Origin of the sequence: Collinsella intestinalis (genome assembly GCF_902364775.2) — a bacterium.
Classification (GTDB): Bacteria; Actinomycetota; Coriobacteriia; order Coriobacteriales; family Coriobacteriaceae; genus Collinsella.
The window spans coordinates 188,734-246,404 of the sequence record NZ_CABJEU020000001.1 but is presented as its reverse complement, the minus strand read 5'-3'; the positions used below and the strand labels follow the sequence as shown (position 1 = coordinate 246,404).

General features: G+C 63.8%; 48 protein-coding genes, 3 tRNA genes and 1 riboswitch (1 of these 52 running past the window's edge). Of the genes, 14 read left to right on the top strand and 37 right to left on the bottom strand.

Features of this window, described 5'->3' with window-relative positions:
* A protein-coding gene (locus FY258_RS00970; RefSeq protein ID WP_118102456.1) for an MFS transporter crosses the window boundary here: on the top strand, nt 1-532 show its 3' end. Its footprint begins 650 nt before the window's first position; only the last 532 of its 1,182 coding nucleotides appear in the window; its start codon lies off the left edge, out of view; the stop codon is at nt 530-532.
* A 364-nt stretch (nt 533-896) separates the two neighbouring features.
* Here the strand turns inward: FY258_RS00970 and FY258_RS00965 are convergent, their stop codons facing one another.
* From FY258_RS00965 to FY258_RS00925, 9 genes are all read right to left on the bottom strand, one after another.
* On the bottom strand, nt 897-1,859 hold the full coding sequence (locus FY258_RS00965; RefSeq protein WP_118102455.1) for an ROK family protein: 963 nt from the start codon (nt 1,857-1,859) through the stop codon (nt 897-899).
* Between the two features lie 115 nt (nt 1,860-1,974).
* Complete coding sequence (gene brnQ, locus FY258_RS00960; protein ID WP_118102454.1) at nt 1,975-3,288, bottom strand: branched-chain amino acid transport system II carrier protein; 1,314 nt, start codon at nt 3,286-3,288, stop codon at nt 1,975-1,977.
* Between the two features lie 67 nt (nt 3,289-3,355).
* Complete coding sequence (locus FY258_RS00955) at nt 3,356-6,211, bottom strand: ATP-dependent helicase (protein ID WP_118102453.1); 2,856 nt, start codon at nt 6,209-6,211, stop codon at nt 3,356-3,358.
* 464 nt (nt 6,212-6,675) lie between these two features.
* Nucleotides 6,676-7,596: a homoserine O-acetyltransferase MetA gene (gene metA, locus FY258_RS00950; RefSeq protein WP_118102452.1), complete on the bottom strand. Its 921-nt coding sequence runs from the start codon at nt 7,594-7,596 to the stop codon at nt 6,676-6,678.
* A 45-nt stretch (nt 7,597-7,641) separates the two neighbouring features.
* The gene (locus tag FY258_RS00945) at nt 7,642-8,562 is read right to left on the bottom strand and encodes a DMT family transporter (RefSeq protein ID WP_259324390.1); all 921 of its coding nucleotides are present in this window, start codon (nt 8,560-8,562) and stop codon (nt 7,642-7,644) included.
* Between the two features lie 239 nt (nt 8,563-8,801).
* Nucleotides 8,802-9,626, bottom strand: coding sequence for a PTS system mannose/fructose/sorbose family transporter subunit IID (locus tag FY258_RS00940; RefSeq protein ID WP_118102450.1), 825 nt, complete (start codon nt 9,624-9,626; stop codon nt 8,802-8,804).
* Nucleotides 9,619-10,392, bottom strand: coding sequence for a PTS mannose/fructose/sorbose/N-acetylgalactosamine transporter subunit IIC (locus FY258_RS00935; RefSeq protein WP_118102449.1), 774 nt, complete (start codon nt 10,390-10,392; stop codon nt 9,619-9,621). Before FY258_RS00935 ends, FY258_RS00940 begins: the two co-directional genes overlap by 8 nt.
* Before the next feature lie 61 nt (nt 10,393-10,453).
* A complete protein-coding gene (locus FY258_RS00930) occupies nt 10,454-10,933 on the bottom strand; it encodes a PTS sugar transporter subunit IIB (RefSeq protein ID WP_118102448.1) in 480 nt (159 codons plus the stop codon).
* A 33-nt stretch (nt 10,934-10,966) separates the two neighbouring features.
* Nucleotides 10,967-12,019 (bottom strand): SIS domain-containing protein, encoded by a 1,053-nt coding sequence (locus FY258_RS00925; RefSeq protein ID WP_118102447.1) that lies wholly within the window; start codon nt 12,017-12,019, stop codon nt 10,967-10,969.
* 353 nt (nt 12,020-12,372) lie between these two features.
* On the opposite strand from FY258_RS00925, the gene FY258_RS00920 reads away from it, so the two are divergent.
* Entirely contained in the window at nt 12,373-13,116 is a 744-nt protein-coding gene (locus tag FY258_RS00920) for a GntR family transcriptional regulator (protein ID WP_118102446.1), read from the top strand.
* 48 nt (nt 13,117-13,164) lie between these two features.
* Here FY258_RS00920 and FY258_RS00915 read toward each other — a convergent pair whose 3' ends face one another.
* Nucleotides 13,165-15,114 (bottom strand): RecQ family ATP-dependent DNA helicase, encoded by a 1,950-nt coding sequence (locus FY258_RS00915; protein WP_118102445.1) that lies wholly within the window; start codon nt 15,112-15,114, stop codon nt 13,165-13,167.
* 102 nt (nt 15,115-15,216) lie between these two features.
* Here FY258_RS00915 and FY258_RS00910 point away from each other — a divergent pair, with 102 nt between their 5' ends.
* On the top strand, nt 15,217-16,224 hold the full coding sequence (locus FY258_RS00910) for a YitT family protein (RefSeq protein ID WP_118102444.1): 1,008 nt from the start codon (nt 15,217-15,219) through the stop codon (nt 16,222-16,224).
* Between the two features lie 97 nt (nt 16,225-16,321).
* On the opposite strand, the gene mfd is transcribed toward FY258_RS00910, so the two are convergent.
* The 18 genes from mfd to FY258_RS00820 all read right to left on the bottom strand — a co-directional run bounded on the left by mfd (nt 16,322) and on the right by FY258_RS00820 (nt 39,693).
* Nucleotides 16,322-19,900 (bottom strand): transcription-repair coupling factor, encoded by a 3,579-nt coding sequence (gene mfd / locus FY258_RS00905; RefSeq protein WP_118102443.1) that lies wholly within the window; start codon nt 19,898-19,900, stop codon nt 16,322-16,324.
* A 30-nt stretch (nt 19,901-19,930) separates the two neighbouring features.
* Nucleotides 19,931-20,593, bottom strand: coding sequence for an endonuclease III (gene nth, locus FY258_RS00900; protein ID WP_118102442.1), 663 nt, complete (start codon nt 20,591-20,593; stop codon nt 19,931-19,933).
* 20 nt (nt 20,594-20,613) lie between these two features.
* Complete coding sequence (locus tag FY258_RS00895; protein ID WP_118102441.1) at nt 20,614-21,963, bottom strand: DNA recombination protein RmuC; 1,350 nt, start codon at nt 21,961-21,963, stop codon at nt 20,614-20,616.
* A 10-nt stretch (nt 21,964-21,973) separates the two neighbouring features.
* Nucleotides 21,974-22,321, bottom strand: coding sequence for a hypothetical protein (locus FY258_RS00890; protein ID WP_118102440.1), 348 nt, complete (start codon nt 22,319-22,321; stop codon nt 21,974-21,976).
* A 185-nt stretch (nt 22,322-22,506) separates the two neighbouring features.
* Nucleotides 22,507-26,328, bottom strand: a complete 3,822-nt coding sequence (locus FY258_RS00885; RefSeq protein ID WP_118102439.1) for a discoidin domain-containing protein — start codon at nt 26,326-26,328, stop codon at nt 22,507-22,509.
* Between the two features lie 165 nt (nt 26,329-26,493).
* The gene (rbr, locus tag FY258_RS00880) at nt 26,494-27,033 is read right to left on the bottom strand and encodes a rubrerythrin (RefSeq protein WP_118102438.1); all 540 of its coding nucleotides are present in this window, start codon (nt 27,031-27,033) and stop codon (nt 26,494-26,496) included.
* 133 nt (nt 27,034-27,166) lie between these two features.
* Nucleotides 27,167-28,090 carry an HhH-GPD family protein gene (locus FY258_RS00875; protein ID WP_118102437.1) on the bottom strand — a complete coding sequence of 308 codons (924 nt, stop codon included), beginning with the start codon at nt 28,088-28,090 and terminating at the stop codon, nt 27,167-27,169.
* A 24-nt stretch (nt 28,091-28,114) separates the two neighbouring features.
* Nucleotides 28,115-28,597 carry an RrF2 family transcriptional regulator gene (locus FY258_RS00870; protein WP_118102436.1) on the bottom strand — a complete coding sequence of 161 codons (483 nt, stop codon included), beginning with the start codon at nt 28,595-28,597 and terminating at the stop codon, nt 28,115-28,117.
* 219 nt (nt 28,598-28,816) lie between these two features.
* Nucleotides 28,817-28,894: transfer RNA gene (locus FY258_RS00865), tRNA-Asp, on the bottom strand.
* A 236-nt stretch (nt 28,895-29,130) separates the two neighbouring features.
* Entirely contained in the window at nt 29,131-29,586 is a 456-nt protein-coding gene (locus FY258_RS00860) for a metallophosphoesterase (protein ID WP_118102435.1), read from the bottom strand.
* The gene (locus tag FY258_RS00855) at nt 29,586-30,314 is read right to left on the bottom strand and encodes a LytR/AlgR family response regulator transcription factor (RefSeq protein WP_118102434.1); all 729 of its coding nucleotides are present in this window, start codon (nt 30,312-30,314) and stop codon (nt 29,586-29,588) included. The genes FY258_RS00860 and FY258_RS00855 overlap by 1 nt, the downstream gene beginning before the upstream one ends.
* A gap of 72 nt (nt 30,315-30,386) precedes the next feature.
* On the bottom strand, nt 30,387-31,766 hold the full coding sequence (locus FY258_RS00850; RefSeq protein WP_118102433.1) for a histidine kinase: 1,380 nt from the start codon (nt 31,764-31,766) through the stop codon (nt 30,387-30,389).
* Nucleotides 31,766-32,950, bottom strand: a complete 1,185-nt coding sequence (locus tag FY258_RS00845; protein WP_118102432.1) for a glycosyltransferase family 2 protein — start codon at nt 32,948-32,950, stop codon at nt 31,766-31,768. The genes FY258_RS00850 and FY258_RS00845 overlap by 1 nt, the downstream gene beginning before the upstream one ends.
* A gap of 90 nt (nt 32,951-33,040) precedes the next feature.
* Nucleotides 33,041-33,646, bottom strand: coding sequence for a QueT transporter family protein (locus FY258_RS00840; protein WP_118103930.1), 606 nt, complete (start codon nt 33,644-33,646; stop codon nt 33,041-33,043).
* A 145-nt stretch (nt 33,647-33,791) separates the two neighbouring features.
* Nucleotides 33,792-35,054, bottom strand: coding sequence for an MFS transporter (locus tag FY258_RS00835; protein ID WP_118102431.1), 1,263 nt, complete (start codon nt 35,052-35,054; stop codon nt 33,792-33,794).
* A 161-nt stretch (nt 35,055-35,215) separates the two neighbouring features.
* Nucleotides 35,216-37,108: an ABC transporter ATP-binding protein gene (locus tag FY258_RS00830; protein WP_118102430.1), complete on the bottom strand. Its 1,893-nt coding sequence runs from the start codon at nt 37,106-37,108 to the stop codon at nt 35,216-35,218.
* On the bottom strand, nt 37,101-38,870 hold the full coding sequence (locus tag FY258_RS00825; protein WP_118103928.1) for an ABC transporter ATP-binding protein: 1,770 nt from the start codon (nt 38,868-38,870) through the stop codon (nt 37,101-37,103). The genes FY258_RS00830 and FY258_RS00825 overlap by 8 nt, the downstream gene beginning before the upstream one ends.
* Nucleotides 38,871-39,606: 736 nt before the next feature.
* Nucleotides 39,607-39,693: transfer RNA gene (locus tag FY258_RS00820), tRNA-Leu, on the bottom strand.
* Nucleotides 39,694-39,905: 212 nt separating this feature from the next.
* On the opposite strand from FY258_RS00820, the gene FY258_RS00815 reads away from it, so the two are divergent.
* Nucleotides 39,906-39,990: transfer RNA gene (locus tag FY258_RS00815), tRNA-Leu, on the top strand.
* 78 nt (nt 39,991-40,068) lie between these two features.
* On the opposite strand, the gene FY258_RS00810 is transcribed toward FY258_RS00815, so the two are convergent.
* The 3 genes from FY258_RS00810 to FY258_RS00800 form a co-directional block, all read right to left on the bottom strand.
* On the bottom strand, nt 40,069-41,046 hold the full coding sequence (locus tag FY258_RS00810; protein ID WP_118102429.1) for a Ppx/GppA phosphatase family protein: 978 nt from the start codon (nt 41,044-41,046) through the stop codon (nt 40,069-40,071).
* Entirely contained in the window at nt 41,043-41,984 is a 942-nt protein-coding gene (locus FY258_RS00805) for an FtsB family cell division protein (protein WP_259324389.1), read from the bottom strand. Before FY258_RS00805 ends, FY258_RS00810 begins: the two co-directional genes overlap by 4 nt.
* A gap of 251 nt (nt 41,985-42,235) precedes the next feature.
* Entirely contained in the window at nt 42,236-42,802 is a 567-nt protein-coding gene (locus FY258_RS00800) for a TetR/AcrR family transcriptional regulator (protein ID WP_118102428.1), read from the bottom strand.
* 226 nt (nt 42,803-43,028) lie between these two features.
* On the opposite strand from FY258_RS00800, the gene FY258_RS00795 reads away from it, so the two are divergent.
* Together FY258_RS00795 and FY258_RS00790 are read left to right on the top strand one after the other, a co-directional pair.
* Entirely contained in the window at nt 43,029-43,520 is a 492-nt protein-coding gene (locus FY258_RS00795) for an HsmA family protein (protein ID WP_118102427.1), read from the top strand.
* Nucleotides 43,521-43,571: 51 nt separating this feature from the next.
* A complete protein-coding gene (locus FY258_RS00790) occupies nt 43,572-44,006 on the top strand; it encodes a hypothetical protein (protein WP_182279353.1) in 435 nt (144 codons plus the stop codon).
* Here FY258_RS00790 and mazG read toward each other — a convergent pair.
* Genes mazG through FY258_RS00765 form a run of 5 tightly spaced genes read right to left on the bottom strand, consistent with a single transcriptional unit; the run spans nt 43,993 to nt 48,095 of the window.
* Nucleotides 43,993-44,859, bottom strand: a complete 867-nt coding sequence (gene mazG, locus FY258_RS00785; RefSeq protein ID WP_118102426.1) for a nucleoside triphosphate pyrophosphohydrolase — start codon at nt 44,857-44,859, stop codon at nt 43,993-43,995. The two genes, FY258_RS00790 and mazG, sit on opposite strands and share 14 nt — an antisense overlap.
* A 53-nt stretch (nt 44,860-44,912) precedes the next feature.
* Nucleotides 44,913-45,476: a phosphodiesterase gene (yfcE, locus tag FY258_RS00780; RefSeq protein WP_118102425.1), complete on the bottom strand. Its 564-nt coding sequence runs from the start codon at nt 45,474-45,476 to the stop codon at nt 44,913-44,915.
* 44 nt (nt 45,477-45,520) lie between these two features.
* Nucleotides 45,521-47,062: a nickel pincer cofactor biosynthesis protein LarC gene (gene larC / locus FY258_RS00775; protein ID WP_182279352.1), complete on the bottom strand. Its 1,542-nt coding sequence runs from the start codon at nt 47,060-47,062 to the stop codon at nt 45,521-45,523.
* Between the two features lie 5 nt (nt 47,063-47,067).
* Nucleotides 47,068-47,739, bottom strand: a complete 672-nt coding sequence (gene larB / locus FY258_RS00770) for a nickel pincer cofactor biosynthesis protein LarB (protein WP_259324388.1) — start codon at nt 47,737-47,739, stop codon at nt 47,068-47,070.
* The gene (locus FY258_RS00765) at nt 47,736-48,095 is read right to left on the bottom strand and encodes an arsenate reductase family protein (protein WP_118102422.1); all 360 of its coding nucleotides are present in this window, start codon (nt 48,093-48,095) and stop codon (nt 47,736-47,738) included. Before FY258_RS00765 ends, larB begins: the two co-directional genes overlap by 4 nt.
* Before the next feature lie 66 nt (nt 48,096-48,161).
* On the opposite strand from FY258_RS00765, the gene FY258_RS00760 reads away from it, so the two are divergent.
* The gene (locus tag FY258_RS00760; protein WP_259324387.1) at nt 48,162-48,722 is read left to right on the top strand and encodes a Gx transporter family protein; all 561 of its coding nucleotides are present in this window, start codon (nt 48,162-48,164) and stop codon (nt 48,720-48,722) included.
* A complete protein-coding gene (locus FY258_RS00755; protein WP_118102420.1) occupies nt 48,715-49,767 on the top strand; it encodes an FAD:protein FMN transferase in 1,053 nt (350 codons plus the stop codon). The genes FY258_RS00760 and FY258_RS00755 overlap by 8 nt, the downstream gene beginning before the upstream one ends.
* On the opposite strand, the gene murB is transcribed toward FY258_RS00755, so the two are convergent.
* Nucleotides 49,764-50,714 carry a UDP-N-acetylmuramate dehydrogenase gene (murB, locus tag FY258_RS00750; RefSeq protein WP_118102419.1) on the bottom strand — a complete coding sequence of 317 codons (951 nt, stop codon included), beginning with the start codon at nt 50,712-50,714 and terminating at the stop codon, nt 49,764-49,766. The genes FY258_RS00755 and murB overlap by 4 nt on opposite strands.
* 87 nt (nt 50,715-50,801) lie before the next feature.
* Nucleotides 50,802-50,951, top strand: a riboswitch (FMN riboswitch).
* 8 nt (nt 50,952-50,959) lie between these two features.
* On the opposite strand from murB, the gene FY258_RS00745 reads away from it, so the two are divergent.
* From FY258_RS00745 to FY258_RS00720, 6 genes are all read left to right on the top strand, one after another.
* A complete protein-coding gene (locus FY258_RS00745; RefSeq protein WP_118102418.1) occupies nt 50,960-51,499 on the top strand; it encodes an ECF transporter S component in 540 nt (179 codons plus the stop codon).
* 2 nt (nt 51,500-51,501) lie between these two features.
* Entirely contained in the window at nt 51,502-53,187 is a 1,686-nt protein-coding gene (locus FY258_RS00740) for an ABC transporter ATP-binding protein (RefSeq protein ID WP_118102417.1), read from the top strand.
* On the top strand, nt 53,171-53,971 hold the full coding sequence (locus FY258_RS00735) for an energy-coupling factor transporter transmembrane component T family protein (RefSeq protein WP_118102416.1): 801 nt from the start codon (nt 53,171-53,173) through the stop codon (nt 53,969-53,971). Before FY258_RS00740 ends, FY258_RS00735 begins: the two co-directional genes overlap by 17 nt.
* A gap of 140 nt (nt 53,972-54,111) precedes the next feature.
* On the top strand, nt 54,112-55,305 hold the full coding sequence (locus FY258_RS00730; protein ID WP_259324386.1) for a coiled-coil domain-containing protein: 1,194 nt from the start codon (nt 54,112-54,114) through the stop codon (nt 55,303-55,305).
* A 59-nt stretch (nt 55,306-55,364) separates the two neighbouring features.
* Nucleotides 55,365-56,420 (top strand): UDP-glucose 4-epimerase GalE, encoded by a 1,056-nt coding sequence (gene galE, locus FY258_RS00725; RefSeq protein ID WP_118102414.1) that lies wholly within the window; start codon nt 55,365-55,367, stop codon nt 56,418-56,420.
* A 153-nt stretch (nt 56,421-56,573) separates the two neighbouring features.
* The gene (locus FY258_RS00720) at nt 56,574-57,641 is read left to right on the top strand and encodes a polyprenyl synthetase family protein (protein WP_118102413.1); all 1,068 of its coding nucleotides are present in this window, start codon (nt 56,574-56,576) and stop codon (nt 57,639-57,641) included.
* Nucleotides 57,642-57,671: the final 30 nt, after the last annotated feature.

Here is a 57,671-nt window from a genome sequence, read left to right as displayed (position 1 = left end):
TCGGGCGGCAATCGGCTCCTTCGGCACGTATTGCGCACTCGAGGGGTCCATCGGGCTTTGGATCGCCAGCTACCTCACCATGGCGCGCGGAATCGACGCTTCCACCGCGGCATCGATCGTGGCCCAGTTCTATCTCGGCATCACACTCGGGCGCCTCATCTCGGGCTTTATCGCCCAGTGGCTGACAAGCGAGAACCAGATCCGCCTTGGCCAGGCACTCGTTGCCGCCGGGTTGACCGGTCTCATCATGCTCGATGGTCCCCTCGCGGCCGGTGCCTGCGTCCTTGTTGCCGGACTCGGATGCGCGCCCATTTACCCCAGCATCGTGGCTCTCACGCCCAGACGCTTCGGCCAGCGCGCCTCCCAGGGACTGGTCAGCCTGCAGATGGCCTGCGCATACGCCGGTTCCATGCTCGTCCCGCCGATCTTTGGCCTGGTCGCAGGCGCGGGCGGATCGCCGCTCATTCCGTTCATGGCGCTCGCGCTCCTGGCGACAAACGTTTTTCTCGCCGAACGCGCCGCGAGATGCTGAGAGCTGCGCGCGGTCGGAGGCTGTGCGCAGTCGGAGGTCGCGCGCGAGCGAACGCCATGCTCGGCCGGAGGCCGCACGCGCCTGGACACCACGCGGCTGAAGGCTGTGCGCATCCGAACGCTGTGCACGATTGGAAGCCTTGCGTGCCCGAGCGCCACGCGCGCCTGGAGGCTGTGCACGATTGGAGCTTATGAACGATTCGCCGCACGTCGATTTTTGAGAGCAATTAAAACTGCAGCTCAGGGCATGTGCAAAAATGGAGCTTATGAATGAATCGTTCATAAGCTCCAAAACGTGACAAGAAAACCGTTCATAACCTCCAGCTGCTCGCAACCGCAATGGCAACGCGACTGCAGCCGAAGGCCTACACCTCGCGAGCAGCAGCTCGCAGGGCCACGTATGCCGCACCAAAGATGCCCGCATCATTGCCGAGCTCCGCGACCTCGATGGAGGTTCCACGGCTCACCCTGAACGCGCGGGCGGCGTACTTCTCGCGCAGGGAATCCAGGAACATATCGGCCGAAGCGGACGCGCCGCCGCCAAGCACGTAAACCTCGGGGTCCACAACGGCGGAGATAATCTGCAAACCGAGCGAGAGATAGTCCATGGTGACATCGATCGCGGCGAGCGCCGCCTCGTCACCCGCACGAGCCGCGTCGAAGACGGAACGCGAATCGCTCGGACCCACCAGCTCGACAGGCTCGACGCCGCCCTGCTCGCATACATGCAGGTAGTTGTTGACCACGCCGGAAGCCGAGGCGTACTGCTCCAGACATCCGCGCAGACCGCATCCGCACGCGCGCTCCTCGCCCGGGTTTACGCAGATGTGCCCGATCTCGCCACCGGCACCGAACGCGCCGTCGATGACATCTCCGTTCACCACCACGCCGCCGCCGAGGCCCGTTCCGATGGTCACCATGACCATGCTACGGTGCCCCTGCGCGCTGCCGCGCCAGACCTCACCCATCGCCGCCGCGTTCGCATCGTTCACATAGCGAACCAGCGCATGAGGGCAGCGCGCCTCGAGCGCCTCCTTGAGTGCCGGGGCGTCGATCTCGATGTTGGCCGCCATGGTGATCACACCGCTTGCGGGCACCGGACAAGGCACCGCCAAACCGATGCCTCGCACGAACAGCATGGGCTGCTGCACCGCGCCCATAAGCTGCTCGATGCCGCCAACCACGGCAGCGTAGCCCTCGTCGCATGCCAACGAGGGCGTGGGGACGCTCGTCTTGCCGAGCAGGTCGCCCTCCTCGTCGAACAAGCCGAGCTTGACGGAGGTGCCTCCGACGTCGACGCCGATGTAGTACTGCTTGTTCTCCGCCATGAGATCTCCTTTCACGCCCCCCAAACCGAACTGAGGCGACTGTATTGCTTCCGCTCTCGACTATACCTAGCATCGCGCGGCGTGCGCGCCACAACCCAGCAGACGGTCCTGAAACCTATTCGACGGCAGAGGAGCGGATGCCCGACACAGCAACGCCGACGACCATGCCCACCAGCGCCGGCACGACCCAATTCATGCCAAGGTCGGCGAAGGGCATCGCATCGAAGGGCAACCACGCGCCCGCGAAGAACGCATCGCGCAGAGCAGTGGCAACGCTCACCACGCCCGTGAAGCCCACAACCCACGGCCACACGCGGGGAACGAGGTCGCACCCTTTGTGCATCATCCCCATGAGCACGATCACGATCGCCACGGGATACAGCGCGTTCAACAACGGGACCGAGAACGCCAGAATCGCATCGAGGCCCACATTGGAAACGGCGCAGGAGAACACGGCGAAACCCAAGGCCCACATGCGATAGGGAACGCGCGGAAACGCCTCGGCGAAATACGTGCCGCAGCAGCTGATGAGGCCAATGCACACGTTCAGACAAGCGAGCAGGAAAATCGCAGCGACAACCACCGTTCCCATGGAGCCGAAGTGCAAGGTGGCCGAAGCCGTCAGGATCGCGGCGCCGTTAGTCGCATCCGGCATGGCTGGGGCCATATTCAGGCCCACCACGGCCAGGCCGCAGTAGATGAGACCCATGAGCAAACCGGCAAACACGCCTGCGCGCGAGACCTCGCGCGTGAGACCCGCATCATCGGTCACGCCGAGCTCGCGGATATTCGTCGCGATGATGATGCCGAAGGTGAGCGACGCAAGCAGGTCCATGGTCTGATAGCCCGTCTGAAAACCCGCCATGACCGCATGGCCCTCATACGCGTCGTGCGTCGCGCGGGCGGCGTCCACGGGATTGAGCAGCGCGGCGCACACCACGGCCACGATCAGCACGATAAGCGCGGGACCGGTGATGCGCCCCAGCAGCTTGGTGAGCGCACTGGGGTGCATGGCCAGCAGGTAGGCTACGGCAAAGAACGCCACCGAGAACACGAGGCGCGCCACTTCAAGCGAGATACCGGCGGGAAGCAGCGGCTGCAACATCTCAAAAGAGGTCGACGAGGTGCGCGGGATGGCCAAGCACGGTCCGATCGCGAGGTAGATGGCGGCGACGAACACGCTCGAGAACACCGGGTGCACACGCGAGGCGAGGTCGCGAATCGTACCGGCAAGGCCGACGGCGATGATGCCGAGCATGGGCAGGCCGATTCCGGTGACGAGAAAACCGATCATAGCGGGTACGACGGCGTCGCCCGCCTGCAGGCCGAGTAGGGGCGGGATAATGAGGTTGCCCGCCCCGAAGAACATAGAGAACAAGGTGACGCCCACGAACAGGGACTGCCGGGACGTGAGTTTTGCGCTCGTCATGTGCGCCTCCCTCCGGATCGTCGTTTCCGTAATGGGAGACACTGTATCAGAGTGGAGTGCCTATCCGCTAGACGAGTTTGACGATGGGGGCGAATCCCTTCATGAGCTTCTTCGTCTGGCCGGAACGCTCGAACTGGACCTCGATCATATCTCCGGCGGCGGAGATGACCGTACCGGGGCCGAACGTCTTGTGGCTCACGCGGTCGCCGGCGACGAACGTCGTGGCAGCGGCCTCAACATCCACCTTGCGCTCGACCGTTGCCGAGACGGCGCTCTTCTTGGGGCGCGGGGCGCCGGAGCCAAACGTTGCCGGCTTGCGCGATGCCGCCCCCCTATCGGAACCCGCCGTTCCCACACGGCCGGCATCCGGGCTGATAGCCGTACGGCGCTGCGTACCCGGCGTGGAGCGCGTGTAAGAACCGAACACGCGGCCACCGTACATGTCCGAGCCCTGACCCGAGCCAAAGGTTCCACGGCGGTCGCCGCGCTTCTCCCAGCCGGTGCCCTCGAACCCGGAAGAACCGATTCCGGAGAACTCGATGTTCTCGGCGGGAATCTCGTTCACAAAGCGCGAACGCGGGTTTGCCTGCGTGGAACCGTAGGTGCGGCGCGTGGCGGCGTAGGTGAGGAACAGACGCTTGCGTGCGCGCGTGATGGCAACGTAGGCCAGGCGGCGCTCCTCCTCCAGCTTTGCCGGGTCGTCGTCTGACCAGCCGGCGACGTGCGGGAAGATGCCCTCCTCCATGCCTGCCACGAACACCGCGGGGAACTCCAGGCCCTTGGCGGAGTGGACCGTCATCATGGTGATGGCGTGGCTCTCCCCCGCCAGGGCGTCCAGATCGCTACGCAGGGCCAGCCACTCGAGCAGGGCCGGCAGGGCCTTGCAGGCGAGCGGGCCGTACATGCGCTCGACCTCGACTGCGGCGAGAGCGGCGGCATTTGGAGCGGGGGCGGGCGCCATAGCGGGGCTCGCCAATGCATCGGACAGCGCGCTCGTGGCAGCGGTCATCGCGGCGCCCATCGGCATCGCGGTACCGGCAGGCGCGGGGACAGCCTCAGGCACGTCCGCCACGCCGGCGGCGCGCAGCTCCTCGAGGCTCTCGAGCGTGCCCTCGATGTCCTCGTGCGTCTCCTCGAATTCAGCGGCGACGCCCAGGAACTCCTGAATGTTCTCGGCTCGGGACTCGGCTTCCATGGTGCCCTCGGCGCGGAACGCCTGCACCAGGCCGCTCTTGTCCACGATCATCTCGACGACGTCCTTGAGCTCGCCGTCCATGCGGCGCCCCTCGCGCACGATGTTCACAAAGTCGCCGAGGGCATGACGCACCTTGGCGGAGAACATGCCCGTCTCGGCGATGGCGAGCTCGCATGCCTGGAAGAACGAGCAGGCATTCATGCGGGCCAGGTCCTCGATCTTGCCGATGGAGGTTGAGCCGATGCCGCGACGCGGGGTGTTGATGACGCGCTTGACGCTCATCTCGTCCGCAGGGTTCACGATCATCTTGAGATACGCCATGACATCGCGGATCTCGGCGCGGTCGAAGAATCGCGTGCCGCCCACGATCTTGTAGGGCACGCCGGCGCGCAGGAACATATCTTCCAAGATACGGGACTGCGCGTTCGTACGGTAGAAGACGGCCATGTCGTCATAGCTGGTACCGGAGGCACGCAGCTTCTCGATCTCGGAGGCGATCCAGCGCCCCTCGTCACGCTCGTCGCTCGCCTGATAGGCCTGGATCTTCTCGCCGTCGCCCAAATCGGTGAACAGGCGCTTCTCCTTGCGCTGCGAGTTGTTGCGCACCACGGCGTTGGCGGCGGCCAGAATATGGCCGGTCGAACGGTAATTCTGCTCGAGTTTGACCACCTTTGCCTGCTTGAAGTCCTTCTCGAAGTCGAGGATGTTCGAGATATCGGCGCCGCGCCACGAGTAAATCGACTGATCGTCGTCGCCCACGACCATGAGGTTCTGGTACTTGGCGGCGAGCAGGTTGGCGATCTCGTACTGGACATGGTTGGTGTCCTGGTACTCGTCGACGCTGATGTAGCGAAAGCGCTCCTGGTACTTCTCGAGCACCTCGGGGCGGGTGCGCAGCAGCTCGAGCGTGCGCACAAGCAGGTCGTCGAAGTCCATGGCGTTCGCAGCACGCAGACGGCGCTCCAGCTCCAGGTACACCTGGGCGGCCTTCTGCTCCTGCGGTGAGCTCGCTTTCTCGATGAACTCCTCCGGGCCGACCATGGCGTTTTTGGCCGTGGAGATCTTGGAGCGGATCATGTTGATGGGGTACTGCTTTTGCTCGATGCCCAGGTGGGTCATGATCTCGCGCACCATGCGGCGGGAATCGTCATCGTCGTAGATGGTGAACTGGCCGGTGTAGCCGAGCAGGTCGGCATCCTCGCGCAGCATACGCACGCACATGGCATGGAAGGTGCACACCCACATACCGCGCATGCCGCCGTCGGGCAGCATGGCGGAGAGGCGCTCGCGCATCTCGGCCGCGGCCTTGTTGGTGAACGTGATGGCGAGAATCTGCCAGGGGCGAATGCCCAGGTCGCCGATCATGCGGGCGATACGGAACGTGAGCACGCGCGTCTTGCCCGATCCAGCGCCGGCGAGCACGAGCAGCGGGCCCTCGGTGGTAAGGACCGCCTCGCGCTGGGCGGGATTGAGCGTGTCGATGTCGACGAGGGGACGCGCCGGGGCGGCGACGTTCGGGGTCGCCGCGTGCGCCGGGACGGCGGGAACGTGCGACGGGGCTGAGGCCGGGGCGGCGACGGGGGCCGCGGGCTCATAGTCCACGGGGATGTAATCGGCGGGGACCTCGACATGGTCGGGCGTCGCGCCATATGCGTCGAGCGGCACGAGGTCGGGCTCGGGGATCGGAACGGGAGCGGGGGCGTCCCAGAGGCCAGGCTGATTCGACATACACTCTCTCCAAAACACACGAGGGCCGGCACAAGGCCGGCCTTCAATTTGATCTCATTCAGTATACCGAGGCGTGCGGATAGAAACGCCCAAGGCGAGCGGATGAACCCCTTCTCCGCAAGAGGGACCACGCGCAGGCAATTTGCGGCCCGTGCAAAAATGCAGCTTATGAACGATTGGAGCTTATGAACGATTTTGATTTTGCCTCACGGTGCGGCCCATCAAAAGCCCAGGTAGAAAGCGTGCAAAATCGCAGCTTATGAACGAATCGTTCATAAGCTGCAAAAATTGCCAGCGAAATCGTGCATAAGTTCCAAGGGCCCTGCGCGTCCGTCGCAGGCCGCAGGCCGCAAGCCGCACGCCCGCCGCAGGCCGCGCGTCCGCCGCAGGTCGCAGGCCGCACGCCCGCCCCGTCGCGATCGCGCTCCCGTCACAGGCCGCAGCCCCCTGCCACCGCAGCGTGCTTACGCGCCGACGCGGGTCACGTCGTAGGGCGTGGTCTGATACACGTAGTAGTTGAGCCAGTTGGTGTAGAGCAACTGGGCCTGAGCGCGCCACGAGCACAGCGGCTCGCGTGTGGGATCGTCGTCGGGGAAATAGTTCACCGGCACATCCGGGTCGATTCCGGCACGCACGTCGCGCTCGTACTCAAGGCGCAGCGTGTCGGCGTCGTACTCGGGATGACCGAACACGAAGAAGCGGCGACTGTCCACGCTCTTCACCAGATAGAGACCGGCCTCATCGGATGTGGCAATGACCTCGAGCTCGGAGTGCGCGCGCACGGCGTCCTCATCCACGCCGGTATAGCGCGAGTGAACGGCAAAGAAGCGGTCGTCCAGACCGCGGACGAGCGGGGAACTCGGCTTTTCCAAACGATGCTCGTACACGCCGGAAAGCTTGGCGGGCAGCACATGCTTGTCGATGCCGTAATGATGGAAGAGCCCCGCCTGCGCGCCCCAGCAGATATGCAGCGTGGAGTGCACGTTGGTGGTGGACCAGTCCATGATGTCCACCAGCTCGTCCCAATAATCGACATCGGAGAAGTCGAGCTGCTCGACGGGCGCGCCCGTGATGATCAGCCCGTCGAAGCGCTCGTCGCGCACCTCATCGAACGTGCGGTAAAAGGTCTCCAGATGCTCATGGGAGACGTTCTTGGCCTCGTGGCTGCGCGTGCGCAGCAGCTCGACTTCGATCTGCAACGGCGTGTTCGAGAGTTTCCGCATGATCTGCGTCTCGGTTGCGATCTTGGTCGGCATAAGGTTCAAGATCAACACGCGCAGTGGACGGATGTCCTGATGCAGCGCGCGATACTCGGTCATGACAAAGATGTTCTCGCTCTCGAGCGCCGCGGTCGCGGGCAGGGCGTCGGGGATGCGGATGGGCATGGGGCCTCCTTTATCGCGGTCACCCCATGGTACGACAAACGGCGCCTACGCGACGAGCGGCATCATGGCGATGATCAACGCGAAGCCCGCAAGGTCGGTCGGCGAGAACACCACGCCGATCCACAGGGCGCTCAGCACCGTGGCGGAGATGGGCTCGACCGTGGAGAGCATCGCCGTCTTGAGCGAGCCGATCTCGCGCACGCCCTGCATGTAGAACAGATACGAGCACCAGGTGCCCAGGACCACGAGCGCGGCGAACACCACCCAGCACGACATGTCGAAAGTGGCGGCCGCCCGCCCCCAATCGGGCACGAAGGGCGCGGTGGCGAGACCCACCGTCAACATGGCCCAACCGTTGACCGCCGCGACGCCGTACCGGGCCAGGATGCGGCGGGGAAACACCGCCAGGCCCGCACCGCCGAGGGCGGCGAGCAGGCCGAATGCGAGACCCGCCGGGGGAAGCGCCATCCGAGAGGGGTCTCCGCCGGTGGTTATGAGGAACGTGCCGCCCAATGCCAGGACCATGCCGATGACCTCGCGCCGCTTGGGCGCACGGCGGCCGACCACGCACGCGACCGCCGCGACAGGCAGGAGCTGCAGGCTCTGCAGGACCGTTGCCGTGGCGGAATTGGTCGCCTGGATGGCCATGAGATAGGAGAACTGGTTGAGGAACAACCCACCGCCCGTAAAGAGCAGCAAGTCGCGCACGGCCGATTTGTCGCGCAGGAGCTCGATGGGCCGGCGATCGCCACGCGCGGCGGAGAGCATCAGGAACAAAATGCCCGCGAGGACCATGCGGACGCTCATCACCCACATGGGGTCGATACCGCTGGAGCGGAACAGATAGCTCACGGCCGTGCCGGAAAAACCCCACAGGGCCCCGCCCGTCAGGGCATACGCCATGCCGCGCAGGTTCATGTGATACGACCCGGCGCGCGATGCAGCGCCGGTGTGCGCCTCCGCCATCATCCATCCCTCCGTCTTCGGCAACAAAATCGTCAATCGCCACCCATCATGTCATATCGCCCATCTCATGCGAGCGCCGATATGCGCACTCCCCCTGCACTACACGCGATTCCCACTTTCCCGTGTCGCCCGGGACCCGTGCAGGGCAATGCGCCCGGCCCGAACGCATCGTTCAAGCCGGGCGACTCCATACCCCGGAAGTGCCTGGGGGAAGCACTCGGGGCGTCATATGGCCTCTCTTAGGCGAGGAATCCGAAGAACGCGCCGACCAGGGCGATCGCGATCGTCATGAGAAGGATGCCCGTCGCCTTCATGCCCTTCTTGAGGCAGCCGTACATGAGGAACACGTACAGCAGGGAGAGCAGGGAGGGGAAGATCTGATCGAGATACGACTGCATCTCGAAGGTGGTCTCGCCGATAGTCATCGCCAGCGGCGTGGAGAGGGCGACCATACTCGCGCTCATGCCGCCGATGACCATGAGGCCGACGATCGTGGCGCCCTTGCTGAGCTTCTGCAGGATCGCCCCGCCGCGAGCACCCTCGACAAGGCTGGTGCCCGACTTGTAACCGACCATGGTCAGGAAGTAACGGATGATGATATGGGGGATGTTGAAGATCAGGAGGAACAGGATCGGACCCAGGGGGCTGCCCTGCTGGCACAAGGAGATGCCTATGCCACTCGCGATGATGCGCAGCGTGCCCTGGAAGAACGAGTCGCCGATGCCCGCGAAGGGACCCATGAGACCGACCTTGACGTTGTTGATGATCGAGGTGTCGAACTCTGGGTTCTCGCTCGCCTCGCGCTCGAGCGCCGCCGCCACGCCGGAGATGGCGCCCACCACGTGGGGCGTGGTGTTGAAGATCGCCATGTGGCGCGTGAGCGCCGCGGCGCGCTCCTCTTTGGTATGCCAGAACCGCTTGATGGCGGGCCACATGGCGAGGGCGAAGCCCAGACCCTGCTGGCGCTCGTAGTTGTAGCAGTTCTCCAGGAAGAAGGAGTTGAGGAACAGCTCCTTCACGAGCTTCTTGTCGTCAGTGGAAAGCGTGGTCTTCTCGCTACTCATCGAACAGGTCATCTCCCTCGTCAACAGCGGCAGTCTGAGTGCCCGCGGAACCGTTTTCATACGCCACGATGAACGCGACGCCGACGCCGATGATGGTGATGGCCATGATCGGCAGCTTGAGATATGCGAAGAGCACGAATCCGAGCAGGAAATAGATGAAGTTACGACCGTTCATCATGGGCTGGAGCAGCAGCGCGAAGCCCACGGCGGGGATCATGCCGCCCGCAAGGGTCAGTCCGCTCATGATGACCGGCGGGATCGCCTCGACGAACGAGGTGACCGCGGGGGCGCCGAGCAGCACCGCGACGAAACCGACCAGGAAGTACATGCCGCTCTGAAGCATGAGGCCGCCGAAGTTGAGGGCGTGCATGCCGCGGACGTTCGCATCGGCGGCGAGCTTCATCGCGAAGTCCATGAACCAGCTTCGAACGATGAAGAGGGCGACCTTGATGGACTGAGCAAGGATGGAGATGGGCAGGGCCAGGGCCAGGGCGGTCTCGGTGCCCTTGCCGGAAATGATGGCAAATGCGGTGCCCAGGCCGGCACCCACGATGACGTCCGGCGGAACCGCGGCGCCGATCTGCATGGCGCCCATGAACACCAGCTCGAGGCTGGCGCCGACGACGAGACCCGTCGCCAGGTCGCCCAAGACAAGGCCGACCAGCGGCGCCACGACGAGCGGGCGCATGACCATGCACGTTCCGCCCATCTTCTCGAGGGTCCAAGCGATGGCCATGACCAAACCGACCATGATCGCTTCGTACATAGGAACTCCTTCCCCTTTACTTCCGGCGAACCGGATTGATACTTGATGTCTGATGCTTGGATTAGAACTTCTCGCGCAGATGCTTGTAGGACTGCGCCGTCGTCGAGGGGACCTCTTGGACCTCGATTTCGATGCCCATGGCGTCGATGTCGTCGAGAGCCGCCACGTCCTCATCGCTCACATACACCATGCGGGAGAACAGGCGCTTGCCGTCTCCGGATGCCATACCGCCCAAATTGACGAGCGGACGGTCGGGAATGAGGTCGAGGAGCCGCTTGACCGTCTCCGGGTCGGGGCAGACCACGAATACGCGCATGCTCTCCAGACGGGGGTTCTTGAGCAACTCCGCGGCATCCTCGACAGTGCGCACGGCGAGCTTGACGCCCTCGGGGCAGCACATCTTCATGATCTGCTTGCGCATCGGGTCGTTCGCCGCCGCATCGCTCGCGATGACGATCGCGTTGAAATCGAGCTTCGACTTCCAGCTGAATGCAACCTGACCGTGCAAAAGCCTGTCGTCGATTCGGATTCTCTGAATCATGGATATATCCTTTCCCATTCAGGCGCGAAACGCCTACAGTTCCTTCGAGATGTACGCGCTGATGCCCGCATTGAGCCTGCGCGTGAGGTCCCGCCCGTGGTCATCTGCGAGGCGATATGCGAGCACCTGCGCGAACGTGAGGTGCTCCAAGGCACCGAACAGCTCACTCGCCTCCTCGAACACGAAGTCCCGCGACCCCGTGCCGACACCGCCCACCAAGGCGCAGAAGCCGATCTTCTCGTTCAGGAACGTCGCGATCGCACGGGCCTTGTCGGCGTCGACCCCCTTTCGCGCGAAGATGAGGTACGCGCCCGAAGCGTCGAAGGCGTTTTGCGGACCGTGGATGATCTCCTCGAGCTCGAAGCTGCGCGTGACCATCGGCACCATCTCCATCGCCTTGATATCCGCCTCGCGGGCGACCGCCCACAAGTCGTCGGCACCGGCGCACATCAGGTAGTCGGCGCGCATGAGGGAGAAGCGATGAAGGTCGTACCAGGCGAGCGCGCGATCCATTCGCTCGGGCATGACGCCGATGACGGACAGAATCTCATCGTCCATCTGAGACGCACCGGCCTCCGAAACGGCCCCCGATTCGATCCCCATCGAGATGGCGAGCTGCCAGCAGCTCAGAATCGTCGTGCAAACGCCGACCGTCCGATAGAGGAACCGCTCCTCGCCGCACCCCATCTCGATTGCGACATCGGAAGCCGCGGCGATGGGTGATTCGACGTCCGCGGTAATCGAGCACACCGTGCAGCCCGCCTCATGCAGCTTCTCAACCGCCTCGTACACAAGGCGCGTCGCACCACCCTGGCTGATGACGACATACAGCGCATCGCGGTCGAAAGAAGTCGTGTACGAGGTGAACTGGTTCGGGAACACGGGCTGCGCCTCGATGCCCAAGCGATCGAACAGCGGGCAGGCGGCAAGCGCCCCGTTGTAAGAGGATCCGCTGCCGATGAAGACCACGCGCTTATACCCGCGTCCGGCGATCACATCCATGAGCGAGTCCATGCGCTCGCTTCGAGACCGCACCATCGACTCAAGGATCGGCGGAATCGAGGCGATTGAATCCAAAAACGTCAATGCTCCTCCTTGCCACTATCAGATATCAGGACAACGCGAGACGTTTCTCGCGTTGCTGGTGATATTGATAGAACAATTTAATTCTATTTGCAATGACATATTCTTGGATTGTCGGTTTATTGTCATGTTTTATCGGTAAGCGGTAGCACGGCGCGGGCTATTCGGACGACCAAGCACCCCCAATCTGCCGATACATTTCACTTTTCCTGGGCTTTTTGACGACCTGCATCTCAAGACCTTCGCGCTTGATACCGCTATCCACCGGTTTTAAGCCATTTATCGGCAGCTCAGATAATGTGAACCCCCTACATCGCATTCTCGTCTACCATATAAGACGTTTAGGAGGATTTGTCATGTCAAAGATTTCAAAATACCAAGTCGTCGAGCGCGCCATACGAGATGCCATCATCGACGGAACCCTCAAGGTCGGCGATCAGCTCATGACCGAAGAGGAGCTCTGCGCGCGCTTCGGTTTTTCCCGCACGACCATCGGCAAGGCACTCGACAACCTCCGCGCACACGGCTATATCGAACGCGTCGCCGGACGAGGGACGTTCGTCAAAGCGGCGCATGTGGAAAAACAGGCCGGAAGCTCAAGCAGCTTCACCGAGGACATGGCGTCCATCGGTCTCAAGGCCGGCGCGAAACTCATATCGTATGAAGTGCTTCGCGCGCGCGACATGCCCGAGATCGCAAAGCATCTGCACGCCGACGAGAACGAGCTCATACACCACTTTGTTCGCCTGCGCACGGGCGACGAGCGTCCCGTCGCGATCGGCTACACCTACATCCGCGGAAGCGTCATCCCCGCGGTCGACATCGAAAGCCTCGACGGCTCCTTCTACGCATATGTTCGCTCCCTGGGAATAGAGATACACCCCGCCGAGCAGGTGCGCATTTGCGCGGTCCTGCCGAGCGAGGAGCAGCTCGAGCTCCTCGAAGCGAGGGAGATCGCCCTTCTTAGATCCTCGCATGTCAACTGCGCCGTAAAAGACGGGTCGACGGCGCCCTTCGAATACACGGAGACCTATTACAACAGCGACATGTTCTCGTTCACCGCGCAAAACCCCCAGGCGACCGCCACCCCCCAGTGGTGACGGCGGCGGGGCCGCCCCGAACGGCCCCGCCTCAGCTCGGGGCGGCCCCTACCGCACGCTCGCCTCGTAATCGGCGATCGCGGCCAGGAAGGCCTCCCCGTATGCGTCGGCCTTTTTCTCGCCGATGCCGCTGACCTCGAGCAGCTCCTCTCGCGTGGCCGGTCTCTTGCGACACATGCCGCGCAATGTGGCATCCGAGCAGATGATGTACGCGGGAACCTGATGCTCGTCGGCGAGCTCCCGGCGCAGATCGCGCAGCTCCTCGAACAGCTCGGCATCATCGCCCACGCGCGAGCGGGCATCCAGCGCCGCCTCCTCACGCACCAAATCGACGGCGCGCCGTGCACGGCTGGCCGACTTGGTCTTCGAGGCGCGCTTTTTCACGGTGAAGGTAAACTCGCCCGCATGCTGCGGAGCCAGGGCCTCATCGGCGCGAGGGCCGAGGCCCACCACCGGGAAGCGCCCCTGCGACTGCACCAGGTACCCGCAGCCCACCAACTGATCCACGACCTCCTTGATGCGCTTGAGAGGGACCTCACCCACGGCGCCGTACCCGGGAGCGTCGAACAAGTTGAACTGCCGGATCTTCTCGGTATTCGCACCATGCAGCACATCGGCAACGAGCGCCTTGCCAAAACGCCCACCCGTCGCGGCGACCATCCGCAGGGCGGCGAGCGCGACGTCCGTCACATCCTCGACCTCGTAGCGCGTCAGGCAGTTAGAGCAGTTTCCGCACCCCTCAGATGACGAGGCCCCGCCGGTCTCGATGCCGAGAGCCCCCTCGTCGCCAAAATACCGCAGGATATAGGCGCGCAGGCAACCGGTCGTTTGGCAATAGCCCTCCATCTGGGCGAGCAGGCGATAACGGTTCTGACGCGCGAACTCGCGCTCCTCCGGGCTCAACGTGTCGTCCGGCACATCCTTCTCGATGAAAAAGCGACGCAGGCTGAAATCATGCCCGTTCCAAAGCAGATAGCACGCCGCCGGGTCACCGTCGCGCCCCGCGCGGCCCGCCTCCTGGTAATACGCCTCGATGCTCTCCGGCACGTTGTGGTGGATCACGTAGCGAACGTTCGGCTTGTCGATGCCCATGCCAAAGGCGTTCGTAGCGACCATGAGCGGCGCGGCGTCGGCGATGAAAGCCGCCTGCTCGGAAGCGCGGTCCTGTTGCCCCATGCCCGCGTGGTACCGCGCAACCCGGATGCCGTGCGGCCCCAAAACACGGCCGAGCTCGTCGGAGAGCTCGTCCACCGCCTTGCGCGTCGCGCAGTACACGATGCCGCTCTCGTCCTTGTGGGCGAGCGCATAATCGCGGATCCAGGTCGCCTTGGCCTTGTCGCCCATCTCCTCCACGTTGAAGGAGAGGTTCGCACGGTCGAAGCCGGTCACCACCGACTGTGGCGAATGAAGCCCGAGCATCTCGGAGATGTCGTCGCGCACACGGTTCGTCGCCGTGGCCGTAAAAGCCGCCACCACGGGGCGCTGGGGCAGCGCGTTGATGAAGTCGGCGATCGCAAGATAGGAGGGTCTGAAATCCTGGCCCCATTGGGATATGCAGTGTGCCTCATCGACCGCGATCGGGGGCAGACCCAACCCACCGGGCCGGACCAGGCGCTGGGCGAATTCGACGAATCGAGGATCGGACAGGCGCTCGGGCGCCACGTACATGATCTGATACCAGCCCTCTGAAGCGCGCTTGAGCACCGTGTTCTGTTGAGCGGGCGTGAGCGAGGAATTGAGGTAGCTCGGTCGGGCGCCGACTTCCTTGAGCGCGCGGACCTGATCGCCCATGAGCGAGACGAGGGGCGAGATGACCAGGGTGAGCCCCTGCAGCATGAGGGCCGGGACCTGATAGCAAATGGATTTGCCCGCGCCCGTGGGCATAACGCCCAACGCGTCCTCACCGGAGAGGATGGCAGAAACCATCCGCTCCTGACCCGGACGGAAGGAGTCGTAGCCAAAGTACTGTTTGAGCGTCTGCTTTGCCCCGTCTATCACGCGCCGCACCTTTCGCTTTCGATACCGCACACGATGATAGCCGAGAGCGCGTGATACAATCGGCCCACACTTTTATCCAATCCCCACCTCGAAGGAGCTGCCGTGGCAAACGCCGTCGACGCACTCACCGATCGCGCGCTCGAACTCGCGCGCCTCACGATCGTCCGCCGCATCATCACCGCGGTTGCCGTCACGGTCTCGGCGCTCATCCAGACATTCCTGATCCAGGCGTTTGTTCAGCCCGCCGACCTGCTGCCGAGCGGCTTCACCGGCGTGGCGGTCCTCGTCGACCGCATCACCGCGCTCGGCGGCGTGCACATCGATACCTCGCTCGGCATGCTCGCACTCAACATCCCCGTCGCCGCCATGTGCTGGAGCGGTATCAGCCGACGCTTCGTGCTGTTCTCCATGGCGCAGGTCGCCCTGTCCTCGCTGTTCCTCAACGTCTTCAACTTCGGCCCGTTTTTGGGCGACAAGATCATGCTCATCATCTTCGGCGGCGTGGTCTCGGGCCTGTCCATCGCCATCGCCCTCAAGGCCGGCGCCTCAACGGGCGGCACCGACTTTATCGCCCTGTGGGTCTCCAATCACACGGGCAAGACCATCTGGGGAGCCATCTTCGCCTTCAATTGCCTCATCCTGGTGATCTTCGGCCAAATGTTCGGCTGGGACAATGCCGCGTACTCCATCGTGTTTCAGTTCATCTCGACTAAGACGATCGACAGCTTCTACCATCGCTACGACCGCGTGACGCTGCAAATCACGACGCGCCTGGCGGACGAGGTCATGACCGCCTACGTCAACCACTTCCAGCACGGCATCAGCTGCGCCGAGGTCGTCGGTGGATATAGCCGCGACAGGATGTACCTGCTTCACACCGTCGTATCGACCTATGAGAGCCAAGACATCATCAAGCTCGTATGCGACGTCGACCCCGGCGCCGTGATCAACGTGTTCCACACGCTCAACTTCGTGGGCGGCTGGTGGGGCGGCCACGTGGACGAGCCGCTGCCCACCGCGGTACCCGACCCGGACAAGCCCGCCCGCCTGCTGTCCAAGCAAGCCCGCCGCCAGGAGCAGTCCGGCCTGCAGCAGGACGACGGCCGCTAGCCCAACGGCAAATCGCCCCGAATCAATTGCCTGCCCCGATTGGTCTCCGTCTCAATTGGGGACAGGCACCAATTGAGACACATCCCCGAACGAGGCACTAGTCGTCGTCTCCCGAGGAGCCGAGCTGGATGAGGATATCCAGCGCCGCCTGAACGGGCCCGATGCCGCCGTTGGAGACATCTGCATTGATGCCGCGCCCGATACCGCTGCCATTGCCCGCACCGATCTTATATGGGACCGTGAACTTGCGCGTCTTGGGAAAAGCGATGGCACCCAACTTGGTGCGCAGCTCGAATGCAACGTCCTTGGGCACGTCCACACCCTGGTACGTGAGCTTGCCCGCGATGAGCGACACGCTCTCGAGCCCGAGCCTGTCGGATCGAATACGGATACGCGTGCGGTCGAACAGATTCTGCGCGGCCTCGGGCAGCGCCCCGAACGCCTCCTCGCACTCCTGCTGCAGCGCGTCCACCTGCTCGAGCATATCGGCCGCAGCGAGCTTTCGATACACCAGTACGCGGCGGTCGACCGCCGGAACGTACTCCTCTGCCAGGAAAAAGTCGGCCGGCAGGTTGATGGCGACGCCCGCCTGCTCCACGTCCGCGCCACCTTCGCCGCGCGCCTCCGCCACGGCAGCCCCAAGCATCTGCGTGAACAGGTCGAAGCCCACACTCGAAAGATTACCGTGCTGCTCGGCACCGACGAGCGAACCCGCACCGCGGATCTCCAAGTCTCGCATGGCGATGCGCATACCGCTGCCCAGGTCCTGGAACTCGGAGAGAGCGGTGAGGCGCGCCGTGGCCTCCTCGGTGAGGGGCAGCTCGCCCGGGAACATGAAATACGCGTATGCCTGGGTGGCCGAACGACCGACGCGACCCTTGAGCTGATAGAGCTGCGCCAAGCCCAAGCGCTGTGAATCCTCGATGATGAGGGTGTTTGCGCTCGAGTTGTCGATTCCGCTCTCCACGATGGTGGTGGCGATGAGCACATCGATCTTCTTGGTGGCGAACTGCACCATCACATCCTCGACCTCGCGCGGGCTCATCTTACCGTGTGCCACGCCGATACGCGCCTCCGGCGCCGCCTCGAGCACGCGTTCGACGGCGTCGTCGATGGTCTTCACGCGGTTGGACACGTAGTAGACCTGGCCGCCACGCCCAATCTCCAGACGAATAGCCGCGCTCACCACATCCGGGTCGTACTCACCCACATGCACAGCAACCGGGCGGCGCCCGGTAGGCGGCGTGGTGATGAGACTCATGTCGCGCACCCCGCTCATGGCCATCTGCATGGTGCGTGGGATGGGTGTTGCAGAAAGCGTGAGCACGTCGATCTGCTCGCGCATATTTTTGAGCTGCTCCTTGTGTTGGACGCCGAAACGCTGCTCCTCGTCGATAATGACCAGGCCGAGCTCGTGCGGGTTGACGTCGGCCGAGAGCAGGCGGTGCGTGCCGATGAGCACGTCGACTTTACCCTCGGCAAACGCGGCCAGCGCGCGGCGCTGCTGCGCGGGCGTGCGGAAACGCGAAAGCACCTCGACCTCCACGCCAAAGGGCGCGAAGCGCTCGAAGAACGTCTCGTAATGCTGCTGGGCGAGAATCGTCGTGGGGCACAGGACCATGACCTGACGCCCACCGTCTACGCATTTGAACGCGGCGCGCAGGGCGACTTCGGTCTTTCCAAAACCCACGTCACCGCAAAGCAGGCGATCCATGGGCCTGGTCGACTCCATGTCGGACTTGATGTCGGCAATGGCATCGAGCTGGTCGCGCGTCTCGTCGTACGGGAAGCTCTCCTCCATCTCGATCTGGCTCGCGCTGTCCGCCCCAAAGGCGAAGCCCGTGATGGAGCTGCGGCGCGTATACAGATCGACCAGGTCGAACGCGAGCTTCTTGGCGCTCTTGCGGGCCTTGGTGGTGGCACGACTCCAGTCGGCGGTGTTGAGGCGTGTGAGACGCGGGTTGTCGCCGTCGGGACCGACGTAGCGCGTGATACGGTCGACCTGCTCGAGCGGCACGTACAGCTTGTCGCCGCCCGCATACTCCAGCATGAAATAATCGCGCTCCTTGCCGCCCACCTCCTGGCGAACGATCTCGGAGAACAATGCGATACCGTGCGTGGCGTGAACCACGTAGTCACCAGGCTTGAACGGGAACGTCACCTCGGTGATGTCCACGCGGCGACGTGGGCGACCGCGCTTGCCATCCATGCGCGAATTGAGGTCGGCCAGACTGAACACAGCCAAATGAGCCGAGGGTACCACCACGCCGGACGGAATGGGGATGTCGACAAAAGTCACGCGACCGCGCGTGATGGTGGGCACGGCCACGGAGCCCTCCTCGAGGCCGCGTGCGTTGAGCGCATCGACATCTCGCTTGAGCAGGGAGACGGTCACGTCAGATCCCACATGGCCCGCGTTTTCCGGCGCCGCCTGCAGCGACTCCTCGAACGGGACGGAGATATCGGTGAACGAGAGCTCCATCGACTCGCGCGCTCCACGATCGGGGATGGCGAACACGCAGGCATAGCGGTTGTTCACGACCTCCTGGATACGACTGACGAATCGGTTGTCGGAGCCCGCCAACGCCGGCTGCTCGATCTTGAGCTCAGCCGTGACCTGGCCGCCGGCGCGGATGAGGCTCACGTAATTCAGGCGCTGCTGCCGACCGAAATCAAGTTCCTGGGGGCGAACGTAGAGGCCGTCCAAACGCGTGACCTTCGCATCGGCGGCACGGCGCTCAAGATCCTCGTACGCACGCGTGCAATCGTCGAATAACGACCGCGGCTCGGAAAGGATCACGAGCGCATCGCGGTGCACGTGCGCGAGCGGGCTCACCGTGCCCCCGTACATCAGCGGCAAGAACCGCTCGAGCTCAGGTGTGACCACGCGCGCCTGCACGAGCTCGAGCAGCGCCGCAAGCTCCGTGTCATTCTGCGCGGGAAGATAAAGCGCCTCCGAGATGCGTTTCACCGCGTCATCGGTGAGGGCGAGCTCGCGAACGGGGCTTATCTCGACCGACTCCTCATCGCCGATCGTCTGGCCGGTCGACGCCACCATGAGGCGGATGCGGTCGATCTCATCGCCGAAGAACTCGATACGCACCGGGGCCGTGGATTGGGCGGCCCAGATTTCGACGGTATCGCCCTGCACGCGGAAGAGACCGGGGGCATCCGCCGCGTCGGCACGCGTGTACCCCATGCCCACCAGGCGGGCAGGTACCTGCTCGAACGGAATCTCCTCCCCCACCGAAAAGACGGCCGATTGCCAATAACGGCTCTCGAGCGGCGGGACGCAGCGCAGTAGCGAACGCGCCGAGGCGACCATGATGCACGATTCGCCCTGGGCAACCCGCGACATGGCGGCACAGCGAGCGGCGACCACCGCATCGTCCGGCTCGCTGCTCTTCCAGGGATAATCCTTGCGCTCGGGAAAACGGGCCACGTGCTCCGCGCCCACATACGCCGCAAGCGAACGGGCCGCCCGGTCTGCCGCCTCCTCGCCCGAAACGATATACACCGTGGGACGCGGGGCGCGGGCAAACTGCGCCGCGACCGCAAGGGTGCGGCCGGATTGGGAAATCGCAAGCGTGGCATCTTCGCCAGCGGCCAGGGCCGCCTCGATGTCCTGAAGCGCTTCCGCGGTGTAGAGCTGCGCGGCTATGCGGTGAATAAGCATGAAGGGTGCCTCTCAACAAATCTCAATGGGCTATCCCAGTTTGGCGCTTGGGCAGATGTCGGCCAGCGGGCACTCGCCGCACAGGGGCTTGCGGGCGTCGCAGATCTCGCGCCCCAGCATGATCCACTGGTGGTTCACGTCGTTCCAATACTCGCGCGGCAAAATCTTGAGCAGGTCCTGCTCGGTTTTGAGCGGCTCCTTCTCATGCGTTTTGGGCGAGAGCTTAAGACGGTGGGCGACGCGGTTCACGTGCGTGTCCACCGCAATGCCATCGACGATTCCGTAACCGACGTTCAAAACGATGTTGGCCGTCTTGCGCCCCACGCCCGGAAGCTTGACGAGCTCCTTCATCTCGTTGGGAACCACGCCGTCGTAATCGGCCACGATCATCTGCGCGCACGCGATGCAGTGCTTGGCCTTGGTCTTGTAAAAGCCGAGCGACTTGATGACGTCGGAAAGCTCCTCGTATGTCGCCCCGGCCATCTGCTCTGGCGTGGGCCAACGGCGAAACAACTCAGGCGTCACCTTATTGATCTGGGCATCTGTCGTCTGTGCAGAGAGCAGAACGGCGATGACCAATCTGAACGGCGTTTCATGGTCCAGGAAGCACTCAACCGGGCCATAGCGCTCGTTGAGCCTACGACATGTCTCGATCGCGCGCTCGCGCTTGGCCGCATTCGTCTCACGTGGCATGATTCGTGCACGCTCCTTGCTTACTCTTCGTCGTCCGCTACGTCGCTGGATACATCCGAGATCTCGAGCAGCTCGGCAGCCAGGGCGTCATCCTCCATCGCGGTGACGCTCTTGAGCTTGCGCTCAATCACATTCGTACGCGTGTTGATGATGCCGTCGACGGTCTTTCCCGCCGTTTCGATCTGCTTGAGCGCACGGCGCAATTCCGCCTGGTATTTGGGAAACTCGGCCTTTACGGCGCTCAGGACCTTCTGAATCTCATCTGCCCTGCGCTGGAAAGCGAACGTCTGATAGCTCATCTGCAGGCTGTTCAAAATCACCGCCATGGTCGAAGGCCCGGCGACGTTCACCTGATAATCACGTTGCAAGCACTCGATGAGGCCGGGACGATCGACCACCTCGGCGTACAGGCCCTCGAACGGCAGGAACATGACGGCGAAATTCGTAGTCTCGGGCACGCTCAGGTACTTGGAGGAGATGTCCTTCGCCTCCGCCTTGATCACCTGCTCGAGGGTTCGGCGCGCTGCCGCCACACCCTCCGCATCGCCCGCCTCGACGGCGTCGCGCAAATGCTCATACGTATCCCCCGGGAATTTCGAGTCGATGGGCAGCCAAATGGGATCACCGCCCTCGACGGGCAGCTTGACCGCAAACTCCACGCGCTCCGTGCTGCCCGGCTTCGTGGCAACGTTCTCGGCGTATTGGTCAGGCGTAAGAATGTCCCGTAAAATCGCACCGAGCTGGACTTCGCCCAAGATGCCGCGCGTTTTCACATTCGAGAGCACGCGCTTGAGATCGCCCACCCCCGAGGCGATGTTCTGCATGTCGCCAAGACCGCGATACACCGCCTCGAGCTGGCTGCTCACCTGTTTGAACGAAGCCCCGAGACGGTCGTTGAGGGTGGTGGCGAGCTTCTCATCCACCGTGGCCCTGATCGCCTCGAGCTTGAGCTCGTTATCCCGACGAATAGCGCTGAGCTGCACGTCGACGGTCTCACGGACCTTGTCCAGGCGCTGCTCCACCGCTCCGCGATTCTGCTCGAGATTCTGCGCGATTTCACGACGTGCCTCGTCTGCCTTGGAACTCACCTGATCGATCGCACGCACCTGCGAGTCGAAATGCTGCTGCTCGATGATCGAGGTGCTGGCCGCCTGATTGAGCGTCGCCTGCGACGTCGTGAGCACCTGGGAGAGCGCGGACTGAACAGAGACGAGCGCCTCATTTGCGCGCGCCATCTGCTCGCTCGCCTCATCCATGCGCGCACGGCTGCGCTCGAGCTCGCGATGTGCACGCACTTGCATCACAATCGCCGTGGCCGCGCACACCGCAGCCGCAACGGAAGCCAACGCCGCAACCAGTTCCATGCCCATGCCATTGCCCTCACTCAAACGGCCAAATGCCCCACGAGGCGCCGACCGACCTGACATTCTCCCAAACCATCTTAAAGCAGTCGGCGAGCGCTTCCACGACTTCCTCGGGGCTGGCCCCACTCAACACGAACGTCAGCGCGTAGGAGGCGATGAACACCGCCACCAGAAGGACGGGCACGATCAAGATGAGCGCAAGGGTTCGAAGCACGGCCAGCACCCGGCGCCTGCGAACTCGCCTGCGTTCGAAGGCCAGCTCAGCCTGATACTCTTCATAAGCGACAGAGTGTGGCGAATCGTCCAAAACGGCACAAACCGCTTGGGATCCAATAGATTTCCGCTGCTCAATAAAAAGGTCCATGCAAAGCCCTCCTCCTTGGGAAGGACGCACATGGATCGGATCTCTTAGCATTGCGCGGCCGGCGTCCGGAGTCAAGACCCGTTCGCCGACCGCGCTCACCTATCACCCGTGCGGTGTCACCGCAACAGCCCGATCAATCACCTAGGACCGGCGAAGCCTTTGCATCAAGCCGGCAAACGCCGTGCTCAGGCCAAGCGCCAAAGCCCCAGGGCCATCGGCATTGAAGCATCGCCCGTCGAGGGCAAACCGTTGGCGGGCTTACCGTTCGTGCCGGGCGCTTCCTCCGGCATATCGAGCTCGGCATCCGGCTGAGACTGCTCGCCTTCGGGTCGCTGAGGCTTCTCGGAGCCGTCGAGAGCGCCACCCTGGCCTCCAGCGCCTCCTTGACCATTGTCGGGACTATCGCCGCCCTGGCCGGCTCCGCCATCCGTGCTGCCGCCGCCGTCGGACCCATCGCCACCGTTGCCGCCGCCGTTGCCATTGCCGCCCTGATTGCCATCATTGCCATCGCCGCCATCGGGACCAGGAAGCTCGGGGCCGGGCTCGGCGGGGCCCAAATCGACCTGGACCGCATCCGATGTCACCGCGTCGAGGCCGGGCAGACCCTTCACGCGCGCAAAGGCATAGTACTTCTCGCCCGACATCAGGCTCGTGAACACCGGGTCGGTCGTCCACGTGTTGAGCGGGTTGCCCTGAACCGAGGGCTCGTCTCCCAGAAGCACCGGAGCCTCCATGGGAGGATTGGGCGAATCGCACAGCGCGTACTCAATCCGGTGCTCCAACCCCTCAACGCCCGAAACCGTCGCGCTCAAGCGCAGCGAATCCCCGCCGATCTTCTCGACCGAGACCTCCACCTGCACGTTCGCCGGCGAGACCGTCACCGCAAGCGGGACGCTGAGCTGGCGCGCCTCAGCGCTCGAACCCGTCGCACGGTACGTCACCGTCGCCATGGCCTCATGCGTGCCGGCCGCGATGCCCGCAACCGGGGAAATCTTCCAGCTCGAATCGGTCCCTTCGGGAGCCACCGCGGAATTGCCCTTCGTCACGGCAAACGCATCGGAATCAACGGTGACGGACTCGATAGTCACCTCGGCCTTGCTCGTGTTGACCAGCTCGATGGGCAGGGCCTCCACAGGCTGGCCGACTTCCATCGGCTTGAAGCGCAGCGGCTCGGCCTCCAGACCCGGCTCATGGACCTCGTAAAAATCAAAGAGCGTCGCGCTGAAGTAGATGTCTGTCAGGTGAATCTTGAAGTAGCGACCGCGTACCGGACCGTTCTTGAACGCAAACTCCGCGCTCAGCCTCTCATCGCTCCATTCGGACGGCCTCGTATCCGTGCCTCCCCTCCAGCTGTAGCCCTCGACCTCGGTGAATTGCGCGACATCGACCGGCTCGCCCGTCGGCAGGCCCGTATCGGGGGCCGCCAAGACCGTCACCCTCATGTTTTTGCCCCAGCGGGGAATGCCGTTGGTGTTGATGCCCTTCGGCCTCCAGTAGGTGAGCGAACTAATCTCGCGCTCATGACCCAAATCGATCACGATCCATGCGTCGGGACTGCTCTCCGTCTTCGTGATCCAAAACTCGTTACCCGGGCCGTAATATCCGTCGATGACGCGGTTCGCCATCGCCGCGCCGTCGCGCGAAGACGAATACGAGTTCACGGCCATCTCCTCGTACGACACGAAACTCGCATCGCGCTCGCCGGCGGTAAAGGAGAACGTCACGGCCTCGGAAGCCGCCGACATTCCCGTTGCGGGGCGGCGCACCTCGACCGTGCGATTTCCCTTGTACGTACGCCCGATATCAAAAGGCTCCCACGTTCCGCCGTCGACGCGCATCTGCAGCCCCTCGACAACCTTGCCGTCCTGGAAGTAGATGCGGTTGGCGCGATCGTTGCCCTCGATCATGATGCGACCGAGCTCGCGCTTGGAAATATCGATGGAGTTGACCACATTCGCACCGATGAGCTGGATCTTGATGTCGTTCTCGGCCGTGATCGACTCGAGCTGATCACCCGTGAGCTGGACCTCGGTTTCGCCGGCGGTCAGCTGCGTCCAGGAGGAGCCTCCGTCCAAGCTGTACTTCCAAGCAACGCCACCGCCGCGCAGGTGCTCGCCCAGGCGGATCTTTCCGCCGTGCTCGCCATCATAGGAGAACAGCGCCACCGCACCATCGGAGCGGCCCATGAGAGCATGGGCGATGCTCACGCATGCATCGCGGTTGACGGTCTGCTCCTTTGTCACCTGAGTGGCTTTTTGCAGCGCATCCATGCGGATCGCGTCCAGTGCCACCAGGTGCTTGTTTTCGGTGCGACGGTTGATCTCCTTGATGAGATCGTGCATCGGCAGCGGATGGAACTTCAAGTCCCCCGCGAGCCCGGAGGCGAATGCCGCCCATTCCTCGGCAACAGCGCCGCGCTTCACCATAAGATCGACCTGCCCGCAAATGGCATCGTAGTTGATGGCCTGCGCAGCCCGCGCCGCATTCATCGCCTCTTCCTGGGCAACGGCGTCGCCGTCAAAGCTCGCAGCCACCAGGCGCGCCTCGTAGCTGCGACGATACGCCTCCGCATCCGCCAGCGCCTCCTGGGCGTACAGGGCGTAACCGCCGCGGAAATCATAGGTGGAGGTACGGCCCCAATCGCCCATCCAATGTGCGACGTCGGCGTTCCGGCTCCGCCCAAAACCCGACACGTCATTTTGGACACGATACGTGGGCACCATCTTGCCCGACGCGTCCTGACGCAGCTCGTACGTGAGCGTCGCCGCATGGCCGGGCTGCCCCACCACGAATGAGGGGACGCCCACCATGCCGTTGAGATTGGCGAACGTCTTTGCAAGGGCGCCGCACACGCCGCCCTTCTCAAACGCCATCCACAGGCGGTGGTACCTCGTCTTTTCCTGCGTGGCACCGGGGACCTTTGAAGTTTCGCCGCAGCCGATGTGGTAGGGATCGGTCGGCTTCTGATTGGGGAAGTTCGGATCATCATAGGCGAGGCGATACTTCTCCTGCCAACCGCCCTGCCACGTTGTAAGAGCACCGCCATCCGTTCCGGTGGAGGACTTGATCTCGGTCACAGGGCCGGTGAACTTCGCATCATCGTAAAAATCGGCGTAGCTATACCCGCCGTTGTTGGTGAAATCGCCCTTGTACGACACATACGAATACGCATTCAGGCGACTGTCCTCATGCTCGGCGTTGGGATAGCGATGCAGCGAGTAGTTGGCCAGCCAGGCGAGCTCCTCGTCTGGGATCTGGTTCTCGAACACATAGCGCATGGTTTCGACCGGCAGCCCGTCGAAGAGCTCCTTCTGGAAGCGATATCGGCTGTCCGCGCGAAAGACCTTGATCATGTTGTAGCGCACGAGCGGATCGGATACGAAACCCGGGTCGCCCGTCCACAGGCGCGCGCGACCCGAAACGTCGAGCGAGGCGGCGATCATCATGCGCAGGAAAACGTCGGCGTCGGCACCGGTCAGATCCGCACCATAGGCCTTACGCAAATCGCGCAGAATACCGAGGGACTGAATGTAGTCGGCCGGAAGCGCCGCGGCGTTCCGCCTATTCGTATGAACCTTGCCGCCCAGGATGTAATGACGCAACGCAGAAAGATCGCCCATCAGCCAGTCGACGAGTTCGGCATTGGCCGAATTCTTCTCGCAAAACTCGCGGAGCTGCTGCTCGCCCGCGCGGTTGACGAGCTCCCGCTGCAAAAGCAGACGCTCCGCAGCCTCATCCAACGTGCCCTCGGCGGCACGGGCCGCAAGATCGCGCGCACTACCGAGCTTGCGGATCTGCCCATCCAGGCTCGCAAGCGACTGAACCGCACTCACCGGCGCCGCATGAGCGGCGACGGGCGGCGTCGCCATGGAGATTGCCACCGATGCCGTGACGATACCGGCAGCCACGGCTGCCGCTTTGATCGCACTCGTCGCCGTGCGGGGCGCATTCACATAACGGGTAGTTGCGAGATGGGTCTCGCGGGGGCGCTGGTCGATCATGGCCATGGCGCACTCCTTTTATGCTGCGTGTATGGTACCCGCCCATTTTACCCTAGCAACCTGGTGGGGAATATGTTTTTCCCGCCGCGAAATCGCCCATCACGAATAAGCCCCCGCGATCGCTCGATCACGGGGGCTCTTTTCGCTTGCGATACGCGAGGCGCTTCGATCCTAGTAGTTGACGACCTGCTCCTCAAAATAGGCCTGCGGATGGGCGCACACGGGGCACATCTCCGGCGCGGTGGGGCCGACATGCAGATGACCGCAGTTCAGGCACTTCCAGACTTTCACGCCCTCGCGAGTAAAGACCTCGCCCTTCTCAACGCGCTCGGCAAGCTTGTTGTAGCGCTCCTCATGGGCCTTCTCAACAGCGCCGACGCCGCGGAACTTGGCGGCGATGGCCGTAAAGCCCTCTTCCTCGGCGGTCTTGGCGAACTCATCGTACATGGTGGTCCACTCGTAGTTCTCGCCCGCCGCCGCGTCGCGCAGGTTCTCCAGCGTGCTCGGAATATCGCCGCCGTGCAGCTCCTTGAACCACAGCTTGGCGTGCTCGGCCTCGTTCAGGGCCGTCTCCATGAAGATGTTGGAAATCTGAACGAAACCCTCCTTCTTAGCCTTGGAGGAGTAGTAACGATACTTGGTATGCGCCTGAGACTCGCCGGCGAATGCGGCCTCGAGGTTCTTCTTGGTCTGCGACTGCTCGAAATCCATGAGTTCCTCCCTCGGTGGTGCAACACAGGCACGGCGCCGCGGCTGCACCACATCCGCGACCCGATGACGGGCCGGCCCCTATCGAGAAACCGTCCCAATGAGGTAGTTATACCCCAATTCCACGATGCCTCAATCAGGCGATGCGCCAAACCCCTTCGTTTTCACAGCAGAACCCCTCGCGTTCCAGATCCGAGAGAATGGACTCGACCAGCTCACGCTCCACCGGAGCTCGGCCTGCATCGCGCTCGGAGGCGCAAAGCGCCGCGTGCACGGACGGGGCATCCATCCCCTCCCCGAGCTCGCCCGCCGCGAGAAGCATGCGCACGATCTCAGCGCGTTTCTGACGACGGGACCCCTCGAACTTCGACTGGCGCGTATACGCCTTAGCGCGTCGAGAGGGGTTGGGAACGGTCTTTTTGAGGTACGCACCGTAATCGAGCATCGCGTAATACCAAGAACGGGGTGTATCGTCTTCGTCCTGAGGAACGGCGTAAACGCCCAGAGCCCCGCCATCGACGTCGATCGATGTTTCGAACGAATCCAGCCCCGCCGGGCAGGTCGCCTCGACGATGGGAACAAGCTCCCTGTCGGGCACAGACGGCACGTCGGGAAAGAGGTGGTGCAGCACCACGGTCCTCACGTTCGTCTCGAGGTACACCCCGGGCAGATCGAAGGCGAACGCCCGAATCCCCTGCGCCGTCGCAGGTCCGATACCGGGCAGGGCGACGAGCTCCTTCACTTCAGTGGGGAAGACGCCGTCGTAATCGAACGCGATTTGCTCGGCCGCCGCCTTGAGCGCCAACGCACGGCGGTTGTAACCCATGCCCTGCCACGCCGCCAACACCTCGGCAGTGCCGGCTTCGGCGAGGGCGAACACGCTCGGGAACCGATCCAGCCATTCGACCCAACGGGCCTCCACGCGCGCCACCTGCGTTTGCTGCAACATGACCTCGGACAGCCATATCTCATACGGGTCGCGCGTGCGGCGCCACGGAAGGTCGCGATACAGACGAACCCCTTCCGTCCTCACAAGCGTACGGAAGGGGTTCATGTCCATGCGTGCTCCTTAAGGGCGAGCAGCTTACTTGCCGCACACCTTCCCACACGACGCGTACTCGACAAAGCGGTCGCGGTCGGTGAATTTAACGTCAACAGCGGGATATTGACGGTGATTGACGACATCGTCAAGCGTCACGGAATCGAGGTAGTCGCGCAGCAGCTCCTGAGCACCGACCCAGATGGGGTGATAGCAGCAGCACTCCATGCGCGGGCACATGCCCTCCTCGGCGGTGCAGTCGTTCATGACGAGCGGGCCCTGCACGGCCTCGACGATCTGGCGAATGGTAATCTCGGACGGCTCGAGGCGCAAGCGCATACCGCCGCGCACGCCACGCAGGCTCTCCACGATGCCGGCCTGAACCAGACCGTGCTGGATCGAACGAGCGAAGGAATACGGGACATCCACCGCCTCGGCGGCGGTACGGACCGACAGAAGGCTCTCGTTACCTTCGGCAAGCATTGCCAGCATTCGGAGGGCGTAATCGGTTTTGCGGGAGATATCCATCTCAATAAACTCCTTGCTGGGCTTCACGCCACTCGGCCGCAGGTTAAACACAATCAGTATGAATATGGGTGGGCCTGAGAAGACCCCCTATCAATTTATATCAAATCTGTTCATCTACTATACAACGTTTGACGAAAAACGTCCTTTTGGGAACTCATGTACTTTTAGATGCATATCTAACGCAAAAAGCCCCGTCAGAAGACGAGGCTTTAATTGCGATGGCGGGAAGTACGGGGCTCGAACCCGCGACCTCCGACGTGACAGGCCGGCGCTCTAACCAAACTGAGCTAACTCCCCAGGCAGGCAATTCGCTTGTGCTCTTTGCTGCGGGGATTAGTATACACAGAGAACGACAACGGACGCAAGAACTTTTTCAAAAAAATTTTCTCGTTGCCCAATGACTGTAAAACCGCAGGTCAGATGCAGTACAGTTCGCCTTAAACAGGCTTCTTCGCGCCGACGAGCGAAAAAACTTTTTCTCCAAGCCCATCGCCCATCCAAGGAAAAGGGCTGCGCACATGCGCAGCCCCTCCCTACAAATCGATGATCTCGGCCGAGAGAACTCGGCCCGCCTCCACCATCAAACGCGCGATGGTGGGCCCGCGCATACCGCGTGGCAATGAAGCCGAACCCGGGTTGATCACCAAGCAGCCGTCAAGGCGCTCGATCATGGCGCGGTGCGTGTGACCGCACACGGCCACGTCGACGTCGTCCAAGGGCAGCCGCTCGCGGAAGTGCGACACAGCGAAGCGCAGGCCCTCGTACGTGAACTCGTTCAAGCGAACGACCTCGGAGCCGTACGCGTAAAAGCCGTCATTGTTGCCGAGCACGCCGCGAATGGCAGGCACGCTCACCTCAAGCTCGGCCCAATTGGACTCCGAAGTGACATCCCCCGCATGGATCAGCAGGTCGCACCCGTCGATCTCGCGCTTGAGCTCCGGTGCGAGATAGCCGTGCGTATCCGAGACGATGTCGATGCGGCGCGCCATTACAGGTTCAACGCCTTCTTGAGCGGAACCACACGGCGGCGACTCACGGGGATGCGCTCGTCCACGCCGCTCACGCCGAGCTGGATGGCGCCGGAAGGCACGGTCTCGACATCTTCGACGTTGACGAGGTTCACGATATAGCGACGATGCACGCGGAAGAAGCCGAACTCGCCCAACTTGGACTCGAACTGCGCGAGCGAGGTGGTGGACAGGTAGCGATCATCCTCCGTGAAGATGCAGGAGTAATCGTCCTTGGCCATGATGAAGCGGATCTGGTCGACAGGGATGAGGACCTTGCGACCGCCCTTTTCCACCGGGATGCGCTCGATGTTGGTGGGCTTGGCCGCGGGCTCGGCCGGCACCGGCTTGGCGCGGGCGATGACCTTCTCGATCGCGCGGTCCAAGCGGGCCTCCTCGACCGGCTTCATGAGATAGTCGACCGCATCCACGTCGAACGCCTCGACCGCATGTTCGCTGTAGGCGGTCACGAATACAATCGCAGGCGGATTCTTGAGCTTGTAGAGGGCCTCGGCAAGCTGCAGACCCGACGCTCCGGGCATCGAGATATCCAGGAACACGACGTCGACCCTCGTCCCCATGAGCATCTCGATGGCGGAGCGGACGCTCGACGCCTCGGTGATGGAGCCGATCTTGCCCGTCTGCTCCAAGAGGAAACGCAGCTCAGAGCGCGCAGGGGCCTCGTCATCGACGATCATCGCACGTAGCATATAAATCGATTACCTTTCATTCCTATAGATGGGACCCGGCGCAGACGCCGTCCGTACGGTCTCGTACCCATTCTACCCCTCGTCGTACATACTACCCTCAAGATCGAGATGCAGACGAACGGCGGTTCCATGTCCGGGCTCGGACTCGACGCTCGTGCGCGAGTTGGGCCCGTAGAAGCGCTTGATGCGCTCAGATATGTTGTGCATGGCAACGCCCGCGCCACCGCCCTGGGGCGCATTGGGGTCGGGGGGCGTCACCGATTGGTCGAACAAGCGCATGGCGGTCTGCTCGTCCATGCCCACGCCATCGTCGGCGACCTCGATGGACACCGCGCGGTCCCCCGCCATGGCCACGGTGATGGAAATACCGAGCGGCCCCTCATCGGGCATGGCATGGCGCACGGCGTTCTCCACCAGCGGCTGGATGACGAACGCGGGGATCTGCATGTCCTCCGCGTCCTCGTCCACGTTGGCGGTCACGACGATACGGTCCTCGCCAAAGCGAGCCTTCTCGAACTTCAGATAACGCAGCGTCTGGGCGATCTCTCGCTTGACGGGAATGAGTTGACCGGAGTTCTCGAGCGTGGCGCGATAGAACTGGGAGAACTCGCGCAGGAGCTCGCGAGCTCGCAGGGGCTCGGTACGGGTGAGCGCCGCGATGGTGTTCAGCGTGTTGAACAGGAAATGCGGATTGATCTGGGCTTGCAGCGCACGGATCTCGGCGCGGGCGGTGAGCTCGGACTGGCGCTCGAGCTCATGCACCGTGAGCTGGGTGGAAAGCAGCTCGGCAAAACCCGATGCCAGCGCATACTGGGTGCGGTTGACGTGGCGCGGGGAGCGGAAATAGAACTTGAGCGTTCCCACGGCCTGCCCGCGCACCATGAGCGGCGCGATGATGCCCGCCGGGATGTGGCGGCGGCGTCCTTGCTCGCCGCGCACGTCCATCACGTTGGTGAAGGACTGGGCGATGCCGTGATCGATGACATAGCGCGTGGCGGGGGTGTGAATGGACGACCCCGCCGGAAAATCCTCAGAGAGCTCGCCCACGCAAGCGAGGACGACCTCGCGGTCGGTGACGGCGATGGTCATCGCACGGGTATGCGGCAGCAGGCGGCGGCAGATCTGCTCGGCGCTCTCGGGCGTGAGGCCGCAGGTGATGTCCTCGAGCATCTCGGACGCGACGGCAAGCGTCTGCTCGGTGTACTGGGAGCGCAACGTGTCAGGCGTGAGGAACGCGTAGATGAACGCGAGGACCAAGATCACAAGCAGCGTGAGCGCCGCGAGGGTCGTGATCGATTCGACACCCGTGAGGATAGCGTAGCCGAACAGGCAGACCAGCACGAAAATCGCCATCGCGCTCAACAGGCGCATGGCGGAAAGCGCATCGACAGGGGCCAGGCCGCGCGCACCGGCGGCGATTCGGGCACTCGCCCGCGTATCTTGCTTGTTCATTAAGGCTCCAACAGGGCACGCAGCCCCTCGTCGCCCGCGAGACCTGCCACGATACTCGGCCAGAAGCTCACAAAGCGCAGATAATCATCTTGATGCACGCGCGCATGCTCGCGCGCCTCGTCTATCCCATGGCGATAGATGCGCCAATATCCGCGATGCTCACGGGTGAACAGGGCGCGGACCAGCGCGGTCTTGCGCACGCGGTCGTCCAGCCCATCCGAGATCCACGGACCCGGATAAGGCATGAGCGAGGCGGCCGTGACCGATGTGATGTCGGGTCGGCGCGCGGCGCTGGCGAGCTTGGCGCGCTCGTAGTACCAACGGTACACGTTTTGCATGAATCGCGGCGCATGCTCGGCCTGGTGGGGTGGCAGATGCTTGACCACCCAGGCGTTGTCGAACCACACGTCCATACCGGCAAGGCGCATGTTGAACAGGAAGTCCAGGTCCTCACCGCGGGTGATGAACGGGTCGAAGGACACGCGGCGAAACGCCCGCGCGTGCACGACAAAGCAACCGCCGCACACGTAATTCGAACGCGAGATGCGCGTGCCCGAAAGGGCGCGCTCCATCCAACGGTTGAACTCGATGCGCTTGGTCCACCAGCGATTGGTGAGACCGTTCTTCTTCGTGGTGTCGGCCAGGGGCGAGCCAGCCTCGTTGTAAAAGTAGCCGCTCTTGGCGAGGATGGGCAGGCGCTGGCGCGTCTCATGCCCCAAGCCGTACAGGGCCTTCTCCAAGAAATCGGGGGCGAGCACCACTTCGTCGTCGTCCAAGAACACCACGGCGTCATGGCCAAGAATGGCGGCGCAGACCAAACCCATGTTGCGGATGGCGCCGTAGCCGCGCAGGGACACGCCCTCGCCACGCACCTTGGGCGCGATCGCGGCGACACGGTCCATGATGACCGAGGCCTCGCGGTTGGTGACGAGCGTCACCTCGAGTGAGGGATGGTCCTCGATGATTCCGCGGACGCGCTCGGCGATGCGCTCCGTGAGCTGCTGGGGGCAGACGAGCAGCACGATGATGCGGCCGATGTTCCTGACCTGCTCGAGGGAAGCCAGGCAGCGATCGAGCTCGGGGCGCGCGGAGCCCACCTCGGAAGCGTGATCATACGCCCCCGGCGATTCGAGATCGGCGGAATCGCCCGCCCAATAGCTCGGTATCACGATGGTTGGATTCATGCGCCCTCCCCTCGGCCAACATCTCGAGCGGAAGCGCCTGTAATCGCGCGCCGATTCGCGGCGCGCGGTGCGAGCGAACTCCCGCAGCTATTACCTGTTTGTACCCGTTTGCGCGAGTTCACGCTTGATAAGCGGCGTTTTTGCCAGCGAACGGGCAAGCGGATACCCCAACAGATACATGATAACCGCTTCACCCAGCCCCGTGGTCACCAACCCGAAGAGATACATAAGCGGATAGGTACCATCTAGCGAGATGGACGTGAAGGGAATGGTGTAAAAGCCGATCCCCTGCAGCAGCAGAGGAAGATACGCCGGAACGATGAGGGCGTTGGCCAGCACCGGGCCCATGAGCGCGATCGCCGGGCGGCGGCGCAGCTTCCAGGTGAAGGACGCGCCAACGAATGTGGCGAGGGAGCCGAACACCACATCGAGCATGCCGAGCATGCCCGTACCGGACAGGGCGATGTTGGCGATATTGGCGATGGCGCAGCCCAGGGTAAGCCCTGGAACGGCCGCAGGCGTGAACAGGGCCAAGACGCACAGGGCTTCGCTCACGCGGAACTGGATCGGGCCCCAGGCGAGACTGCCCAAAAACATCACCGTGACAAGCGTGGCGGCGGCATACACGGCCGCAATCATGCCCACGCGCGCGATGTAATGCGTGTCACGCGAGCGCACGGGAGCCTCACCCGTCATGACGGAAGGGGCGTTCTTACTGTTCTGTTCCATGTTCTTCATCACCTTCAAAGAATCGGAGGGCTTTGCTGTTGCTCGCAAAGCCCTCCGCAAAGGTGACCGATGTCATCCCCCGAACCGGACGGCGCGAGGCACAGGCAGGCACTTAGACGCGCGCCTCCTGCATGCGGGAGAGCTTTACTAGCATGACCAAACCCACTACCAGCAAGATCCCGATGGAAAGCACTCCTAAAGAAGGATCGTGCGTGAGCGAGGTCACGACAGATACTAGCAGAGTGCCCATGACGGATGCGTAACGTCCGAAAATATCAAAGAAGCCGTAATACTCGTTGGAGCGCTCCTTGGGGATGAGGCGCCCGAAGTAGCTGCGAGAAAGCGCCTGAACGCCGCCCTGGAACATGCCCACCATGATGGCCAGGATCCAAAACTCCACAGCGGACTTGAGGAAGAAGGCGGCAAACAGCACGATGCCCACATAGGCCGCCACCGCGACGATGATCATGCGCAAGGTGCCCACGCGGCCGGCGAGCTTTCCGTAGATGATCGCCGAGGGGAAAGCCACGAACTGCGTGACGAGAAGCGCCAGTACGAGCTGGGTGGAGTCGATGCCAAGAGCGGCTCCGTAGCTGGTGGCCATGGAGATGACCGTGTGGACGCCGTCGATGTAGAAGAAGAACGCGACCATGAAGACGAGCAGCACGCGGTCGTGCATGATGCTGCGCATGGTATCGGCCAGGCCCTTGAACGTGTTCTTGATGTTGTGGGCCACGCCGTTCACGCCCTCGTCGCGCTCCTTGCCAAAGCGCTGCTGATACGTGCGCAGCAGCGGAATGGTGAAGGCGAGCCACCACAGGGCGGTGATGATGAAGCAGATGCGCGTGCAGGTGAGGGTATCCAGGCCGAGTATGCCCGGGCCGGCGAAGATCAGGGCGATGCACACCATGAACGGGATGGTGGAGCCAACGTAGCCCCAGGCAAAACCGGAGCTCGACACCGCATCCATGCGCTCATCGGTGGTGACGTCGGTGAGCATGGCGTCGTAAAACGTCATCGACGAGTTGAGGCCGATGGTGCACAGCACATACACCACCAAGAACGGCAGCGCCCCCATGGGGATGGCCTCGACCATGCACAAGATGACGCCGGTGAAGAAAAAGCCCGTGAAGAACTTGATCTTATTGCCCGCATAATCGGCCAGCGAACCCAGGATGGGCATGAGCAGGGCCACCACGAGCGAGGCGACCGTCTGGGCATTGGCCCAGGCGGTCACCAGCTCCGCCGGGTGCGCGCCGGTGTTGATGGCGTTGAAGTAGATGGGCACGACAGCGGTGTTCAGCAAGACGAGGGCGGAATTGCCCACGTCGTACATAACCCAGTTGCGCTCCATCTTGGTGTATTTGAGTGCCATGACAGCGGCCCTCCCCGTCGGTTTCCTAACGCTGCTTTAAGCAAGTATCGTAATGATACGGCACGCCGCGTTAAGGCTCGGTAAGTATTCGGCCAAACGGTCGCAAGGCAGCGCAACGGGCCTCACTTGGGGTCTCACTTGGGGACAAGTACAAACTGCAACTACTGGGCGAATTGACTGCTGTAAAGCGTGGCGTAGAACCCTCCCGCAGCGAGAAGCTCGTCATGCGTGCCGCTCTCGACGATGCGGCCGTCCCTCATGACCAAAATGCAATCGGCGTTTCGGATCGTGCTCAGGCGATGCGCGACCACAAAGCTCGTACGGCCCTTCATAAGCTCATCGAACGCGGCTTGGACCTGGAGCTCGGTACGCGTATCGATGGAACTCGTAGCCTCATCGAGCAGCAGTATCGCCGGGTCGGCAAGCATGACGCGAGCGATGCACAGCAGCTGTCGCTGACCTTGCGACAGCGAGCCGCCATCCTCGGGAAGCACCGTGTCGTAGCCATGGGGCAGAGCGCGCACGAACGCGTCGGCATGAGCGCGACGGGCGGCCCGCTCGACCTCCTCGCGCGTGGCGCTCGGACAGCCGTAGGCTATGTTGTCGCGCACGGTGCCCTCGAACAGCCAGCTATCCTGCAGCACCATGCCGAACGACCGGCGCAGGCTCTCGCGGGTGTACAACTCGATGGGCACCCCATCGATGCGAATCTCGCCCGCGTCCACGTCGTAAAAGCGCAGGAGCAGATTTATGAGAGTCGTCTTGCCGCACCCAGTGGGGCCTACAAGCGCCATACGCATGCCAGGGCGCGCGTGCAGGCAGATGTCTCGCAGCACGGGATGCTCTTCGACGTAGGAAAAATCAACATGGTCAAACACGACATCGCCCGCCGCAGCAGCCGGGCCTGCCGTATGCACGTCCAACTCGACCGCATCTTCCGCATCCGGCACGTCCTCAACGGCATCAAGCAGCGTGAAGACACGGCGCGCCGAGGCATATGCGCCCTGAATCTGCGTCACCACCGCCGAGATTTCGTTGAACGGCTTGGTGTACTGGTTCGCATAGGACAGGAAGATCTGGACCTCGCCCACAGTAAGCGGGGCGGGGAAGCCGGTGATCACGCCGACGAACCCCGCCACGGCCACTGCAGCGTAGATGATGTTGTTTACAAAGCGGGTTCCCGGATTGGAGAGCGAGCTTAAAAACTGCGCGCGCTCGCCCGCCGTATAGAGCTCGCTGTTGATGGCCGAGAACCCCTCACATGCCCGGTCGCCATACGCAAACGCGCTCACCAGGCGCTGTGCCCCGACGTACTCTTCGATATACGCCGAAAGCCCACCCTGGATGCGCATCTGCGCAGTGAAGCTCTTGCCCGACAAGCGCGCCATGGCACTAGCCGCGAGCATGGAAAACGGAGTTGCGAGCACCACCACGAGCGCCATGGGCAGCGAAGTCGCCAGCATGAAAACAAGGGTCGCGAGCACGGTAACCACGCCGTTGAAGAGCTGGTTCAACCCCTGGAGCAGGCCGTCACCCACCTGGTCGACATCATTGACCACGCGTGAAATGAGGTCGCCATGGGCATGCGAATCCACGAGCGACAACGGGACCCGCGTGAGCTTGTCGTTGGCCTCGACGCGCAGGTCGCGCACGGTAACATAAGACACGCGGTTCACGCACACGCCCTGCAGCCACTGCAGCAAGGCGCCCGCAACAACCACCGTCGCGAGCTCGATCAGCAGCGGAATGAGCGCGACAAAATCAACCCGGCCCGCGCCCAGAATCATGTCGATGCCGCGGCCGATGAGAATCGGCGTGTAGAGCTGCAGCACCACGCTCGCCGCCGAGCTTGCAAACGCGGCAACCAGCGTCATTCGGTGCGGACGAACATATGCCAGTAAGCGACGCGTGACCTGAGCCGCCGACATCCTTGCGCCCGAAACCGGGTCGCGATCGGGGCCGGACGGCCCCTTCATCTCATTCAGACTTTCGTTGCCGGCAACTGCGGCAGTGATGGTAGCCGCGCCGGCCGTGGATGCGTACGGATTAGGCATGAGACGTCGCCCCCTCCCCAATCCCAAGTTGGGACGCACAGATTTCGCGGTAGATATCGCAGCTGCCCAGCAGCTCTTCATGCGTGCCCACGCCCACGGCCGAACCATGCCGCATCACGCAGATGAGGTCGGCGTCACGCACCGAGGACACGCGCTGACTCACAATTACCGTGGTCGGGTCCCCGCACGGCGCGCCCTTCGCGCACGCGAGCCCCCTAATCGCCGCGCGTAGGGAGGCATCGGTCTTGAAGTCGAGTGCCGAAGCCGAATCATCCATGACGATGATCCGAGGGCTGCCCACCAGCGCGCGGGCGATGGTCAGGCGTTGCCGCTGCCCGCCCGAGAAATTCTTGCCGCCCGCCTCAACCGGCGCGTCGAGCCCCTGGGGAAGCGCGGCCACAAACTCGCGCGCCTGCGCCGTCTCAAGTGCGGACCACAGATCGGCGTCCGTGGCGGAAGGATCGCGCCACGTCAGGTTCGAGCGTATCGTCCCACTCACCAACTCGGCCTTCTGCGGCACAAAGCCCACCTGGCGGCGAAGCGCATCAAGGTCCCAGGCCCGTACATCACGTCCAAGCACCTCGACGGAGCCGCTCGTCACTTCGTGAAGACGCGGAACGAGGCTCACGAGTGTTGATTTGCCCGAGCCGGTGCCTCCAATGATCCCGAGCGTCCCGCCCCGAGGCAATTCAAGCGTCACATGATCGACGGCGTTCACCATGCTCCCGGGATACGCGAAGCTGGCATCGCGCAGGGCGATGGCGAATTCCGCACGCTCATCCGGCTCAGTCGCCGCATCGGCCCCCGAACGAATTCCCGGCTCGCAGTCGAGCACCTCCAGGATGCGCCCGGCGCTCGCGCCCGCCTTGGTGAACACCACCACCAGGTTGGCGACATAGACGATCGACAGCAAAGTCTGCGTCATGTAGTTGACGAACGCCATCACCTCGCCCTGCGTGAGAGCGCCGACATTCACCTGCAGACCTCCCACCCACAGAATCGCGCAGATGGCGAGATTCATCACGAGAAACGTCGCGGGGTTGAGCACACAGGAGAGCTTTCCAACGGCGATGGCAATGTCTGCCTGCTCATCCGCCGCACGACGGAAGCGCTCGCGCTCGTGACTCTCCCGTACAAATGCGCGCACGACACGAACGCCCGACAGACCCTCGCGCGTAACCAGGCCGATGCGATCGAGCTTTTGCTGCATGCGCTTGAAATACGGGACGCAGCGGGCCATCACGAGCCAGAAGATGCCGCCGATGAGTGGCATTGAGATAAAGAAGATGATGCTCAGCTTCGCGTCGATGGCCATCGCGGCGATCATCGAACCCACCGAGAGCAGCGGCCAACGCGTGAGCTGGCGCACGCCCAAAGCGATGGCAAGCTGAACCTGATTGACGTCGTTGGTGATACGGGTGATGAGCGATGGCGTACCGAAACGGTCGATCTCGGCATAGGACAGGGCATTGACGCGCTCGAACAAGGCGTTTCGCATGTCGGTTCCCATGCCCTGTGAAGCACGAGACGCCATTTTTTGGCAGACAAGCGTAAAAACGAAGCCCGCGCACGCCATGAGCACAAGCAAACCGCCGTATGCGAGCACGGCCTCCACACTGCGGCCGCCCACTCCGCGGTCGATCATCCGCATCACCACGAGAGGGGTGATCAGGTCGAACACGACCTCGATCAGCTTGCTGAGGGGCCCGAGGATGCACTCGAGGCGAAAGGGCTTACAGAATCGCTTAAGCAGTTCGATCATGCAGGACATTCCCAAATCGAAGGCGTTTCCATCCAAGGAGGCCCGGTCAAACGCCAACACGGGCCAACGCCCCGTATTCTACTCTGCCGATTATCAGCTCCCGATTAATTGCCTGTGAAAATACGTCGCACCCAACAAGGCGTACATGGCAGGTGCACGGGCGCACATAGCAGACACCAAGGCGCACACGGCAGGCGCGCGGGCTCTCGAGCAGCGAATGCCATCCAATAGGGGGTCTGTTTTTATTCGTTTTTCCGGAAGTGGTCAAAATACCCTGATAGTGCGCCGAAAAGAAGGGCCTCAAAGCCGTGCATAAAAATGGATTCGTCCGAAACCTGGCATTTTGCTCAACTGTCAACGCAAGCGCTCGGCAATATGGCCCCCTCGGTAGACCATTGCCCTCCTTTTCGAGCTTCCGGCCAATTCTGGAAGCGAAATTCAGCGCACAATCAGGGTATTTTGACCACAACGCCGAAAACGCACGAAGTGATTTCCGTCATTCGCAAAAACTTATTCATTGTGCATGGCGAAACATTGATTTTTATTCATTTGCGGAAAACGAGGGCCGTAGGGCGACAATGACGCCCAGATCAGACACGCGCCAGGTGGGACGCAACGCTCTCCAGCGCCCCCGACGGCCAGCATCGTTGAATGGGCGTACGCATCGAGCATCGCGCGCGTCGGGCACCGAATCAGGGCATGAAAAAAGCCCCATTGCTGGGGCTCTCTCAATCAGTGGTGCGGGCGAAAGGACTTGAACCTTCACGGGGTTGCCCCCATATGGACCTGAACCATACGCGTCTGCCAATTCCGCCACGCCCGCGTGATTTCCAATAATAGTGAAAGACGCGAGGACGGGCAAGAACTTTTTTTTCATTTTTTCTCACCGGGCGCTTCGATACAACCCCCAACCGCGCCGGCAGGCCACGCGAGCGCATCGATTGCCAGGGATGCCCCCTATGAACGTGGCCACATTCTGAGCGAGTGCGAACAGGGCAGCAGGCGGCACCCGCGCATGGTACACTTCTCCCCTATGGAGGCGTGGCGGAATTGGCATACGCAGGAGACTTAAAATCTTCGGCCTTCGGGATTGTGGGTTCGAGTCCCACCGCCTCTACCATGATGAAAAAGCCCTCCGGCTACGGAGGGCTTACTTGTTTACCAACTGGATAGCTCGATTACAAACTGAATAGCTCGGTTACCAACTTGATAGCTCGGGAATCCGACCGATGGCGGTGCGACCGCTTACAGCTGCCTCGTAAATCGTTGCCGCCGCACCTGCAAGCAGGCTGTTCTCACTCACCGTCAGGCGACCGTACCCGCCGGCGCGCATGAGCTCGCGCACTACGATCGCACCCGCCAAGATCACCGGCGCGCGCTTGGCCTGGATGCCCGGAAGCTGCGCAATTTGCTCAACGGTGAGGCTTCTCATCCGATCGATACCGTCCTCGACCTGCTCGATCGTCAAATCTCGCAGATGCACGAAATGCGAATCGTACACCGCGAGCTCGTGGACCATCGCAACAAGCGTGGTCACGGTGCCGCCCACGGCGACAAGCCGCTCCGGGCGGTTGGCAAGTCCCGCCCAATAGGGCTCGAACTGCGCGCGCGCCCATGCCGCGGCCTTGTCCAACTCGTCGGCACTCGGCGGAACACTTGAGAAGAAGCGCTCAGTCACACGACGGCATCCGATGTTGAGCGACTCGGCGCAATCGAGCTCCAGGCCCCCATCGGATGCGCGCCCAACCACCAGCTCCGTCGACCCGCCGCCGGAATCGGCCACGGCAATGCGCTCTCCTGCAAAGTCGTGCGCAACGCCGTAAAACGTCAAGCGCGCCTCAACCTCACCAGGGATGACCTGCGGAACAAGCCCGAGATCTCGTAAGCGATCCAGCAGCTCATTGCCATTGGACACATCGCGGGCAGCGCTCGTCAGCGTGCAGCACATGTGTTGAGCACCGAACTCTCGCGCCTCGCGGACGAATTCGGCGCAGGCCTGCACAACGCGGTCGATCGCGGCGGGGGCAAAGACACCGGCAGCGTCCACCCGCTCACCCAGATCGGTAATGATGGTGCGCTTGGTCGATGCCGTGATTTGACCGTTGCTCATCTCGGCGCACAGCAAACGAGAGGACACCGTTCCCAAGTCGATAGCGGCGATCTTCACCGTGCTCACTCCTTCTCCCCCGTCGAGACCACGGCCATGCCCTTCGCGCCGTCAAACCCGAAAAGCACGTCGAGCACCTTCCAATACCAGGGGGAGTTCTCCAACACGGCGCGCTCGGCGGCCTCGACCTCCGCAGAGGTCATCGGCTTTTTCGAAGGGTCGACCGCAGCGGCGCTCGACCCGGTCTTGTCCTTGTTCGCAGCGTCGGCACCCTTCAGCGGCTGGGCATCCTTATCCGCTTCGGCTTTGGCGGGGTCCTCGGCAGACGCCTCGCCCGAAGCGCCCTCGCCCTCCTCGGCGGGCTTGCTAGGATCGACCACAACCGGATTGCCCTCGCTGTCCAAGCCCTCGACGGTGATGGTCTGCTCGCCGGGCATTACCATGCCCAAGTCTTTGCGCGCCGTGTCCTCGATGCCCTCCTGGGACATGAGGCTGCCAACCTCGTCGCCGAGAGTCTCGTTGTACTCCTTGCGAATCGCGGTCTGCTCCTCGAGGATCATCACCGTGCGACGCGCGATGTAGAAATCCTTTACCGGGCCGTAAATCCCCACCAGCACCAGCGCGACCACAGCGCCATAAAAGAGATAGCGGCGCGGGCCGGTGGTCAGGGCGTAGAGCCACCGCACCACCGCGTTGTCCGAAGCGTAGCGCATGAGATCCTGTTGGGCCGGGCGCGGCGCCTTGCCGCCTTTCGCGCGCGGGGAGCCGTTCGCAACCGGAGCGCCGGCAACCGACTTACGCGTGGAGCGCGGGGCGGTCGCGGCCTGTTTGCGAGCGGCGCGGCGCTCCTGCTTCTCGCGCTTGACCACATCGCTACCGCGGGCTGAGCGTTTGTGCGGCTTGGACGGGGCCGCTGCGGCAGCGGCGGCAGCGGCGGACAGATCACCGGTCTTATCGGGATCGCCCATGCGGGCGGAAGATGCTTTGTTCGAAGAAGAGATAGCCATGGGCGCCTTGTGTGATTGAAGGTGTATGTGCGCTTATGCGCTGTCCATTATCGCACGGCGCGCCCTGGCAGGGGTGCAGGCTTTGTGGTTGCTGCGACGGAGCACGTTCGGCGGGACGCGCGCCCCGCCAAAGTCACCGCTCCAGCGGGGCGGCGAGGGAGCGCCTGCGGGTGCAACCGCGCAGGGTTCACCCGCCGCCCGTATCAAGCGGTCGCGCCTCCATACAAGAGACGAGCTAATAGAAAGAGAAACTAATAGAGGGCAAGCTCGACCAGCGCAAAAAGCGTCTCGCACGAGGAGTCGTCGCGCTTAATGCCCATGAGCATCGCCGCCCACACGAATTCGGCCACCTTGCCCATGTCGATCTCGGCGCGGGCGCGCTCCGAGATCGCCGCATCGCGCTCAAACGCATGGCGCACGGTGAGCTGGATGTCCTGTAGGCAGGCACGCTCGGCCTCGGCGGCGCGCTGACGCGTGCGACCATCGGCCACACCCGCGTCCCGCAGCCATGCGCTTCGAAAACCACGCAGTGATTCCGCGAGCGTCCCCGTGAGCTTGCGGCAATAATCTAACGCCGAACCCGCCTCGCGGGCGCACTGGTCCAGGTCCGCTCCGCTCAGCGCCTCTCGCCAAAAACGCCTCAGCACCTCGGTGCGCAATTCGGCGATGTCGGGGATGTGGTTGTACATGGTTCCAGTTGCCACACCACACGCTTCGGCGACCGCGCGAACGCTCAAGGAGGAAAGGCCCTCCCGTTGGGCTTTCTCGTACGCGACGTCGATGATCTGCTCTTTGGTAATGGCTTTCCTATTCCCCATGACGGGCTCCTTTCCTCACGTTTCCCAGGCATCGCCCGACCGCACCCCTTATGACAGGCAATTCCGCCAGCTGAACAAGCTCGTGAAACGTTCAGGGTGAATCCGGAAATCGGCCGTTGTTTCTTGCCCGACCCTTCCTCGAACCCTAACATGAACATTGTTCAGATGAACGTTGTTCATATTATATGCGAACAACGCGCATTTTACTCGTGGAAAGGAAGGACGTATGTCCCCCATGCTCATGTTCGCCAGCCTCGCCATCACAGGCGCACTCGTCCTCTACACCATCGGCGTCTTCAAAGAACGGGCCGACGGAAGCCTGCGCGGGTCGCACGTCATCTTGTTCTGGATCGGTCTGGCCTGTGACACCACCGGCACCACCCTGATGTCCATCATGGCCCGCACCAGCGCCGAGGCCGCCCCCGCGATCCACGGCATCACCGGGCTCGCCGCGATCCTGCTCATGCTCTTCCATGCCGGCTGGGCGACGCTCGTCTATTTTCAGGGCAAGCGCGGTGGTGCTGCCGCCCTCAAACGCGAGCGCACCTTCCATCGCCTGAGCGCCGCCGTATGGGTCGCCTGGCTCGTACCCTATGTCATCGGCATGCTCGTCGGCATCCCCATGATCAAGCTCGGCACGGTCCCTGCCGTAATTGCGAGCCTCGTGGTAGCGGCCATCGCCGCCACGCTCGTGTTCCGTCCGGCCAAGCTTTCCTAAGGCGTGCACGTTCCGGACGCCCCGTCCCATCTATTCGTCAGGAGGCACATCATGAAATACCTGAGCGTTCACAAGAACACGCTGCTGCTCATCGCCAGCATCGTCTGGCTCGCGGCCGGCGTGAACATCGCCCGCATCGGCCTCGAGGCCTACGCCGCCGGACACCTCACCTTGCTCAACGTCGTCCTGAGCGCGGTTGTGGGCATCGTGTTCTGGTCCTTCATTTTCGGCAAACTCGTGGTGAAGCACACCGCACGCATCACCGGCTATGAGGAGGAACGTCATTTCTTCCTCAAGTTCTTCGATGTACCGGCCTTTGTGATCATGGCGGTCATGATGACGGGCGGAATTTCGATCCGCGCGTTCGGCCTCGCCCCCGAAGGGTTCATCGCGGTGTTCTACACCGGCCTCGGGTGCGCGCTGGCGCTCGCCGGCCTGCGCTTCGCCCGCATGTGGCTACGCGAGGTCCGCGTTACCCGCGCTTGACCTTGTCCCACAGCGAATTGAGCTGCTCGGTCGTAAGAGACTCCAGGGCAACCCCACCCTCATAGGCGGCGTTTTCCATCGCGGCCCAACGCCCGCGGAACTTCGCCGTGCTCGCACGCAGCGCGCTCTCGGCGTCGATACCCTCCTTGCGGGCCACGTTCACCAATGCGAAGAGCAGGTCACCGAACTCGAGCTCGCGCTCGGCAGTGCCGGGCACCTCCGCCTCAAACTCCGCGCGCTCCTCGGCCACTTTGTCCCATACGTCTGCGACGGTCTCCCACTCAAAGCCCGCAGAAGCCGCCTTGCGCGAGACCTTCTGAGCCTCCATGAGCGCCGGTAACGACCGCGGAACGCCCTCGAGCAGGCCCTCTGGACGCTCGCCGGCCTCCGCCGCATCGGCGTCCTTGGCGCCCTTCTCGGCAAGCTTGACGCTGTCCCAAATGGCGAGCACCTCGTCGGCGGAATCGGCGCTGCGTTCTCCAAACACATGAGGGTGGCGACGGATGAGCTTGTCGTTGATGTCGCGTGCGACGTCGGCCATCGTAAAGGCGCCGGCGTCTGCCGCGATCTGGGCGTGCAACACCACTTGCATGAGCACATCTCCGAGCTCCTCGCGCAAGTGCGCCTCATCGCCGGCTTCGATGCAGTCCAGCGCCTCGTAGGCCTCCTCAATCATGTTCTTGCCGATGCTCTCGTGGGTCTGTTTGCGATCCCAAGGGCAACCATCGGGCTGGCGCAGGCGCCAGATCGTCTCAACGAGGGATTGCATCTCCTCGCGCGCGTCGGAAAGCGTCGAGGCGTCGCGCGTGATGCTCGCCAGACTCGACGACCCGGTCTCGGTCCATGAACCCATGTCTTATGCTCCTTCGCTCTGACGTCTCAATTGGGGACAGGTACAAATTGAGATTAGTCCAGGGTGATGTGGCGGAAGGCCTCGTCGATAGGAAGCCCGCTCTCGTAGATGCCGCAGCTGTTCGACCCGTCCTTGGGAATCGATACGCTGCCGGGGTTGAACAGCCACAGGCCGGGATGGCCCGCGCTCTCCTCATTCACCTTGATATGCGTGTGGCCGAACAGCAACGCCGAACCTGCCGGGAGCTGTGGCACGCGATCCGTGCTGTTGTGCTTGCCCGCGCCAAAAATATGCCCATGAGTGCAGAACAGCTCGCGGCCGTCGTTGTCCAAAACCACGGCACTGTCGGACATGCAGGGGAAGGCGAGCACCATCTGATCGACCTCGGCCTCGCAATTGCCGCGCACGGCGATGAGGCGCCCGGTCGCGGCCAGACCGTTGAGCAGCTCGATTACGCGTTTGGGAGCGTAATCGCGCGGGAGGTCGTTACGCGGGCCGTGGTAGAGCAAGTCGCCCAAGAGCAGCACGCGGTCGGGCCGCTCGCACTCGATGACCTCCATCAGGCGCTCGGTCCAGTACGCCGACCCGTGGATGTCAGAGGCGATGACGAATTTCATGGTGAATCCTCTCCGCGCGGACGTGCGCCGCGCCGATGCGGGCCCTAGCCGAGGGCCGCGCCCATCACGGTTGCCAGCGAAACGCCAGCCGCCCGAGCCGCCGCGGCACAATCCTCGTACTCGGGAGTCGCGCGCTCGGTCCCATCGGGCAGCATGGCGATCTTTACGGAGATGGGGCCGAACGCGGTGTGGCGCACCTCGAGGCGACGCGGCAGCACCGTGCGGTCCATGATGCAACGACGGATACCGAGTGTGCTCGTCTCGCGGAAAACCACGGCCTCGATGGCCACAGCCTCCTGCGGCTCACACAGAACTTGCAGCTCGTAGGCGGGGCGGCCCTTCTTGGCAACGACCGGCACCCAATGGACCTCGCGCGCACCGGCCTCGGACAGCCGCTCGGCGGCGTAAGCCATCTGCTCGGGTGTCATGTCATCCAGATCGCACTCGAGCTTGCATACCGTGGTCGGGGGCTGCGTCTCGCTCGAGAGGGGTGCGGGCCGAGACGAGGGCAGGGGCTCGGCAAGGGTATCTTCGCCCTCGGCACCGCGGTGCCCGCGAGGCGATGGGGCCGCGGGCCCACTCAGCGGCTCGATCAGCATCGCCCGAAGGATGGACGGCCGTTCGTAGGCGCGCTTGCCGGCACCGAGGCCCACGCTCGCCACGACGTAACGCTCCGGAAGCACGAACTCGGGGTTGAGCGCCGCCACCAGGGCGGCGCCCGTGGGTGTTACCAACTCACCCTCGACCTCGCAAGGAGCAAGCGGCAGACCGTGCGCGCGGCACACGCCCACCGTCGCCGGAACCGGCACGGGCATGACACCGTGCTGGCAGCGCACGGTTCCGCGCCCCTCGACGAGTACGGGCACGATTGCGCGCTCGATGCCAATCAGATCGACGAGAACCGCCACCGCCACGATATCCGCGATCGAATCGACCGCGCCCACCTCGTGGAAGTGCACCTGCTCGACCGGCAGGCCGTGGGCTTCGGCCTCAGCCTCGGCGAGAATGCCAAAGGCGCGGCGGGCGAATGCGGCGGCCCCGGGAGTGAGCGGAGCGGCCTCGATGATGGCGAGGATGTCGGCGAGGTTGCGATGGGCGTGGTCGTGGGCGCCGTCTCCCGCATGATCGTGAGCATGGCCGTGGGCGTGGTCGTGGGCGTGGCCGGCATGGTGGTGATGACCCCCATGGCGGTGGCCGTCGCAATGGTCGTGGCCGCACCCGCCCTCCCGGCCGTGGATGTGGCCGTGGCCACCCTCGCACGCATGCTCGTGCCCATGCAGGTACGCCATGTCGTGGTCGTGGTTCTCATGCGCCTCGTCCAGCACCACATTGAAGTCCAGGCACGAAATGCCCGCCTTGGGCACACGTCCCACCTCGAGGGAGAATCCCTCGACCGGCAGAGCCGCCAGCGCCGCGCGCACGGCTCGCTCGGCCGCCTCCGAGTCCTCGGCCGCATCGATCAAGGCAGCAACGAGCATATCACCCGCGACGCCGGCCTGGCAGTCGAGCCACAACGTGCGGCCGTGGCCAGCGGCGTTGCCAGCGGTGCCATCCGCCGATGAGGACATCCCCTTCTCATTCACCATGTAGCTTATGCCTCCCTACCAGGCAGATGATTGATGAGCGAAGCTTGGAACCCAGCTCCAAACCCGTTGTCGATGTTCACGACGGATACGCCGCTCGCGCAGCTGTTCAACATGGCGAGCAGCGCGGTCACACCCTCGAAGTTCGCACCGTAGCCCACACTCGTGGGCACCGCGATCACCGGGCACCGCGCCAGACCGCCAACCACGCTCGGCAGCGCCCCCTCCATGCCAGCGACAGCGATGATCACCTGCGCGCGGGAGATCTCCTCGACATGCGCGAGCAGGCGATGAATCCCCGCCACGCCCACGTCATGTACCGCGTGCACGCGATTGCCCAAAAAGCGGGCGGTAAGCGCTGCCTCCTCGGCGACGGGCAAATCGCTCGTCCCGGCGGTAAGCACCAAGATCTCGCCGTTGCCATCGGGCCCGGGCAGGCCGCCGACCACGCCGCAGCGCGCCGTCTCGTCATACGCGAACGCGCAGCCAAGGTCCTTGAGCTCGGCGGCCTTTGCCGCATCGAGCCGCGTGATGAGGACGCGCTCCTGGCCGTTCGCGCGCATCGCCTCGACGATGCCCGCTATCTGAACGGCCGTTTTGCCCGCGCCGTAGATGACCTCGGAGACGCCCGTGCGACCGGCCCGCTCGTCATCAACGCACGCGTAGCCCAGATCGATCACAGAAGCGCCTCCGCCCAGGCGTCCTCCTTGAAGCCCGTCAAAACGACGTTGTCCGCAACGATCAGGGGGCGCTTGACCAGCATGCCGTCGGTGGCGAGCAGCTCATAGGCCTCCTCGTCCGTCATGCCGGCGTCGAGCTTGGCCTTGATGGCGAGCTCGCGGTACTTCATGCCGCTCGTGTTGAAGAAGCGGCGCAGCGGCAGGCCGGAGCGCTCGTGCCACTCCGCCAGCTCCGCCGCCGTGGGATTATCCTCGACGATATGGCGATCGACGTACTCGACGCCATGCTCATCCAGCCATTTCTTTGCCTTTTTGCAGGTAGTGCACTTGGGATATTCGATAAACAGGACGGCCATGAGGGCTCTCCTCTCGTGTTGGGTGCCAAACTTCTAACAGCGTACCCAACCCGTATAATGGCAAGCATGAGAAACTCAGCTGACATATCCGATAGCGGACGACGCGCGGCGCCCGCGGCGCCGACCTCGCCCGGACGGCGCGCCGCGCTCTACGGCGTGCTCACTGCCGCCGCACTCGTATGCGGCTACCTCGAACTGCTCATCCCCCTGCCCGTCACCGTACCCGGCGTGAAGCTGGGCCTGGGCAACATCGTGATCCTCATGGCGCTCGAGCGTCTGGGCGCAAAAGCGGGGCTCTTCCTCATGTTCATCAAGGTCATCGCCTCGACGCTGCTGTTCGCCAACCTGCAGATGCTCGTCTTTTCCCTAGCGGGCGGCGTGCTGTCGTGGGCCGTCATGGCACTCGCCGTGCGCAGCGGGGCCTTTTCCACCGTCGCCACATCGGTGCTCGGCGGACTCGCCCATAACGCGGGGCAGCTCGCCGCCGTCGCCGTGCTGCTTTCCGGCCGCGTCGCGCTCGTGAACATGCCCGTGCTCGCCGTGTCCGGCGTACTGTGCGGAGCCGCCGTGGGCGTTGCCGCCCGGCTCGTCCTGCGCGCACTGCCTCAGGAGGCATTCCATGGATAAGGCAAAGGACACGCCGATCTCGCGGCGCAGCCTCATACGTGGCAGCGCCTGCTCGGTCCTCGCGCTGGCGCTCTCCGGATGCACGCAGCCCAGAACCGACGCCTCCGCCGCAAAGCCGGTCACCGGATCGACCTTCGCCTTCGACACCTATTGCACGTTCGGCGTCTACGGCGACGACGCCGCACCCGCGCGCCTGGCCGACGCATGCGCGCACTTCGACGCGCTGTTCGATCTCTACGACGAGAAGTCCGACATCGCCCGCATCAACGCGGCGGCAGGCGAGGCGGTTCGCGTGCACGCCGACACCATCGACCTCCTGCTCGCCGCCAAAACGTATTGCGAGCAGGCGGACGGTCTGTTCGACGTCACGATCGGCGCGGTTTCCACGCTCTGGGATTTCACCGAGGGCGTACGCCCGGCACCCGAGGCGATCGCCGGCGCCCTGCCCCACGTGGATTGGCGCTGCATCGAGATTGACGAGGAAGCGCTCACCGCGCGCCTCGCCGACCCGCAGGCCAAGCTCGACTTGGGCGGCATCGCCAAGGGATACGTGGCCGACCGCCTCTGTGACCTGCTACGCGACGAGACGAGCGCCACCGGCGCCGTGCTCTCGCTCGGCGGCAATATCGCGCTGTTTGGGGAGAAGCCGAACGGCGAACCCTGGGAAACCGGCGTCCGCGATCCCAACGACCCGGGCGGCGACACCGTGGTGGGCACCGCACGCGTCCAGGGAGGGTCGCTGGTGACGAGCGGCCTGTACGAGCGCGTGTTCGAACAAGACGGCGTCACGTACTGGCACATCCTCGACCCGCGCACCGGCGAGCCCGTCCAGACCGACGTGGCAAGCGTCACCGTGCTCAGCCCATCCTCGACAGCCGCCGACGCGCTCTCGACCACCCTGTTCGTGGCCGGCAGCCGCCGCGGCACCGAGCTCGCCGACGCGCTCGAGGACACGGCGGCGTACTTCATCCTGCAAGACGGCCGGACCGTCGAGTCCACCCGCTGGCAAGAGCTCACGAACTTCTCGTCTCAAATGGGACGTTAGAACTCGCCGATCATGCGGACCTCGGGCTCGAGGTCGACGCCGAACCGGGACTTCACCTCGGACTGCACATGCTCGATGAGACCGAGCACGTCCTTCGCGCTCGCGCGGCCCGTGTTGACCACGAACCCGCAATGCTTCTCACTCACCTGTGCATCGCCCACACGCGCGCCGCGCAGGCCCGCGTCCATGATGAGCTTGCCGGCGAAATACCCCTCGGGGCGTTTGAACGTAGAGCCCGCGCTCGCCATCTCGAGCGGCTGCTTTTCCTCGCGACGGCGCTGGTAGTCGTCCATGGCGGCGCGGATCATGCCCTCGGATGCGGGCGAGAGCTTGAACGTGGCGGAGATCACGATGAGACCGTCGTCGTGCACGCGGCTCTTGCGGTAGCCGAGGTTGAGGTCGCGCGCCTCGAGCGTGACCACGGATCCGCGGTTGCCGTGCTTGCTCGGCACGTACACGCGCACGGACTCGAGCACCTCGCCCGTCGTGCCATCGTAGGCGCCGGCGTTCATGAAGCAGGCGCCGCCCACGGTGGCAGGGATGCCCCACAGCGACTCCATGCCGGAGAGGCCCTCGTCAGCAACGGCGAGCGCCACGTCGCGCAGCAGCGCGCCCGCCTCGGCCGTCACGCGCCAATGGGACGCGTCGACCTCGATGCCCGCAAAGTTGTCGCGCAGCAATACGACGACGCCGCGGATACCGCGGTCGCCCACCAGCAAATCGGAGCCGTTGCCCACGATCGTCACGGGCACGCCGCCCGCGTAGCAAGTGTCCAGCACGCGCACGAGGGCATCCGCCGTGCGCGGCGTGACCAACACGTCGGCCGGTCCGCCGATCTTGAACGTGGTGTGCTCGCTCATAGGCTCGGTCATCAGGACGTTGTCCTCGCCCGCAACCTGCGCCAGAACGCACAGCATCTCTTCGCTCACATACTCATGCTCGTGCATCGGGATACCTCCCCCGTGTAGAAAACAAGTCTGGCCCCACTATACCCGAGCAGCCGTTGCGCCACGCAAAAAGGCGCGTTATAGTCGTTTTTGTTTCAGGGCGGGGTGCAATTCCCCACCGGCGGTAAATGCACGGCAAGACCCTTTGCCAGGCGCATGAGCCCGCGAGCCGCGAAGCGCGGCCGACCCGGTGCGATTCCGGGGCCGACGGTATAGTCCGGATGGAAGAAACGGAAGGTCTTTCCATGAACAACGCTATCGATACCCGCAAGATCGCGCTCGCCGCACTCTTCACCGCCGCCTCGCTCATCCTGAGCCTGGTGCAGATTCCCATCTTCCCCATCGCCCCGTGGCTCATGTATGACCCGTCGGGCATCGTCTGCCTCATCGCCGCGCTCGCCTTCGGGCCCAAGCTCGGTGCGGCCGTCGCCATCATCTCCTGGCTGCCCCGCGTCTTCCTCGACCCGTTCGGCGCGCCTATGGGCATGCTCTCCACCTGCGCGTTCATCATTCCCGCAGCCATCATTTACCTCAAGGGCGAGCGCTCCCGCAAGGCGTCCGTCGCTGGCATGGTCGTGGGTGCGGCGCTCTCCATCGCCGTCTCGTGCGCCATGAACCTCGTGGTGACGCCGCTGTACACCGCCATCGCCGTCGAGGATGTCGCCGCCATGATCGTCCCCGTGCTACTCCCCTTCAACACGCTGAAGATGGTCATCAACGTCACGGCCGGCCAGGTGCTCCTCGCCCCGTGCATGAACGTTCTCAAGGCGCGCAAGGGCGCATAGCGATGACCGAGGTGACCGAAGCAGCCACAGCAGCCGAGCCGGCGCCCCCGTCCGCGGACTCCACAACCCCGTCCGCGCGCCCCACAAGCCGCCCACGGCCCGCGAAACCGCACATCGAGCTGCACGGCGTCCATGTTTCGTACCCCGGCGCTCCCAATGAGGCGCTCACCGGCATCGACCTTCAAATCCCCGCAGGGCAATACGTGTGCATTCTGGGCGGCAACGGCTCGGGCAAATCGACCTTGTTGCAGCTCATGAACGCGCTGGCACTTCCGAGCGCGGGCGAGGTCCGCGTGTTCGGTGTGAACACCTCCGAGGAGGGCGCGCCCCTCGCGATCAGGAGCCGATGCGCAAGCGTGTTCCAGCATCCCGAAGACCAGATGGTCACGAGCATCGTCGCCGACGACGTCGCGTTCGGCCCCGAGAACCTCTGCGTCCCCCAGCCCGAAATCGCGAGTCGGGTCGACGCCTCGCTCGAGGCCGTCTGCATGTCCGAACACGCCCTAAGCGACCCCGCCGACCTGTCCGGCGGCCAGACCCAGCGCGTCGCCATCGCCGGCGCGCTCGCCATGGAACCAAAGATCCTGCTGCTCGACGAGCCCTGCGCCATGCTCGACACCCAGGGCCGTTCCAGCATCCGCACCATCGTGAATGCCCTTCGCAAACGCGGCATCACCATCGTGCATGTGACGCACTTCATGGAAGACGCCCTGGATGCCGACCGCGTACTCGTCCTCGAACAGGGACGCATCGCGTTCGACGGGACCGCCGCGGAGGCGTTCGCATGCGCCGAGCGAGTGCAGGCCCTGCACCTCGAAGCTCCTCGTAAACCCGCGGAAATCTTGAGAGTCGCCGCCGCTCGTGTGGTCGCGCCAACATCCGGGGACCCCAGCGTCACGTTCGACCGCGTATCGTTCTCCTACGCTGCCGCACACAACCCGCGCAGGCGCCGGGGACTCTTCGGCGGGCGCAATCGCGCTGAGGGAAGCGTCGCTACACCACTCGCCCTCGAAGATCTCTCCTTCCAGGCATTCCCCGGAACGCTCACCGCGCTCGTCGGCCAGACGGGTTCGGGCAAATCGACCACCGCCGAACTCGCGTGCGCGCTCAAGCTCCCGCTTGCCGGAACCGTCCGCATCTGCGGCGTGGACACCGCGGACCTGGACCACCGCTCGGACATCCGCCGGCATGTCGGGTACGTCTCCCAGCTGCCCGAGCGCCAGCTGTTCGCCGAGACAGTCTTCGACGACGTTGCCTTTGGCCCGCGCAACATGCACATGTCCGAAGACGAGGTGCGCTCGCGCGTGTGCGAGGCGCTCGCTTCGGTCAACCTCACCCCGACCGACGAGCTGCTCGCGCGCTCGCCGTTCTCGCTGTCCGGCGGCCAGCAGCGCAGCGTCGCACTCGCAGGCGTGCTGGCCATGCGCCAGGATGTCCTCGTGCTCGACGAGCCCATGGCCGGCCTCGACCCCGATGGACGCCGGCACGTGCGGGGCCTGCTGCGCGCCCTCAAGCGCGCGGGGAGCACGCTCATCATGGTCACCCACAGCATGGAAGACGTCGCCGAGCTCGCCGACCACGTGATCGTCCTCGAACGAGGACGCGCCCTCCTGTCGGGCTCTCCCGCGGAGGTCCTCCCCACCCTGCTCGATTCCGAGGGGGTGAGCCCCCATGGCGATTCGCGCTAGCATCGGCCAGTATTACTCGGCCGACTCCCCCATTCACCGCCTGGACCCGCGCGTCAAGCTCATGGGCACCCTCGCCTTTATGGTGAGCTGCTTCTTCGTCGACTCCGTGGAAACGCTGCTCCTGGCGGGCGCCGCGGCGTTCACCGCCATCGCACTGGCACGCGTGCCGCTCCGCCGTCTGCTCGCCCAAATCAGGCCCATCGCGCTGTTCCTCGTCATCACCTCGGTGATCAACTTGTTCCTGGTACAAACTGGGCCCATCGCGCTCCAGCTGGGACCCGTCGTCATCCACGCGGACGGCGTGTCGGCCGCGGTTCTCTACACCGTGCGCTTCTTCCTGCTGCTTTTGGGCGGATCGCTGCTCACGCTCACAACCACCCCGGTCGCCCTCGCCGACGCCGCCGAGAAGCTGCTCGCCCCGCTCGAGCGCGCGGGCGTCCCTGTGCGCCAGGGCACGCTCGTGCTCTCCATCGCACTGCGCTTCGTGCCCACGCTCTCTCAGGAGGCGGAGAACATCGTCGCCGCCCAGACCGCTCGCGGGACCGATCTTGAGAACAAGGGCGCCCTGGCCTACGCGCGCGCCTGCGTACCGCTCATCGTCCCGCTGTTCGCCAGCGCCCTGCGCCATGCCGACAACCTCGGCCGCGCGATGGACGCCCGCTGCTACACCGGAGGCGCCCGCACACACTACCACGTGATGAAGCTCGATCCGCGACGCGACGGCGCCGCCTGCCTTGCGCTCGCCCTATATCTGGCCGCCCTCGTGGCGCTGCGCCTCGCATAGCCCCGTCGCACGGTCGCTCTGGGCAACACCCGAACGGGTCTTCATCAAATAGACGCGCAACGTCCATCTTGAGACGCCGCCTGTGCGGTATCCTTAATCCGCATATGTGACACCACAACACACGCAAAATGGAGCTATCTATGTCACACACCGCCAAGAGCACGCAGCGCACCCATGGTGCCGCGGCTCACGTCTCCCCTTCGCTTTCTCGCCGAGCGCTGGTCGCGTCCGCACTCGCGGCCGCAAGCTCGGCCGTGCTTTTCGGGCTTCCCGCCCGCGCACACGCCGCCCGCGCAACGCAGGCAACCATCGACGCCCTCGCCACCGCCGAGGAAAAACTCGCCGCCGTCGAGGCCGAGCTCGATAAGCTCGCCGCCGACTTCGAGGCCCTCAGCCATGAGCAGGACCGCACCGTCTCCCAAATCGAGGAGGTCCAAGCCCAGCTCGACGAGACGCAGGCGCAGATCGACGAAAAGCAGGCCGAGCTCGAGGGCAAGCAGGACGTCCTGTCCCGCCGCGTGTCCAACAGTTACAAAGACGGCGGCACCAGCATGCTGACGCTGCTCATGGCCGCCGACTCCTTCGACGACCTCCTCTCCAACAGCCACTACATCGAGAAGGTCAACGACGCCGACAAGCAGGTCATCGGCGAGATCCAGGCGATCCGCGCCGAGCTCGAGCAGCACAAGTCGACGCTCGAATCCCAAAAGGCCGACCTCGAGGCGCTCAAGGAGCAACAGGCCCAGCAGCTCTCCGTGATGCAGGCCAAGCAGGCAGAGGTCCAGCAGCTCGTTGACGGCCTCTCGTCCGACGTGAGGGACCTCATCGCCAAGCGCGATGCCGAATACCTCGCCGCCGTTGCGGAAGAGGAGCGCCAAAAGGCCGAGCAGGACAAGTTCCAGCAGGGTGCCGGCGGCTCCTACGTCCCCAGCACGGGTCACGTCTCGGGGCCGGTCAAGTCCCTGGAACGCGTCCTCTCCGCATGCCACGCCGTCCCGAGCCCCGGCAACGGCCTGTGCGCCATGTGGGTCTCCCGCGTTTTCGCTTCCGCTGGCTTTGGCTATGTGGGCGGCAACGCGAACGACATGTATAACCGCTACTGCACGAGCTCCGACCGCGGTTCCCTGAAGCCCGGCATGATCATCGCCTCGCCCACGCATCCCCACACCTCCGCCGGCCGCATCTACGGCCATGTGGGAATCTACGTGGGCAACGGCACGGTCATGGACAACGTCGGCTTCATCCGCTCCATCGGCGTGGACGAATGGATCGCCTACTACGGTGTCACGGTCACCCCGCGCTGGGGCTGGATCGGCGGCTGGGTCCTCGGTTAAATCACCCCTCAAGCCGCTGCGGTATACTTTTCGAACATCCCCATGAAAGGAGCAATCGCATGACTCAGGCCCTCGCTGCGCAGGACACCTGCGTCCTCGTCACCGGAGGCGCCGGCTTCATCGGCTCTCACACCGTCGTCGAGCTGCTCGAACGCGGGTACCAGGTCGTCATCGTCGATGATCTCTCCAACGCCTCCGCCAAGGTGGAGGATCGCATCAAGACCATCGTCGGCCCCGAGGCGTCCGCGAACCTCACCCTCTATGTCGCCGACGTCAACGACCGCGAGGCCCTCACCCGCATCTTCGACGCGCACCGCATCGACCGCGTGATCCACTTCGCCGGCTACAAGGCCGTGGGCGAGTCCGTGGCCAAGCCCATCGAGTACTACAGCAACAACATCGGCAACACGCTCACGCTCGTCGACGTCATGCGCGAGCACGACTGCAAGTCGATCATCTTCTCCAGCTCCGCCACCGTCTACGGTGACCCGGACAGCCTGCCGCTGACCGAGGAGAGCCCCAAGAAGCCGGCCACCAACCCCTACGGTTGGACCAAGTGGATGATCGAGCAGATGCTCACCGACCTCCACACCGCAGACCCCGAGTGGAACGTCGTGCTGCTGCGCTACTTCAATCCCATCGGCGCCCACGCCAGCGGCCTCATGGGCGAGGACCCCAAGGGCATCCCGAACAACCTGCTGCCCTACGTCGCGCAGACCGCCATCGGCAAGCGCGAGGCCGTCCACGTCTTTGGCGACGACTACCCCACCCCCGACGGCACCGGCGTGCGCGACTACATCCACGTCTGCGACCTGGCCTCCGGCCACGCAGCCGCACTTGCCTGGATGAACGGCCGCGAGGGCGTCGAGGTGTTCAACCTGGGCACCGGCCGCGGCACCTCCGTGCTCGAGATCATCCGCGCCTTCGGCGAGGCTTGCGGGCACGAGGTCCCCTACGTCATCGACCCGCGCCGCCCCGGCGACGTGGCCGAGAACTACGCCGATTGCTCCAAGGCTCGCGACCTCATGGGCTGGAAGGCCCAGTACGGCATCGACGACATGTGCCGCGATGCCTGGAACTGGCAGTCCCACAACCCCAACGGCTACGAGGGATAGCGGCCATTCAAGGCGCGACGACCCGTCCCACCTCGGCGTCGATCGAGCGGATGTGACGTCACACGCAACCATAGGAATCCCGTGCGGGGCGGTCTCGACCGCCCCGTTTTGCTAGCATTGTCCGAGAGAGAACTTCCATGGAAAGGGCTGCACATGAGCGATATGACCGGGCACGCGGGCGAGAGCTTCGTCGCGTATCTGAAAGACAGGCTCCCGCTGATCGAACGCGCCCTGCACGAGGCCGACGCCGTGGCGATGGGCCGCGATGACGCCCCCACGGACGACCTCGACCGCTACCTGTACGCCCCGCTTGCGCACTTCACCGCGGGCGGCGGAAAGCGCGTGCGCCCCGTGCTGGCGCTGCTCGGAGCCGAAGCCGTGGGTGGCCGCGCCGATCAGGCGCTCTCGTGCGGTGTCGCCATCGAGCTGTTCCAAAGTGCCGCCCTCATCCACGACGACATCGCCGATGCGAGCGAACTGCGCCGCGGCGAGCCTTGCCTGTATCGCACCGAGGGGCTCGGCCTCGCCATCAATGCCGGCGACCTCGCCCTCACCCGCGTGTTCGAGATCGTGCTCGCTGATGGGTCGCTGCCCGCAGAGCGCCGGCTGTGCGTGCTCGAGGAGCTTGTACGCATGGAACGTCACACGCTCGAGGGCCAAGCGCTCGACCTCGGCTGGGCGCGCGACGGCCGCTGGGACGTCACGAGCGATGATTACCTCTACATGATCGACGGCAAAACAGCCTGGTACACCGTGGCTAGCCCCCTGTACGCAGGAGCGCTCGCCGCCGGCGCCGAGCCGGACGCGGTGCGCGGCCTCATCGAGGTCGGCCTGCCCGCGGGACTCGCCTTCCAACTGCAAGACGACCTGCTGAACCTGGTGGGCGATGCCGACGCACAGGGCAAGGACTTCCGCAGCGACATCACGGAGGGCAAGCGCACCCTCGCGGTGGTTTGGGCACTCGAGCATCTCGGCGGCGCGGAGCGCTCGGAGCTTGTCGAACTGCTGGAATCCGCCACAACCGACACCTCGGAACTTGCTCGAGCCGTCGAGCTCATCGAGCTGGGCGGCGGCATTGACAAGTGTCGCGGACTCGCCGCCGAAAAGACCGCCGAAGCCCAGAAGCGCGCCCGCGAGCTCGCCGAACGCGGCGTCATCACCACCGAGGCGGCCGAGCTGCTCGTTTCCATGGCGGATTTCTTCATCAATCGCCGCGCGTAAGGGGCCGCGCTCGGCCAAAAACATCAAAAC

Bases quoted from the DNA above. Each gene is read 5' to 3' on its own strand.
- FY258_RS00965 (WP_118102455.1), bottom strand. From the start codon at position 1,859: ATGGCGGAGAACAAGCAGTACTACATCGGCGTCGACGTCGGAGGCACC.
- brnQ (WP_118102454.1), bottom strand. From the start codon at position 3,288: ATGACGAGCGCAAAACTCACGTCCCGGCAGTCCCTGTTCGTGGGCGTC.
- FY258_RS00955 (WP_118102453.1), bottom strand. From the start codon at position 6,211: ATGTCGAATCAGCCTGGCCTCTGGGACGCCCCCGCTCCCGTTCCGATC.
- metA (WP_118102452.1), bottom strand. From the start codon at position 7,596: ATGCCCATCCGCATCCCCGACGCCCTGCCCGCGACCGCGGCGCTCGAG.
- FY258_RS00945 (WP_259324390.1), bottom strand. From the start codon at position 8,562: ATGGCGGAGGCGCACACCGGCGCTGCATCGCGCGCCGGGTCGTATCAC.
- FY258_RS00940 (WP_118102450.1), bottom strand. From the start codon at position 9,626: ATGAGTAGCGAGAAGACCACGCTTTCCACTGACGACAAGAAGCTCGTG.
- FY258_RS00935 (WP_118102449.1), bottom strand. From the start codon at position 10,392: ATGTACGAAGCGATCATGGTCGGTTTGGTCATGGCCATCGCTTGGACC.
- FY258_RS00930 (WP_118102448.1), bottom strand. From the start codon at position 10,933: ATGATTCAGAGAATCCGAATCGACGACAGGCTTTTGCACGGTCAGGTT.
- FY258_RS00920 (WP_118102446.1), top strand. From the start codon at position 12,373: ATGTCAAAGATTTCAAAATACCAAGTCGTCGAGCGCGCCATACGAGAT.
- mfd (WP_118102443.1), bottom strand. From the start codon at position 19,900: ATGCTTATTCACCGCATAGCCGCGCAGCTCTACACCGCGGAAGCGCTT.
- nth (WP_118102442.1), bottom strand. From the start codon at position 20,593: ATGCCACGTGAGACGAATGCGGCCAAGCGCGAGCGCGCGATCGAGACA.
- FY258_RS00895 (WP_118102441.1), bottom strand. From the start codon at position 21,963: ATGGGCATGGAACTGGTTGCGGCGTTGGCTTCCGTTGCGGCTGCGGTG.
- FY258_RS00890 (WP_118102440.1), bottom strand. From the start codon at position 22,321: ATGGACCTTTTTATTGAGCAGCGGAAATCTATTGGATCCCAAGCGGTT.
- FY258_RS00885 (WP_118102439.1), bottom strand. From the start codon at position 26,328: ATGGCCATGATCGACCAGCGCCCCCGCGAGACCCATCTCGCAACTACC.
- rbr (WP_118102438.1), bottom strand. From the start codon at position 27,033: ATGGATTTCGAGCAGTCGCAGACCAAGAAGAACCTCGAGGCCGCATTC.
- FY258_RS00875 (WP_118102437.1), bottom strand. From the start codon at position 28,090: ATGGACATGAACCCCTTCCGTACGCTTGTGAGGACGGAAGGGGTTCGT.
- FY258_RS00870 (WP_118102436.1), bottom strand. From the start codon at position 28,597: ATGGATATCTCCCGCAAAACCGATTACGCCCTCCGAATGCTGGCAATG.
- FY258_RS00860 (WP_118102435.1), bottom strand. From the start codon at position 29,586: ATGGCGCGCCGCATCGACATCGTCTCGGATACGCACGGCTATCTCGCA.
- FY258_RS00855 (WP_118102434.1), bottom strand. From the start codon at position 30,314: ATGCTACGTGCGATGATCGTCGATGACGAGGCCCCTGCGCGCTCTGAG.
- FY258_RS00850 (WP_118102433.1), bottom strand. From the start codon at position 31,766: ATGAACAAGCAAGATACGCGGGCGAGTGCCCGAATCGCCGCCGGTGCG.
- FY258_RS00845 (WP_118102432.1), bottom strand. From the start codon at position 32,950: ATGAATCCAACCATCGTGATACCGAGCTATTGGGCGGGCGATTCCGCC.
- FY258_RS00840 (WP_118103930.1), bottom strand. From the start codon at position 33,646: ATGACGGGTGAGGCTCCCGTGCGCTCGCGTGACACGCATTACATCGCG.
- FY258_RS00835 (WP_118102431.1), bottom strand. From the start codon at position 35,054: ATGGCACTCAAATACACCAAGATGGAGCGCAACTGGGTTATGTACGAC.
- FY258_RS00830 (WP_118102430.1), bottom strand. From the start codon at position 37,108: ATGCCTAATCCGTACGCATCCACGGCCGGCGCGGCTACCATCACTGCC.
- FY258_RS00825 (WP_118103928.1), bottom strand. From the start codon at position 38,870: ATGATCGAACTGCTTAAGCGATTCTGTAAGCCCTTTCGCCTCGAGTGC.
- FY258_RS00805 (WP_259324389.1), bottom strand. From the start codon at position 41,984: ATGGCTATCTCTTCTTCGAACAAAGCATCTTCCGCCCGCATGGGCGAT.
- FY258_RS00800 (WP_118102428.1), bottom strand. From the start codon at position 42,802: ATGGGGAATAGGAAAGCCATTACCAAAGAGCAGATCATCGACGTCGCG.
- FY258_RS00795 (WP_118102427.1), top strand. From the start codon at position 43,029: ATGTCCCCCATGCTCATGTTCGCCAGCCTCGCCATCACAGGCGCACTC.
- FY258_RS00790 (WP_182279353.1), top strand. From the start codon at position 43,572: ATGAAATACCTGAGCGTTCACAAGAACACGCTGCTGCTCATCGCCAGC.
- mazG (WP_118102426.1), bottom strand. From the start codon at position 44,859: ATGGGTTCATGGACCGAGACCGGGTCGTCGAGTCTGGCGAGCATCACG.
- yfcE (WP_118102425.1), bottom strand. From the start codon at position 45,476: ATGAAATTCGTCATCGCCTCTGACATCCACGGGTCGGCGTACTGGACC.
- larC (WP_182279352.1), bottom strand. From the start codon at position 47,062: ATGGTGAATGAGAAGGGGATGTCCTCATCGGCGGATGGCACCGCTGGC.
- FY258_RS00765 (WP_118102422.1), bottom strand. From the start codon at position 48,095: ATGGCCGTCCTGTTTATCGAATATCCCAAGTGCACTACCTGCAAAAAG.
- FY258_RS00760 (WP_259324387.1), top strand. From the start codon at position 48,162: ATGAGAAACTCAGCTGACATATCCGATAGCGGACGACGCGCGGCGCCC.
- FY258_RS00755 (WP_118102420.1), top strand. From the start codon at position 48,715: ATGGATAAGGCAAAGGACACGCCGATCTCGCGGCGCAGCCTCATACGT.
- murB (WP_118102419.1), bottom strand. From the start codon at position 50,714: ATGCACGAGCATGAGTATGTGAGCGAAGAGATGCTGTGCGTTCTGGCG.
- FY258_RS00745 (WP_118102418.1), top strand. From the start codon at position 50,960: ATGAACAACGCTATCGATACCCGCAAGATCGCGCTCGCCGCACTCTTC.
- FY258_RS00740 (WP_118102417.1), top strand. From the start codon at position 51,502: ATGACCGAGGTGACCGAAGCAGCCACAGCAGCCGAGCCGGCGCCCCCG.
- FY258_RS00735 (WP_118102416.1), top strand. From the start codon at position 53,171: ATGGCGATTCGCGCTAGCATCGGCCAGTATTACTCGGCCGACTCCCCC.
- FY258_RS00730 (WP_259324386.1), top strand. From the start codon at position 54,112: ATGTCACACACCGCCAAGAGCACGCAGCGCACCCATGGTGCCGCGGCT.
- galE (WP_118102414.1), top strand. From the start codon at position 55,365: ATGACTCAGGCCCTCGCTGCGCAGGACACCTGCGTCCTCGTCACCGGA.
- FY258_RS00720 (WP_118102413.1), top strand. From the start codon at position 56,574: ATGAGCGATATGACCGGGCACGCGGGCGAGAGCTTCGTCGCGTATCTG.